This is a genomic window from Pseudomonas sp. Mb7, assembly GCF_054790525.1.
Window position 1 is genome coordinate 6,056,079 of record NZ_CP186501.1, and the last position, 57,476, is coordinate 6,113,554.

Below are 57,476 nucleotides of genomic sequence, written 5' to 3' on the forward strand. Positions count from 1 at the left end.
GATGCAGATCTCCGCTCTGGACTACAACAGCTTCCTGGGTGTTATCGGCGTTGGCCGTATCGCTCGTGGCCGCGTCAAGCCGAACACCCCGGTTGTGGCGATCGGTGCCGACGGCAAGCGTCGCAACGGCCGTATCCTGAAACTGATGGGTCACCACGGTCTGCACCGCGTTGACGTTGAAGAAGCTGCAGCAGGCGATATCGTTTGCATCAGCGGCATGGACTCGCTGTTCATCTCCGACACCCTGTGCCACCCGGACACTGTCGAGGCGATGAAGCCTCTGACCGTTGACGAGCCAACCGTTTCGATGACCTTCCAGGTAAACGACTCGCCATTCTGCGGTAAAGAAGGCAAGTTCGTGACGTCCCGCAACATCAAGGACCGTCTGGACAAAGAGCTGCTGTACAACGTTGCACTGCGCGTTGAAGAAGGCGATACCGCTGACAAGTTCAAGGTTTCCGGCCGTGGTGAGCTGCACCTCTCGGTACTGATCGAAACCATGCGTCGCGAAGGCTTCGAACTGGCCCTGGGCCGTCCTGAAGTAATCATTCGTGAAGTGAACGGCGTTAAACAAGAACCGTTCGAAAACGTGACCATCGACATCCCTGAAGAAGCTCAGGGCAAGGTCATGGAAGAGATGGGTCTGCGTAAAGGCGACCTGAGCAACATGGTTCCTGATGGCAAGGGCCGTGTTCGTCTGGAATACAACATCCCTGCTCGCGGTCTGATCGGTTTCCGTAACCAGTTCCTGACCCTGACCAACGGTGCTGGCATCCTGACCTCGATCTTCGATCGCTACGACACCGTCAAGTCGGGCCACATGTCCGGCCGTCAGAACGGCGTTCTGGTTTCGGTTGAAACCGGCAAGGCACTGACCTACTCGCTGGAAACCCTGCAGGCTCGTGGCAAGCTGTTCGTAGAACACGGCCAGGAGATCTACAACGGTCAAATCGTTGGTCAGAACAGCCGCGACAACGACCTGGGTGTAAACCCGACCAAAGGCAAGAAGCTCGACAACATGCGTGCTTCGGGTAAAGACGAAACCATCGCTCTGGTACCACCTGTTCGCTTCACTCTGGAACAGGCTCTGGAATACATCCAGGAAGACGAGCTGTGCGAAGTTACTCCTAAGTCCATCCGTCTTCGCAAGAAGATCCTGGACGAAAGCGAGCGTACCCGCGCTGCCAAGAAAGCCAAGGCGTAATTTAGCCCGAGCTTAAAAAAACGCCCCCGGTCGCGAGACCGGGGGCGTTTTTGTTTGTCTGGGGGAAACGCAGGTTGGGTCTTGAAGATCAAGAGCCCCTCACCCTAGCCCTCTCCCAGAGGGAGAGGGGACCGAATGGGGGATATTCATGAGATGCATCGACTTGAAAGAATTCTGCTGAATCCATAATCGATTTGGTGGGGCTGTACCGAATCTACAATCGACTATATTTTTCAGGTCGATGTCAGTCGCAAGACACCTCGGTCGGCTCCCTCTCCCTCCGGGAGAGGGCTGGGCGGGCGGCGTTCCGATGAGGGTCAGCTTTTAGAACTTCTCGATCGCGCGGAAATTCTGCACGCGCTCAACTTCCTTCGGCTTATAAGCGCAATACCCAGGACGCGGTCCGATCTTCGGGTGATTGCGGCACGTGTCCGGGCGCTTGTCATAAATGGTGCACAAGCGGCTCTTACGATCCAGGTAGTAGCAATCGTTGTTGCTCATGCGCTGCAGGGTGAAGATCCCCGACTTCTGATTGAAGCGCTCGACCAGGCCTTCCTTTTGTAAACGCTTGGCGATGTTCTTCGGCGGGTCGCCCAGTTCGAATTCGTCGACCACGCCAATGCGCACCAGATCCTTGATCTTTACTTCGACCGGCAGCGTGCAGCAGCTGGACATGCAGGAGCCGCACATCGGGGCCGAATATTTCGCCCACGTATCGAGACGATCGATCTCGGCGGCGGCAATCAGGTTGGGCTTCATCATCGGGAGTTACCAGGCGTGTGTGCATCAGGGCGCGCGATCATACCGGGACTGGTGGATTTTTGAACAACCTTTCGCCAGATTTTTTCTCCATGCAGGCACTTTGCCGGAAAATTCGGCACGGCCCCTGCATTCATTAGCCCATCCGCCAGGGTAATGCCGGGCCATCGCACCGTCTCAGGAAAAACTGCCGAACCAGCGCCGCGACCGTCGGTCAGACCGTCTAGGCTCAGACAATTCCCGCTCGCTCGAGGTCCTATTGATGACTCAAGAACCACTAGTTCGCGAAGCAGAGGTGGCCGCATTCCGCGACGCCGTCCTGACCAAGCTCACCTACGCGGTGGGCAAAGACCCCGACCACGCCTTCGACCATGACTGGTTCGAAGCCATCGCTTTGGCTGCGCGTGATCATATGGTCGAGCACTGGATGGACCACACCCGGCAGATCTACCGCAAAGGTCAGAAACGGGTGTATTACCTCTCGCTGGAATTCCTCATCGGCCGCTTGCTCTACGACAGCCTGAGCAATCTCGGCTTGCTCGACGTCGCCCGTGAAGCGCTGACTGAACTCGGTGTCGACCTGGAGCGTATCCGTTTGCTGGAACCTGATGCAGCGCTCGGTAACGGCGGCCTCGGTCGTCTGGCCGCGTGCTTCATGGAAAGCATGTCGACCCTCGGCATCGCCGGCCACGGTTATGGCATTCGATATGAACACGGCTTGTTCCGCCAGGCCATCGTCGACGGCTGGCAGCAGGAACAGACCGAGCACTGGCTGGATTTCGGCAACCCGTGGGAGTTCGAGCGGCCAGAGGTCGTCTACTCCATCGGCTTCGGCGGCAGCGTCGAAACCGTCACCGACATCTCCGGCAAGTCCAAACAAGTCTGGTCGCCGGCAGAAACTGTCCGCGCGATCGCTTATGACACGCCGGTCGTTGGCTGGCGCGGGGCGAGCGTCAATACACTGCGCCTGTGGCGTGCGCGCGCCATGGAAGATTTGCACCTGGAGCGCTTCAACGCCGGTGACCACTTGGGCGCCGTCGCCGAAGTGGCCCGGGCCGAAAGTATCTCCCGCGTGCTCTACCCGGCGGACAGCACCGAAGCGGGGCAGGAGCTGCGCTTGCGTCAGGAATACTTCTTCGTCGCTGCTTCCTTGCAGGATCTGCTGCGCCGCCATCGCAACATGCACACCTCGGTGCTGACCCTTGGCGATCACGCGGCGATCCAGCTCAACGACACGCACCCTTCGATTGCCGTCGCCGAACTGATGCGCCAACTGGTCGACGTCTACGACGTGGCGTGGGATGCGGCGTGGCAAGTCACCGTCGACACGCTGTCGTATACCAACCACACGTTGCTGCCGGAAGCGCTGGAAACCTGGCCGGTGGGCTTGATGGAACGCATGCTGCCGCGACATATGCAGATCATTTATCTGATCAATGCCCAGCACATCGACTCGCTGCGCGCCAAAGGCATTCACGATTTCGACGTGCTGCGCGCGGTGTCGCTGATCGAAGAAGACAACGGTCGCCGTGTGCGCATGGGTAACCTCGCGTTCCTCGGTTCGCACAGCGTCAACGGCGTGTCCGGACTGCATACGCAACTGATGCGCAAAACCGTGTTTGCCGAACTGCACAAGCTCTATCCGGAGCGGATCAACAACAAAACCAACGGCATTACCTTCCGCCGTTGGCTGTTCCAGGCCAACGCTGAACTGACCTCGATGCTGGTCGACTCGCTGGGTCCCGAGGTGTTGGATAACCCCGAAGAGCGCCTGCTCGATCTCGAACCGTTCGCCGAGAAAACCGCATTCCGCAAAGCCTTCGCCGAGCAACGGCTGCACAGCAAGAAAGCCTTGGCGTATCTGATTCATGAACGCTTGGGCATCGCGGTCAATCCGGCGGCGATGTTTGATGTGCAGGTTAAACGGATCCACGAATACAAACGCCAGTTGCTCAACCTGATGCACACCGTGGCGCTGTATCAGGCGATCCGCGCCGAGCCGGAAGTCGATTGGGTGCCACGGGTGAAGATCTTCGCCGGTAAAGCCGCGGCGAGTTATCACCAGGCCAAACTGATCATCAAACTGACCAACGACATCGCCCGGGTGGTGAACAACGACCCGACCGTGCGCGGCATGCTGAAAGTGGTGTTCCTGCCCAACTACAACGTCAGCCTGGCGGAAAGTATTATTCCGGCGGCGGACTTGTCCGAGCAGATATCCACCGCCGGTTTCGAGGCCTCGGGCACCAGTAACATGAAATTCGGCCTCAACGGCGCGCTGACCATTGGCACACTGGACGGCGCCAACGTGGAAATGTGCGAACGCATCGGTGCCGAGCACATGTTCATTTTCGGCCTCAGCGCTCAGCAGGTGGAGGCGCGCAAGCAGAACCACGAGTTCAGCGCGTTGCCGGACATTGCTGCGTCGCATCGTCTGAACGATGTGCTGCAAGCGATTCGCAGCGGGGTGTTCTCGCCGGACGACACTTCGCGCTATACCGGGCTGATCGATTCGCTGGTGGATTACGACCGCTTCCTGGTCTGTGCCGATTTCGACTCCTACTGGGAAGCGCAGAAACGCGTTGAAGCGCATTGGCACGATTCCAATAACTGGTGGCGTTCGGCAGTGCTCAACACGGCGCGGATGGGCTGGTTCTCGTCTGACCGGACGATTCGCGAGTACGCCACGGATATCTGGAAAGCGTTGGAGTAACTTTCCGTTCGGCTCGATATAATCGCGTGCCGGAAAGATCGCAGCCTTCGGCAGCTCCTACACAGGTGTTCGCATAACCCTGTAGGAGCTGCCGAAGGCTGCGATCTTTTTGGGTCAGGCTGCGCTAATCTTCCCGGATTGGCCTTTGCGCTTAGGGATATCGACCATGCAATGGATGTTCATGTTGATCGGGCTGGTGCTCGGCTGGCTGCTCGACGAGTCGTTCAGTGATGCGCTATTGGGCGCGTTGCTGGGGCTGGTGATCGGGCAGACGATCCGCATCGCGCGGCTAGGCTCGCAGACGATGGAGCAGCAGCGTCAACTTGAGCTGGCGAAGGTCGCTTTGCAGGGCGTCGAACAGCGCCTGTTTCTGCTCGAAGGTGCCCCGGTTCGTGCCGCGCCGCCACCGGATCCCGAACCTGTTGCTGAACCAGTCACAGTCGTAGAAGCAGCTCCAGCACCTGAACTGGTCTGGGAACTGCCGCCCGAACTGGAACCGCTGTCCGCCGTCGCCAGCGAAATCAGTCAACCGCTGCCCGCTGATGTCTGGCGCCTCGACGCCGTTACGTCCGAACCGCAAGAGCCTGCTGAACCCCGTGGCCCGAACCTCATCGAACGCGGCATCAGCGCCGCGCGCAACTGGCTGTTCGGCGGCAACACCGTGCTGCGGGTCGGTGTGGTGTTGTTGTTCTTCGGTCTGGCATTCCTGCTGCGCTACGCCACTGAAGGCATGGTCGTGCCGATCGAGTTGCGTTACGCCGGTGTTGCGGCGGCCGCGTTGGGCCTGCTCGCGCTGGGCTGGTGGCTGCGGCGGCGCAACAGCAATTACGCGTTGATGCTGCAAGGCACCGGGATCGCGGTGCTGTATTTGACGGTGTTTGCGGCGATGCGTCTGCATCCGTTGCTTGATCCATCGGCCGCGCTCGGCCTGCTGGTGGCGGTCACCGTTTTCTCGGCGATTCTCGCCATCACTCAAGATGCTTTAGGGCTAGCCGCAGCGGCGGCATTGGGCGGTTTCGCGGCGCCGATCCTGACCTCGACCGGCGCCGGCAACCACGTCGCGCTGTTCAGCTATTTCGCGCTGCTCAACGCCGGCATTCTTGCCATCGCCTGGTTCAAAGCCTGGCGTCTGCTCAACCTGATTGGTTTCGTCGGCACCTTTGGCATCGGCTTCGCCTGGGGCCTTCGTTCGTATGCGCCAGAACTGTTGTGGAGTACCGAGCCGTTCCTGATCCTGTTCTTCCTGATGTATCTCGCCATCGGCCTGCTGTTCGCCCGTCGCAAATTGCTCGACATGCCCGATGCGCCGGCGGATAGCGACCGCGAGGCGTTACTGCACTGGTCGGCGCGCAAGGGCGATTACATCGACGGCACGATGCTGTTCGGACCGCCGATCATTGGCTTTGGTTTGCAGTTTGCGCTGGTGCAGCATCTGGAATTTGCAGCAGCGTTCAGTGCGCTGGCGCTAGGCATGATCTACATGGCACTGGCCAAGGTGTTGATGGGTGGCCGGGCGGTTCTGCTGGGCGAAACCTGTCTGGCGCTCGGGGTGATTTTCGCCAGTCTGGCCATTCCGCTGGGGCTGGATGCGCGCTGGACCTCGGCGGCATGGGCAGTGGAAGGCGCGGGGATTTTCTGGCTCGGTCTGCGTCAGCATCGACCGTTCGCGCGGGCCTTTGCCTTGCTCCTGCAACTGGGTTCCGCGTTGGCGTTCCTCAGTCAGTTGCGTGCCGGCGAGAGCAGTCTGCTTGACGGTGCTCCGCTGGGTGCGCTGATGCTCGGCATTGCGTTGCTGTTCAGTTTCTATCAATTGCGCAAGGCCTCGCCGGAACAGGCATCACCTTGGGAGCGTCAAGGCTTGCCGGTGTTGGCGTGTCTGGGCCTGACCTTCCTCTATCTGCTGGCGCCGCTGTTCTTCTTCGTTCAAGCCACGGCGATTAGTTGGGCGCTGGCCGGGTTGGCAACTCTGTTGGTCGGTCTGCGCATTCAATCGCGCACGTTCCTGTTCAGCGCGTTTGCCGTGCAGTTGCTTGGCGGTGCGTTGTTCCTGTTGCGTCTGCAAGGCGCGGGCGAGGATTCGGCGGCGGTGTTCAGCGCCGGCTGGAGCGGGTTGCTCAGCGCGTCGTTGATCGGGCTGGCGTTGATCGCCGGCATGCTGTTGGCGGCTCGCGATGAAATGGTGCGTGGCGATGTGCGTCTGTTGCGGGGGCTGTCGGTGGTGCTGCTGGCCGGTTTGGTGCTGATCAATCTGGCGGTGCTGTTCGTGCTGCCATGGCAAACGGCGAGTGCGGTGTGGGCCGCGAGTGGTTTGCTGATCATCTGGCTGAGCCTGTACCTCAAGCAGCGCGTAAGTTTTGTCTTTGGTCTGCTGTTGCAGTTGATTGGTGGCGCGGCGTTTTTGCTGGCCGGCCCCGAGTTGCTTGGGCCACTGTCCAGCGAAGGCCTGAAACCGTTGGCCCATGGCGGATTCTGGACACCGCTGGTACTGGGCTTGGCTGCGATGATCGGTGCCTGGCGCCTGCAACTGGGCAATCACGCTTCAGCATTCGATGCGCTGAGTCTGCAGCGTTTGTCCGAAGTGCTGCTGGTGTGGGGCGCTGGTTGGTGGACGCTGGCGTGGGTCAGTGAAGTACTGCGGTTTGCTCCGCCGAATCTGCAAGGCACGTTGTTGCTATTGTTCGTGGCGATCAGTGTCGCGCTGTGGGCGGTGCTGGCGCTGCGGTTGAAATGGCCGGCGCTGGGCTTGCTCTGCACCTTGCTGATTCCGGCGGCGGGTCTGGTGTTGCTCGCTGGCTGGCATTCGCGTTATCACCCGGCGGCCGATTTCGGTTGGCTGGCGTGGGCAGCAGTGTTCGCCGTGCATTTCTTCAGCTTGCGACGTTTGGCGCCGATGTTGCCGGCGCGCGCTTTGAGCGCGGCGCATGTGCTCGGCTGCTGGCTGCTGATTGGTGTTCTGGCGCTGGAGTTGCGCTACGGTCTGCTGCTGTTGTCCGAGCAATACAACGCTTGGCGTTGGCTGGGCTGGGCGATTCTTCCGAGCCTGTATCTGCTGCTGGCGGCGGCACCGCGCAGTTGGCCGTGGCCGGTGGCGGCATTTCCTAGCGAATACCGCTTGTATGCCGCCGCGCCGTTGGCAGTGTTGATGCTGGCGTGGTTCTGGCTGGCGAATGGTGTCAGCGATGGCAACGCCGAGCCGCTGCCATACGTGCCGCTGCTCAATCCATTGGAGCTGGGTTTGTTGTTCGCATTGTTCGGTGTTTACGTCTGGTCGCGCAGCGCGGTTTCGCAGTTGTCGATTCGCCAGGACTACGCCGATTACGCGACGCAACTGGTCGCCGGGGTTTCGCTGTTCGCCTTCTGCACCGCGTTGGTCACCCGCGCGGCGCACCATTGGGCCGGCATCCCGTTCGAGCTGGATACGTTGCTCGCCTCAATGCTGGTGCAGGCCGGATTGTCCATCGTCTGGACGTTGATGGCGCTGGGCCTGATGATCGGCGGCCATCTGCGCCATCGTCGCGAAGTGTGGCTGATTGGCGCGGCGCTGATTGCGTTGGTGGTGGCCAAACTGATTTTTGTCGAATTGAGCAACCGTGGCGGTCTCGCCCGGATCGTCTCGTTTATCGGTGTCGGCGTGTTGCTGCTGGTGGTCGGCTATTTCGCGCCACTGCCGCCCAAGCGCGTCGACGCTGAACCGGCGGCGGACAAACCGGCCCCGGACACCGAAGGAGTTTCATCTTGAGTCGCATGCGAAATCTGGGTTGGTTGGCGTTGGGCGTGGTGATGGCGGCCGGCGCTCAGGAAAAACCGGCGGACTTCGCCACGCAGGTGCCGCTGGCGGTGAGCGGCAACGGCCCGTGGTATCGCCTCGAATTGCCGTTGAGCGTGCAATTGCAGGCGCGCCAGACTGATCTCAGTGACTTGCGGGTGTTCAACGCTGCCGGCGAAGCGCAGGCCTACGCCTTGGCGCGCGAATCAGCGCAGACCCGCGACGACGGCCGGTTGCATGAGGTGAAATGGTTCCCGCTGTACAACGCCGCCGACGCCAGCGAACGCGCGCCGAATGTGCGTGTGCAATCGACCACCAACGGCACGCTGGTCGAGGTGCAGCCGTCCAGTCAGTTGGAGGTGGGTGAAGAGGTGCTACGTGGCTGGCTGCTGGATGCCAGCGCGATCAAGGCGCCGTTGCAGCAGTTGATCCTCGACTGGACCAGCGAGCGCGACGGCTTCCAGCGCTTCAGCATTGAAGCCAGCGACGATCTGCAACACTGGCAAGCGTGGGGCGAGGGGCAGGTCGCGCGGCTGACCTTTTCCGATGAGCGCATCGAGCAGCATGAAGTGACGTTGCCGGGGCAATCGGCGCGCTATGTGCGGTTGCTGTGGGAGTCGCCGAATTCGGCGCCGATCCTGACGGCGGCACAATTGAAAAGCAGTGATCCGCGCGATTTGCCGCTGCCATTGGTCTGGTCGCCGGCATTGGCCGGCAGCAGCTCCAAGGCCGGGGAGTACGCCTGGCAGTTGCCGATGGGGTTGAACATTGAGCGCGTGCAGGTTGAATTGAAACAGCCGAACAGCCTGGCGCCGGTGACGCTGGCCGGCCGTCGTGAAAGCAGCTTGCCGTGGCAAACGCTGAGCAGTGGCTTGCTGTACCGCCTGACCCAGAATGGCCAGGATGTGGTGCAGAACGAATTGCCGCTCTACGGGCAAACCGTGCAGCAGTTGAAACTGAGCGTGGATGAGCGCGGCGGTGGTTTGGGCGAGCAGGCGCCGAGTCTGAAATATGCGGTGCGGGCGACGCAGGTGGTTTTCCTCGCGCGGGGCGAGGGGCCGTTTAGTTTGGCGGTGGGCAATGCGACGGTGAAGACGGCGAACTTGCCGCTGGCGACGCTGATTCCGGATTTCAAACCGGAGAAGTTGGCGGGGTTGGGTAAGGCTGTGGTTCAGGGTGAGGTGGTTGTGACGCAGACTTCAACGGCGACTACGGCGGCGGTGGCTGAGACCAATTGGAAGAAGATCGGCTTGTGGGCGGTGTTGTTGTTGAGTGTGGTGTTTTTGGGGGCAATGGCGTTTAGTTTATTGCGCAAGCCTCCTGCCAAATCCTGAAAAGGCGGGTGCTGCGCACCCGATCGCGAGCAGGCTCACTCCTACAGTTGATTGCATTTCTCCAGATGGAATGCGATCAACTGTAGGAGTGAGCCTGCTCGCGATAGCGGCCTACCAGCCAATAAAAATACTCAAACTGCCGCTCCACTTAGCCACCACCCGTCCCGAACCCGTCTACGCTAAACCCGCTACCTGAACTCTCCCCCGACAATCACGTCTCATACAGGCAAATACACCCCAACGCACGTTACCGGGCGTCTTCGCTCGCTACGTTTTCAGACTCCCTGTAAACTGCGCGGGTTTTTAGCCCCCCATTCCACCGGAGCCGTCCATGTCCCGCGTTACCCTGAGTCGCTATTTGATTGAGCAGACCCGCAGCAATAACACTCCTGCCGATCTGCGTTTCCTGATCGAAGTGGTCGCGCGTGCTTGCAAAGAAATCAGCCACGCCGTGTCCAAAGGCGCCCTGGGTGGTGTTCTGGGCAGCATGGGCACTGAAAACGTCCAAGGCGAAGTGCAGAAGAAACTCGATGTGATCTCCAACGAGATCCTGCTCGAAGCCAACGAATGGGGCGGTCACCTGGCCGGCATGGCGTCCGAAGAAATGGACAACGCCTACCAGATCCCGGGCAAATACCCGAAAGGCGCGTACCTGCTGGTATTCGACCCACTGGACGGCTCGTCGAACATCGACATCAACGCCCCGGTCGGCACCATCTTCTCGGTACTGCGTTGCCCGAACGAATACCTGAGCCAGAACGAGCCGCTGAACGAAAAAGCCTTCCTGCAGCCAGGCACCCAGCAGGTTGCCGCCGGTTACGCGATCTACGGCCCGCAAACCATGCTGGTACTGACCTTGGGCGACGGCGTCAAAGGTTTCACCCTCGACCGCGAAATGGGCAGCTTCGTGCTGACCCACGAAGACATCACCATTCCTGAGTCGACCCAGGAATTTGCGATCAACATGTCCAACCAGCGTCACTGGGAAGCCCCGGTACAACGTTACGTTGGCGAGTTGCTGGCCGGTGAAGAAGGTCCGCTGAAAAAGAACTACAACATGCGCTGGGTCGCGGCGATGGTTGCCGACGTACACCGCATCCTGACTCGTGGCGGTCTGTTCATGTACCCGCGCGACAGCCGCGAGCCATCCAAGCCAGGCAAACTGCGTCTGATGTACGAAGCCAACCCGATGTCGTTCCTGGTGGAACAAGCGGGCGGCGCGTCCACTGACGGTCACCAGCGCATCCTCGACATTCAGCCGGAAGGCCTGCACCAGCGCGTAGCGGTGTTCCTCGGTTCGAAAGAAGAAGTCGCCCGCGCTACGGCCTACCACAAGGAATAAACCATGACCGCGCCCTGGCAGCCGTTGCTCGATTGGTGGTTCGGACAAGCCGAATCCCCGGACGAGATTGCGGCTGACAAGGGCAAGTTGTGGTTCGGCAAGCGAGACAGCCAAGACCTCGAAGCGCGTGAGCGTTTCGGGGTCTTTGTCGATCAGGCCCTGGCTGGCGAATTGACCGAGTGGACGCAACGTCCCGAAGGTTGGCTGGCGGTGGTGTTACTGCTCGACCAACTGCCGCGAATGATCTTTCGCGACTCTCCCAAAGCTTTCTCCGGCGATCTGCGTGCGCAGAAGCTCGTTGCGCAAGGCATTGCTGCGGATTTCGATCGGCAGTTGAAACCGATTCAGCGCGTATTCATTTATCTGGTGTTTGAGCACTGCGAGAATCTTGCGGTGCAGAACGAAGCGGTTTCCAGATTTATTGAGTTGGTGGCTGAACAGCCGGAAGGGGAGCGGTCGGTGTTTGCCGACAATCTGGATTATGCCGAGCGGCATCAAAAGGTGATTGCACGGTTTGGCCGGTTTCCGCATCGCAATGCGGTGTTGGGGCGGGAGTCTACGGCTGAGGAGTTGGTGTTTCTTTCTGAGCCTGGCTCTAGATTTTAAGAGCTTACCCTCACCCTAGCCCTCTCCCTGAGGGAGAGGGGACTGACCGAGGTGTCTGGGCTTGATACATCGACCTGAGATATCGAGTCGAACTCAAGTTTGAACAACATGAAGATTGGCTCCCTTTCCCCCTCGCCCCCTTGGGGGAGAGGGCTGGGGTGAGGGGGTAAGGCTCTTGATCTTCAGATGCGGAAGCTGCCAACCAACTGCTTCAGACGTGAAGCCTGCTGCTCCAGATCCGAGCACGCCCGCAACGTCGCCTGCAAGTTCTCCACACCTTCCTGATTCAGCGTGTTGATCTCGTTGATATCGACATTGATCGACTCGACCACCGCCGTCTGCTCTTCAGTCGCGGTAGCCACCGACTGGTTCATCCCGTCGATCTCTCCAATACGCTGAGTCACGCTACCCAATCGCTCACCGGCCTGGTTGGCGATGCCGACACTGCTTTCACTCTCGCGCTGGCTCTCGGTCATGATGCTGACCGCCTGACGGGCGCCGACTTGCAGCTCTTCGATCATCTTTTGCACTTGCTGCGCCGAATCCTGGGTACGGTGCGCGAGGTTGCGCACTTCATCCGCCACCACGGCAAAACCACGACCCGCTTCACCGGCACGCGCCGCTTCAATCGCGGCGTTGAGCGCGAGCAGGTTGGTCTGCTGGGAAATGCTGGTGATCACTTCGAGAATCTGGCCGATGTTCACCGTGTTGCTGTTCAGGGTTTCGATGTTGCCGCAGGAATCGCTGATCTTCGCCGACAGCTGTTGCATAGCCTGGATGGTTTTATCCACAACCTGCTGACCGTCGACCGCGAGGCTGCGGGCATCGCTGGAGTGCTGCGAGGCGAGGGCGGCGTTCTGGGCGATTTCCTGCGCGGCGGCGCCGAGTTGGTTGATCGCGGCGGCGACGCTGTTGGTACGGCTGGACTGCTGATCGGAGTTGTACATCGACGAGTTCGACGCCGCGACTACGCGCAGGGCGACTTCGTTGACCTGGCCGGTGGCCGAAGACACTTCACGTATCGAGGTGTGAATGCGCTCGACGAAACGGTTGAACGAGGTGCCTAGCGCGCCGAACTCGTCGTTGCCGTGGATTACCAGACGTTTAGTCAGGTCGCCTTCACCTTCGGCGATGTCGTGCATCGCGCGGCCCATGGTCAGCAACGGTTGCATCAGCACGCGAATGAGCATGCCGAGCAGGGCGATGATGATCACCACGGCAATAACCATGGCGATCAGCGCCGAGGTGCGGAATTCGCTGAGCATTGCAAACGCGGTGTCTTTATCGAGTACCAGCGCCACGTACCAGTCGGCCGACGGCACGCCGTTGATGTGGGTGAAGGAGATCAGTTGGGTTTTGCCGTCGAGCTCGACTTCTTTCAGGCCCGGGCTGACTTTCGGCGCACCATTCGGATAGGCCTCGGCGAGGGTTTTGAGCACCAGTTTGCTGTCCGGGTGGATCAGGATCTTGCCGTCAGCACTGACGATGAACGCGTGGCCGTGGCCACCGAAGTTCAGCGAGTTGATGATTGCGCTGACACTGGTCAGGTCGATGTCGGCACCGGCGACGCCGAGCATCTGCCCTTGGCGCTGTACCGGCGTGGCAACGGTGATTACCAGTTTGCCCGAGGACGCGGCGATGTACGGTTCGGTGACGATGGTCTGTTGCGCGCTGTTTGCCGCTTTGTACCAGCCCCGGGCGCGTGGATCGTAATCCGGTGCGCGGTTGCCGGCCGGCACCGAGAACATCACGCCGTCAGCGCCGCCGAAGTAGCTGAGCTGGAAATTGCCGGTGTAGGCGGGCAGGTCGATGATGCGTTTCAGGTTGGCGGGGGCGTTGCCGTCGACGGCGACTTGCTGCGACAGCGATTGCAGCAATTGAATGCGGCTTTCCAGCCAGGTCTGGATGTTGCTGGTGGTCAGGCTGCCCAGCTCCTGCATCGAGGCTTCGGTGCTGCTGTTCAAGGCTTCGCGCTGTCGATAGTCGTTGAAGAAAATGAAACAGGCGAACGCAATGGCCACCACGAGGGCGGCAGCCAACAAGATCTTGTGGCTGAATTTCATGTTTCTGGTCATCGAATGAACTACCGCGAAGGGACTGGTCAAGAAAGGGCGGCAATTTGCCACACTCGGGGGCTTTGCGCTGCTTTTATGTCGACCGCGGTGCGCCAAAGATTAGGCGTCTTTGGCGAAAGGCGACGAAATGCTCAATAGCGTTACAAAGTGGCTGATTTATCGGCAAATGCCAGACGGGCGGGCTAATAAATAGCCATTCCCCCACGGAACCAGATGAGGGTTTTCTCTTCTAAGCTTCTGGTTGGCACCATGCCATCCCCCCCTCGTTCCAGGAGTTACACCATGTCGCTGCGATCTATCGCCCTTCTGACGTTTTGCGTGCTGTTGGCCGCATGCAGCAAGGTCAATCAGGAAAACTATTCGAAGCTCTCGGCCGGTATGGCCAAGGCCGAAGTCGAGACTCTGCTCGGCAAGCCCACCGATTGCTCGGGCGCGCTCGGCATGTCCAGTTGCACTTGGGGCGACAAGAACAGCTTTATCAGCGTGCAGTACGCCGGTGACAAAGTGCTGATGTTTTCCGGCCAAGGCCTGAAGTAAACCGGGGCTTCGCGCCCACGGAGAAGAAAAATGAAGCGGTTATTGCTGATCCTTTTTGCCGGCCTGGTACTGGCCGGCTGCGCCACTTCCGGCGTCGACCCGTTGGCGCCGAAAACCGTCAACAGCGTCAATCTCAAGCGTTATCAGGGCACCTGGTATGAACTGGCGCGCTTGCCGATGTATTTCCAGCGCAATTGCGCGCAGTCCGAAGCCCATTACACCCTAAAGCCTGACGGCAATGTCGCGGTGCTCAATCGCTGCCTGACTCCGGACTGGCAGTGGGAAGAAGCCAAGGGCACGGCTTATCCACAGGTGCCGGGCAAGACCGACAAGCTCTGGGTCGAATTCGATACCTGGTTCTCACGTCTGATTCCGGGTGTGGCGAAAGGCGAATACTGGGTGCTGTACGTCAGCGATGACTACAAGACCGCCATCGTCGGTGACCCGAGTCGCAAGTACATGTGGTTGTTGTCGCGCACACCGACCGTCAACGGGGTGGTCCGTGAAGAGCTGCTGAGCAAGGCACGTCAGCAAGGCTATGACACCACGCGATTGATCTGGCGCGCGTCGGATCGGCAGATGGCCAAGACCTCGAACTGAAGAACACCACAAACCCCCTGTAGGAGTGAGCCTGCTCGCGATAGCGGTGTGTCAGCCATAAATATGTGACTGATACACCGCTATCGCGAGCAGGCTCACTCCTACATTGGGTTATGCGTCAGCCCAGGAGGTCACGCAGGACCTGGGTGAAGGCGCTAGCACTGTCTTCTTCGCCAGCATGTCGACCATCACGCACTACCCACTGACCATTGACCAGCACATCGCGCACCTGACGATCGCCGCCGGCAAACAACCAGCGATTCAAAATCCCGTCGCCATTGGCCGTCGCCAGATACGGATCGCTGCCGTCGAGCACAATCCAGTCCGCACGCTTGCCAACCTCCAGCGCGCCAATCGGCTGCCCCAACGCTTGCGCACCGCCATCCAGCGCCGCGTCATACAGCGTGCGCCCGACCATCGGTTGATCCGCGCCATACAAGCGATTGCGCCGCTGATCGCGCAGACGCTGGCCGTATTCCAGCCAACGCAATTCTTCCACCACGCTAAGCGACACATGACTGTCGGAACCTATGCCCATGCGCCCGCCCTGGGCGAGGAAATCCACCGCCGGGAAAATCCCGTCGCCCAGGTTCGCTTCAGTGGTCAGACACAGTCCGGCAATGGCGCGACTCTTGGCCATCAGCGTGACTTCTTCCGGGTTGGCGTGAGTGGCGTGCACCAGGCACCAGCGCTGATCGACTTCGGTATTTTCGTACAGCCATTGCAGCGGCCGCCGACCACTCCAGCTCAGGCAGTCGTCGACTTCTTTCTGTTGTTCGGCGATGTGAATATGCACAGGGCATTGCTTGTCGCTGGCCGCCAAGACTTCGCTGATCTGCTGCGGCGTGACCGCGCGCAACGAGTGAAAGCAAAGGCCCAGCGATTGCGCCTTTTGCTGCGCCAGTAACGGCTGCAAACGCGATTGCAGGTTCAGGTAATTTTCGCTGCTGTTGATAAAGCGACGTTGGCCGTCATTCGGCGTCTGGCCGCCGAAACCAGAGTGGCTGTAGAGCACCGGCAACAGCGTCAGACCGATGCCGCTTTCACTCGCAGCCTGGCTGATGCGCAAGGCCAGTTCAGCCGGATCGGCGTAAGGCTGACCATTGCTGTCGTGGTGCACGTAATGAAATTCAGCGACGGAGGTATAACCGGCCTTGAGCATTTCGATGTACAGCTGACGGGCAATCACGCCGAGCTGATCCGGGCTGATTTTTCCGACGAGCCGATACATCAAGTCGCGCCACGTCCAGAAACTGTCGCTCGGATTGCCGGCCACTTCAGCCAGACCCGCCATCGCCCGCTGGAAGGCGTGGGAGTGCAAATTCGGCATGCCCGGCAACAGCGGGCCGCTCAGCCGTTCGGCGCCGTCTGCGGTGGAATCGGCCTGAATCTGGGTCAGCAGGCCATCGGCGCTGACCTCAAGACGTACATTGTTGGCCCATCCGTTAGGCAGCAGCGCGCGTTCGGCAAAGAAGGCGGACATGGTTCAGCACCCCATCGTGTGTTATTTGTATATACATATACAGACGTTTGCCTGCCCGGTAAACTCCGGCAAGCTAGCCACTTTCACCAATGAACAGGGATCAACCGTGCCGACTCCGCCTCCAGTCTCCCCGTTGGCCGCGAACATGGGCGACAGTCCGGCGCCCTTGTACGCCCGCGTCAAACAGATGATCACCCAGCAGATCGACAGCGGAAACTGGCCGCCGCACTACCGCGTGCCGTCCGAAAGCGAGCTGGTCAATCAACTCGGTTTCAGCCGCATGACCATCAACCGCGCGCTACGCGAGATGACCGCTGACGGTCTGTTGGTGCGCATGCAAGGCGTCGGCACCTTTGTCGCCGAACCGAAGAGCCAGTCTGCGCTGTTCGAAGTGCACAACATCGCCGACGAAATCGCCTCCCGTGGCCATCGCCACACCTGCCAGGTCATCACTCTTGAAGAAGAGGCTGCCGGTTCCGAGCGCGCGCTGGCGCTGGACATGCGTGAAGGGCAGAAGGTGTTCCACTCGCTGATCGTGCATTACGAAAATGATATTCCGGTGCAAATCGAAGACCGTTTCGTCAACGCACTGGTCGCGCCGGAATACCTCAAGCAGGATTTCACTCTGCAGACGCCTTACGCGTATCTCAATCAGGTGGCGCCGCTGACTGAGGGCGAGCACGTGGTTGAAGCGATTCTGGCCGAGCCCTCCGAGTGCAAGTTGCTGCAGATTGAAAAAGGCGAGCCGTGTTTGCTGATTCGTCGCCGCACATGGTCGGGGCGCCAGCCGGTTACCGCTGCTCGACTGATTCACCCAGGTTCCCGTCATCGTCTGGAAGGACGCTTTCATAAATGACTCAAGTGAAGGTTTTACGCGCCGAAGGCTACCCGCGCATGCCGTGGAAAAACGGTGGCGGCAGCACTGAAGAAATCACCCGTGACGCGGGGGCCGGCCTGGACGGTTTTGGCTGGCGCCTGTCGATTGCCGACATCGCTGAGTCGGGTGGTTTTTCGACGTTCGCCGGTTACCAGCGGGTGATCACCGTGTTGCAGGGTGACGGCATGACCTTGTGCGTTGACGGCGACGATACGCGGCCGCTGTTACCGCTCGACCCGTTTGCTTTCAGTGGTGAGAGCCAGGTGTCGTGCACGCTGCTAGGCGGTGCGATTCGCGATTTCAACCTGATCTATGCGCCGCAGCGTTACAGCGCGCGGTTGCAGTGGCTGGACGGTGAGCAGCGGCTCTTCAGTTCGGCGGGAACGTTGCTGGTGTTCAGTGTCAGCGATTTGCTGGAAGTGGCGGTTGGCGACAGCACGTCGCAGTTGGGGCGACATGATTGTCTGCAACTGGACGGTAACAGTGGGCTGGCCGAAGTCTCCACCAACGCCGCATGCTGCGTGATCGAGTTGACTGCGCGCTGATTCAAAAATCTTAAAAGATCGCAGCCTTCGGCAGCTCCTACAGGGTCTACATCAATCCCAATCCAGGAGCTGCCGAAGGCTGCGATCTTTTGCTTTTGGGGTGTTCCCAACCCACGCACCAACTTGTTACCGAACGCCCCAGCGTGGCGCAAAACCACGCTCACGTAACAAAGTCCCGTCGCCCTAAATCATCCCCATGAAAAATTTCATCCACGCCCGAACCCTTGATTCAGGCGCCGTCCAGCCGTGCCCGCGATTTTTCTTGAACACCCCTCCAACAAGTTGGCCGCTTGATTGCATATGCTTGTATGTACAAGTAAAGACGTATGCGTATGAGTTGTTCGAGACTCTCCGCAGCGTCCACTGATTCGCTTGTCGCGCATTGATGCACGCAGGCTGCTTGCCCACTGCCAGGGTTGGTTTGAATTGATCGCTGAGGAGTCTTTTTCGTGACTGACAATAAGCCTACAAAGTTTCGCAACGTTGAGATCCGCGCCGCCCGCGGCAACAAGCTGACCGCCAAGAGCTGGCTGACCGAAGCGCCGCTGCGCATGCTGATGAACAATCTCGACCCGGAAGTCGCCGAGAACCCCAAAGAGCTAGTGGTTTACGGTGGTATCGGTCGCGCCGCGCGTAACTGGGAGTGCTACGACAAGATCGTCGAGAGCCTGACCAACCTGAACGACGACGAGACCCTGCTGGTGCAGTCCGGCAAGCCGGTCGGCGTATTCAAGACTCATAGCAATGCCCCGCGCGTCCTGATCGCCAACTCCAACCTGGTGCCACACTGGGCGAGCTGGGAGCACTTCAACGAACTCGACGCCAAAGGCTTGGCCATGTACGGCCAGATGACCGCCGGCAGCTGGATCTACATCGGCAGCCAGGGCATCGTTCAAGGCACCTACGAAACCTTCGTTGAAGCCGGTCGCCAGCACTACAACGACAACCTCACCGGCAAGTGGGTCCTCACCGCCGGTCTGGGCGGCATGGGTGGTGCGCAACCGCTGGCGGCAACCCTCGCCGGCGCTTGCTCGCTGAACATCGAATGCCAACAAGTCAGCATCGATTTCCGCCTGAAAAGCCGTTACGTCGACGAGCAGGCCAAAGACCTCGACGACGCCCTGGCGCGCATCGACAAATACACCAAAGAAGGTAAAGCGATTTCCATCGCCCTGCTGGGTAACGCCGCAGAAATTCTCCCGGAACTGGTCAAGCGCGGCGTACGCCCGGACATGGTCACCGACCAGACCAGCGCCCACGACCCGCTCAACGGCTACCTGCCGGCGGGCTGGACCTGGGACGAATACCGCGCTCGCGCCAAGACCGAACCGGCCGCCGTAATCAAAGCCGCCAAGCAGTCGATGGCGGTGCACGTCAAAGCCATGCTGGAATTCCAGAAGCAAGGCATCCCGACCTTCGACTACGGCAACAACATCCGTCAGATGGCGCAGGAAGAAGGCGTCGAAAACGCCTTCGATTTCCCGGGTTTCGTACCGGCCTACATCCGTCCGCTGTTCTGCCGTGGCATCGGTCCGTTCCGTTGGGCGGCGCTGTCGGGTGATCCGCAAGACATCTACAAAACCGACGCCAAGGTCAAAGAGCTGATCCCGGACGACGCCCATCTGCACAACTGGCTGGACATGGCCCGCGAGCGCATCAGCTTCCAGGGGCTGCCGGCACGTATCTGCTGGGTTGGTTTGGGCCTGCGCGCCAAGCTCGGTCTGGCCTTCAACGAAATGGTCCGCAGCGGTGAGCTGTCGGCGCCGATCGTGATCGGTCGCGACCACCTCGACTCCGGCTCGGTCGCAAGCCCGAATCGTGAAACCGAATCGATGCAGGACGGTTCCGACGCTGTGTCCGACTGGCCACTGCTCAACGCATTACTCAACACTGCAAGCGGGGCGACCTGGGTTTCCCTGCACCACGGCGGCGGTGTCGGCATGGGCTTCTCGCAACACTCGGGCATGGTGATTGTTTGCGACGGTACGGACGAAGCGGCCGAGCGTATTGCGCGCGTACTGCACAACGACCCGGCCACCGGTGTCATGCGTCACGCCGATGCCGGTTACCAGATCGCCATCGACTGCGCCAAGGAACAGGGCCTGAACCTGCCGATGATTACCGGTAAATAAACGCACAACCCCTGTAGGAGTGAGCCTGCTCGCGATGAGGCCGGCACAGTCGGCAAATGTGCTGACTGACACACCGCAATCGCGAGCAGGCTCACTCCTACAAAAGCAAAAGCCAAAAAAGAACAAAACCCGGAACAATCCACAGAGGTTGAATCATGGCTGTTAACACCGATCGTGCAGGCAACAAACCGTTGATCGAAAAGCGTTCGATCGACTACATCCCGGAAGCGGAAAGACACGGTCGTCTGTTTAGCCAGTTCACCCTGTGGATGGGGGCGAATCTGCAAATCACCGCGATTGTCACCGGGGCCCTGGCCGTGGTGCTGGGCGGTGATGTGTTCTGGTCGTTGATCGGTCTGTTGATCGGCCAACTGCTCGGCGGCGGGGTGATGGCGTTGCACGCTGCGCAAGGGCCGAAACTGGGTCTGCCGCAGATGATCTCCAGTCGCGTGCAGTTTGGCGTTTACGGCGCGGCAATCCCGATCGTGCTGGTGTGCCTGATGTACCTGGGTTTCACCGCGACGGGTACCGTGCTTTCCGGTCAAGCGTTGGGTCAGTTGTTTAACGTCAGTGACAGCGTCGGCATCCTGATTTTTGCCAGCGTCATCGTGCTGGTGACGGTGCTCGGTTATCGGGTGATCCACTGGATCGGCCGTGTTGCCAGCGTGATTGGCGTGATCGCTTTCGTCTTCCTGTTCTGGCGTTTGATGAGCCAAACCGACGTCGGCGCACTCCTGCAAATCCGTCATTTCAGCTGGAGCAGCTTCCTGCTCGCGGTGTCGCTCGCGGCCTCCTGGCAGATCGCTTTCGGCCCCTACGTGGCTGACTATTCCCGTTACTTGCCGAGCAACACCTCGGCGGTGAAAACCTTCTTCGCCGCCGGTGCCGGTTCAGTGGTTGGCGCGCAAGTGGCGATGATCCTCGGTGTGTTCGCTGCGGCTTCGGCCAACGGCCAGTTCGCCGGTCATGAGGTGGCTTACATCGTCGGTCTGGGCGGCACCGGTGCCACCGCTGCGCTGCTGTACTTCAGCATCGCGTTCGGCAAGGTGACCATCTCGACGCTGAACTCCTACGGCAGCTTCATGTGCATCGCGACCATCATCAGTGGTTTCAAAGGTCACCTGACCGTTACGCGCATGCAGCGTCTGGTGTTTGTGCTGGTGATTGTCGGCGCAGCGACCCTGATTGCACTGCTTGGTCAGCACTCGTTCCTCGGTGCGTTCAAGTCTTTCATCCTGTTCCTGCTCGCGTTTTTCACCCCGTGGAGCGCGATCAACCTGGTGGATTACTACTGCATCACCCGCGAGCGCTATGACGTGCCGGCGCTGGCCAATCCGAACGGTCGCTATGGCCGCTGGAACCTGCTCGGCATCAGCGTCTATGTGTTCGGTGTGCTGGTGCAGTTGCCGTTCATCTCCACCAAGTTCTACACCGGCCCGCTGGTGGCGGCCCTCGGTGATGTGGACATTTCCTGGATCATCGGTCTGGTGCTGCCGGCTGCCGTCTACTACGTGTGCGCAAAAAAATGGCACAGCGCGGTACCTGATCAACTGATTCTGCCGGTCGAGCAGAACAGCGTTGTACCACCTGAAAAAAGTGGGGCCGGTCGCGCTGCGGCGCAGGCCTGATTGGACGTGGACAGGGCTGGATGCCTCTTGACTGCCGTAAGCCAATTCATGATTAGGAGCGTCGAAACAATGAAATCGAACAAGACCCTGCTCACCACACTGCTGTCCATGGGCCTGCTGGCCAGTGCCGGTGCGACCCAAGCCGCTGGCTGGTGCGAATCGGGTAAACCGGTGAAATTCGCCGGCCTGAACTGGGAAAGCGGCATGCTGCTGACCGACGTGCTGCAAGTGGTGCTGGAGAAAGGTTACGACTGCAAGACCGACAGCCTCCCGGGCAACTCCATCACCATGGAGAACGCCCTGAGCAGCAACGATATTCAAGTGTTCGCCGAAGAGTGGGTCGGCCGCAGCGAAGTCTGGAACAAGGCCGAGAAGGCCGGCAAGGTCGTCGGTGTCGGTGCACCGATTGTCGGCGCTGTCGAAGGCTGGTACGTGCCGCGCTACGTGATTGAAGGCGACGCCAAGCGCAAGCTTGAGCCGAAAGCCCCGGACCTGAAAAACATTGCCGATCTGGGCAAATACGCTGCCGTGTTCAAGGACGCCGAAGAGCCGTCCAAGGGTCGCTTCTACAACTGCCCGGCGGGTTGGACCTGCGAACTCGATAACAGCGAAATGTTGAAAAGCTATGGCCTCGAAAGCAGCTACACCAACTTCCGCCCGGGCACAGGCCCGGCGCTGGATGCGGCGGTGCTGTCGAGCTACAAGCGCGGCGAGCCGATCCTGTTCTACTACTGGTCGCCAACCCCGCTGATGGGCCAGATCGACGCGGTGAAACTGGAAGAAAAACCCGGCGTCGACAAGACCGTAAGCATCAAGGTCGGCCTGTCGAAAACCTTCCACGACGAAGCCCCGGAACTGGTCGCCGTGCTGGAAAAGGTCAACCTGCCGATCGACCTTCTGAACCAGAACCTGGGCCGCATGGCCAAGGAACGTATCGAGTCGCCAAAACTGGCGAAAATCTTCCTCAAGGAACATCCTGAGGTCTGGCATGCGTGGGTCAGTGCAGACGCAGCCAAGAAAATCGACGCGGCGCTGTAGGTCGATACCTCCCGGTCAACCGTGAGGCTGGCCGGGAGATATGCCGTAATCGCTTGATTGAGATTTCTGATTGAGAGCCGCTTATGTTTCCCGAAAGCTTTACCTTTTCCATCGCCGACTGGGTCAACGGTTGGGTCGATTCGCTGGTCACCAACTACGGTGATGTGTTCCGCCACATCTCCGACACCCTGCTCTGGGCCATCGTCAACCTCGAAGGCCTGCTGCGTGCGGCGCCGTGGTGGTTGATGCTGGCGATCGTCGGTGTCGTCGCCTGGCACGCCACGCGCAAAGTGGTGACCACGGCGGTCATCGTCGGTCTGCTGTTCCTCGTCGGCGCCGTTGGCCTGTGGGACAAGCTCATGCAGACGCTGGCGCTGATGATGGTCGCGACGATCATTTCGGTGCTGATCGGCATCCCGCTGGGGATTCTCTCGGCGCGCAGCAATCGCCTGCGTTCGGTGCTGATGCCGCTGCTCGACATCATGCAGACCATGCCCAGCTTCGTGTATCTGATCCCGGTGCTGATGCTGTTCGGTCTGGGCAAGGTCCCGGCGATTTTCGCCACGGTGATCTACGCCGCGCCGCCGCTGATTCGCCTGACTGATCTGGGTATTCGCCAGGTCGACGGCGAAGTGATGGAAGCGATCAACGCGTTCGGCGCCAACCGCTGGCAGCAACTGTTCGGCGTGCAATTGCCGCTGGCCCTGCCAAGCATCATGGCCGGGATCAACCAGACCACCATGATGGCCCTGTCGATGGTAGTGATCGCTTCGATGATCGGTGCCCGAGGTCTGGGTGAAGATGTGCTGGTGGGGATTCAGACTCTCAACGTTGGACGCGGCCTCGAAGCCGGTCTGGCGATCGTGATTCTCGCAGTGGTCATCGACCGCATTACTCAGGCGTACGGTCGGCCACGGCATGAGGTGAGCAAATGAGCAACGCAACCGTGAGCAAGATCGAAGTCAAAAACGTCTTCAAGATTTTCGGCAACCGCGCCAAAGAAGCGCTGGCCATGGTCGGCCAGGGCAAGACCAAGGATCAGGTGCTGAACGAAACCGGTTGCGTAGTCGGCGTTAACGACCTGTCGCTGAGCATCGGCACCGGCGAGATCTTCGTGATCATGGGCCTGTCCGGCTCGGGCAAGTCGACGCTGGTGCGTCACTTCAACCGCCTGATCGACCCGACCAGCGGCGCGATCCTCGTCGACGGTGTGGACATCCTGCAATACGACATGGACGCCCTGCGCGAATTTCGCCGGCACAAGATCAGCATGGTGTTCCAGAGCTTCGGCCTGCTGCCGCACAAGAGCGTGCTCGACAACGTCGCCTACGGCCTGAAAGTGCGTGGCGAGAGCAAGCAGATGTGCTCGGAACGCGCGCTGCACTGGATCAACACCGTGGGCCTCAAAGGCTACGAAAACAAATACCCGCACCAGCTCTCCGGCGGCATGCGTCAGCGTGTCGGCCTGGCCCGCGCCTTGGCGGCGGACACCGACATCATCCTGATGGACGAAGCGTTCAGTGCGCTGGATCCACTTATTCGCGCGGAGATGCAGGACCAGTTGCTGGAGCTGCAAAAGACCCTGCACAAGACCATCGTCTTCATCACCCATGACCTCGATGAGGCGGTGCGTATCGGCAACCGCATCGCGATTCTCAAGGATGGCCGGCTGATTCAGGTCGGCACGCCACGCGAGATTCTGCATTCGCCGGCGGATGAGTACGTTGACCGGTTTGTGCAGCGGCGGGCGGCGGTGGTCTGACGCTCGTTCCCACGCTCTGCGTGGGAATGCATCCCGTGACGCTCCGCGTCACCCTGCACAGAGCAGAAGTCGGGACGCGGAGCGTCCCAGGCGGCATTCCCACGCAGAGCGTGGGAACGATCTTGTTCAAGAGGTTTTTTAGATGTCCCAGGCTGAAAAAATCGTTATCACCGGCAGCCCCCTGCGTTGGCAGGACGTGGTCGCCGTCGCCCGTCACGGCGCGCCTCTGGAACTGTCCAGCGACATCTGGGCGCGCATCGAAAACGCCCAAGGCATCGTTCAGCGCATCGTCGCCAGCGGCGAGCGCGCCTATGGCGTCAACACCGGTCTGGGCGGTTTGTCCAACGTCTCGCTCAAAGACGAGCAACTCAGCCAGCTCTCGCGCAACACCTTGCTTAGCCATGCCTGCGGCGTCGGCCCGGTGCTGCCCGATGAGCAGACTCGCGCGATCATCTGCGCGGCGATTCACAACTACAGCCACGGCAAATCCGGCATCCATCGCCGGGTCGTCGAAGGCCTGCTGACGCTGCTCAATCGCGGCATCACTCCGCAAGTGCCGTCGCAAGGTTCGGTGGGTTATCTGACGCACATGGCGCACATCGGCATCGCGTTGCTCGGCGTCGGTAATGTCAGCTATCGCGGCCAGATCACCTCGGCGCAACAGGCATTGGCTGAAGAAGGCTTGAAGCCGGTGCAACTGGGTGCGAAGGACGGTTTGTGCCTGGTCAACGGCACGCCGTGCATGACCGGCCTCAGCTGTCTGGCGATTGCCGACGCAACGCGGTTGGTGCAATGGGCCGACGTCATCGGCGCAATGAGTTTCGAAGCCCAGCGCGGCCAGATCGATGCGTTCGACGCTGAGATCATCGCGCTGAAACCGCACCCGGGCATGCAGCAGGTCGGCATCAATCTGCGTGCGTTGCTCGATGGCAGTGAAGTAATTGCGTCGAGCAAGGGCATCCGTACTCAAGATGCGCTGAGTATCCGTTCGATCCCGCAGGTGCACGGCGCTGCACGCGATCAATTGGAACATGCGATCAAACAGGTCGAAGCCGAACTCAACGGCTGCACTGATAACCCGCTCCTGCTGGGCACGCCGGACAATTTCCGGGTGATGTCGCAAGCCAACCCACACGGGCAATCGGTGGCGATGGCGGCGGATTTGCTGGCGATTGCCATGGCCGAAATCGGCTCGATTGCCGAGCGTCGCCTCGATCGTCTGGTGAACCCGCACGTTAGCGGTCTGCCGGCATTTCTGGTGGCCAATCCTGGGGTTAATTCCGGGATGATGATCGTGCAATACGTCGCCGCGTCACTGTGTGCGGAAAACCGTCAATTGGCGCAACCGGCGGTGCTCGATAACTACATTACCTCGGGCCTGCAGGAAGACCACTTGAGCATGGGCACCAACGCCGCGCTGAAGCTGCACCGCGCCCTGGAAAACTGTACACAGATACTCGCTATCGAATATCTGCTGGCGGCGCAGGCGTTTGAATTCCTCAAGGAACAGCGCTTTGGCGTGGGCACTGACCGCGCGTGGCGACTGCTGCGCGAAACGGTTCCGGCCTACGACCAGGATCGCTGGCTGGCGCCGGATATCGCTGCCGCTGCGAGCGTTCTGAAAAACCCGAATACGCTGCACAACGTATTACCGAATCTGCACTGACAATACCCACGCCAGCGTGCCAAGGCGCGACTCCCCAAAAGGCGAGACGCGACGGACAACGGACATCTCCGGAGCGTCTGGCGAGTTAATAACAAACTCTCAAAAGGAGCACAAAATGACTGCGCTGAACCTGATTCCCGGCCAACTGAGCCTGGCCCAACTGCGTGACGTCTACCAGAACCCGGTCAAGCTGACTCTCGACAACAGCGCCTCGGCACAGATCGAAGCCAGCGTCGCCTGCGTCGAGCAGATCCTCGCCGAGAATCGCCCCGCGTACGGCATCAACACTGGTTTCGGCTTGCTCGCTTCGACGCGCATCGCCAGCGAAGACCTGGAAAACCTCCAGCGCTCGTTGGTGTTGTCCCACGCTGCGGGTGTCGGTCAGCCGATCAGCGACGAACTGGTGCGGCTGATCATGGTGCTCAAGGTCAACAGCCTCAGCCGTGGTTTCTCCGGCATCCGCCGCGTAGTGATTGATGCGCTGATCGCCCTGATCAATGCCGAGGTCTATCCGCACATTCCACTGAAAGGTTCGGTAGGTGCATCGGGTGACCTCGCGCCATTGGCGCATATGTCGCTGGTGCTGCTGGGTGAAGGCAAGGCGCGCTACAAGGGTGAGTGGATGGAAGCCACCGAAGCGCTGAAAGTGGCTGGCCTGACGCCGCTGACGCTGGCGGCGAAAGAAGGTCTGGCGCTGCTTAACGGTACTCAGGTTTCTACCGCGTTTGCTCTGCGTGGTTTGTTCGAAGGTGAGGACCTGTTTGCCGGCGCGCTCGCGCTGGGCGGTCTGACGGTTGAAGCGGTATTGGGTTCGCGTTCGCCGTTCGATGCACGCATTCACGCCGCACGTGGCCAGAAAGGTCAGATCGACGCTGCTGCCGCTTACCGCGATCTGCTCGGTGAGCGCAGCGAAGTCTCTGACTCGCACCAGAACTGCGAGAAGGTTCAGGATCCATATTCGCTGCGTTGCCAGCCGCAAGTCATGGGCGCTTGCCTGACGCAGTTTCGTCAGGCTGCTGAAGTGCTGGCCGTCGAAGCCAACGCCGTATCGGATAACCCGCTGGTCTTCGCCGCTGAAGGCGATGTGATTTCCGGCGGCAACTTCCACGCCGAACCGGTGGCCATGGCTGCTGACAACATGGCCCTGGCCATCGCCGAAATCGGCTCGCTGAGCGAACGGCGCATCTCGCTGATGATGGACAAGCACATGTCGCAACTGCCGCCGTTCCTCGTCGCCAATGGTGGGGTGAACTCCGGCTTCATGATTGCCCAGGTGACTGCGGCAGCATTGGCCAGCGAGAACAAGGCGCTGTCCCATCCGCACTCGGTCGACAGCCTGCCGACCTCGGCCAACCAGGAAGACCATGTGTCGATGGCCCCGGCGGCCGGCAAGCGTCTGTGGGAAATGGCTGAAAACACTCGCGGGATTCTCGCGGTGGAATGGCTAGCGGCGGTGCAGGGTCTGGATCTGCGTAACGGTCTGAAGACCTCGGCGAAGCTGGAGCAGGCGCGGGCGATTTTGCGTAAGGAAGTGCCGTTCTATGAGAAGGACCGGTTTTTTGCTCCGGACATCAATGCGGCGACTGAACTGTTGGCTTCGAGGTGTTTGACTGAGCTGGTTTCGGCAAAGCTTTTGCCTAGCCTTTAACCCTACACACTGATCGTTCCCACGCTCTGCGTGGGAATGCCTCAAGGGACGCTCCGCGTCCAGTGACGCGGAGCGTCACGGCTGCATTCCCACGCAGAGCGTGGGAACGATCACCAACCCCAACGGAGGCCAACAGTGAAAACCCTCTGGCAACACTGCCACGTCGCAACCATGGCGCAAGGCGTCTACTCGATCATCGAGGATGCGGCCATCGTGACGTCCGGTGCGCACATCGAGTGGATCGGCCCGCGCAATCAATTGCCGTCCGGCGAATACCCGGCGGTCAACGACTTGCAAGGCGCATGGGTCACCCCCGGTCTGATCGACTGCCACACCCACACGGTGTTCGGTGGTAACCGCAGTGGCGAATTTGAAAAGCGACTGCAAGGCGTCAGCTACGCGGAAATCGCGGCGGCGGGCGGCGGCATCGCCAGCACCGTGCGCGCGACGCGTGAAGCGACGGAAGACGAGTTGTTCGCCAGCGCCGCCAAACGCCTGAAAAGCCTGATGCGCGACGGCGTGACCACGGTCGAAATGAAATCGGGCTACGGCCTCGATCTGGCCAATGAACGCAAGATCCTCCGGGTCATCCGGCGCTTGGCCAAAGAGTTGCCGATCAGCGTGCGCAGCACCTGCCTCGCCGCCCACGCGTTGCCACCGGAGTACAAGGATCGCGCCGACGATTACATCGATCTGATCTGCACTCAGATGCTGCCAGCGTTGGCCGCCGAAGGTCTGGTCGATGCCGTAGATGCCTTCTGCGAATACCTGGCGTTCTCCCCTGAACAGGTCGAGCGTGTGTTCATCGCCGCGCAAAAACTCGGCCTGCCAGTGAAGCTGCATGCCGAACAGCTGTCATCGCTGCACGGCTCAAGCCTCGCCGCGCGATACAAGGCGTTGTCTGCCGATCACCTGGAGTTCATGGACGAGGCTGACGCCATTGCCATGGCCAAATCCGACACCGTCGCGGTGCTGTTGCCGGGCGCGTTCTACTTCCTGCGTGAAACCCAGTTGCCGCCGATGGACGCCTTGCGCAAGCACAAGGTGAAAATCGCCATCGCCAGCGATCTCAACCCCGGCACCTCGCCGGCGCTGTCGCTGCGCCTGATGCTGAACATGGCCTGCACTTGCTTCCGCATGACCCCGGAAGAAGCCCTGGCCGGCGCGACCATTCACGCCGCACAAGCGCTGGGCATGGCCGACACCCACGGTTCGCTGGAAGTCGGCAAGGTCGCGGACTTTGTTGCCTGGCAAATCGATCGCCCGGCGGATCTGGCCTATTGGCTCGGTGGTGATCTGGATAAACGCGTCGTGCGTCACGGCGTCGAATCAAATCTGTAGGAGGGCGGTTGTGGATAAGGTTCTGAACTTCAAACAAGGTCGCGTGCCGCTGCTGATCAGCATGCCGCATGCCGGTGTGCGCCTGACCCCGGCGGTGGAGGCCGGACTCATCCCGGACGCGAAAAGCCTGCCGGACACTGACTGGCATATCCCCCAGCTTTACGACTTTGCTGAAGAACTGGGCGCCAGCACCTTGGCCGCCGAGTATTCGCGTTTTGTGATTGACCTGAATCGTCCGTCCGACGACAAACCGCTGTACGCCGGTGCCACCACCGGTCTGCACCCTGCGACGCTGTTCGATGGCATCCCGTTGTTCCGTGAAGGCCATGAGCCGTCGAAAGAGGAACGCGCAATCTACCTGGAGCAGATCTGGACGCCTTACCACCGCACGCTTCAGGAAGAACTGGCGCGATTGAAAGCCGAATTCGGCTACGCGCTGCTGTTCGACGCGCACTCGATCCGCTCGATCATCCCGCACCTGTTCGACGGCAAACTACCGGACTTCAACCTCGGCACCTTCAATGGCGCCAGTTGTGATCCGCAATTGGCCACGCAACTTGAAGCGATCTGCGCGCTTCACGACCAATACAGCCACGTGCTCAACGGACGCTTCAAGGGCGGCCACATCACCCGTCACTACGGCAACCCGGCCGAGAACATCCACGCCGTGCAACTGGAGTTGTGCCAGAGCACCTACATGGAAGAGTTCGAGCCGTTCCGCTATCGCGCCGATCTGGCCGAGCCGACGCGGGTGGTGCTCAAGGAGCTTTTGCAAGGCCTGCTAAATTGGGGGAAAGGCACCTGTTGATCCAATGTGTAATGATCGCGCGCAAAAGCGCGATCATTATTCCACTGCCGAATGAGGGGGCGGGACTACAGCAAATACCGACCTTGTATTTTAAATAACATGTGCGGCGGCGTTCCTGATATTGAATTCACCTTTTATAGTGTGCTGTGTGTTATCCGGGTTTTTTACAATAAAACTAAAGGACCCCATGTAGAACTTGCTATCGGGGGTTTGGGAATAGGTAAGTTCACCTTCAGTTCCAGGTGAGTCGAGGATGGAATCAAAGTCATCATCCTGATCGTCCGGGCTGTCTTTGAGTATGTAGTAGCCTGCGCTGTCTTCCTTGAAGTCCGGGAAGGCCAATGCCGGACCCAGAGCGGTCTTGCCGTTGAACGAGTGATCGGCGCTGGCCTTTTTTATATAGAGTAAGAGAGTGTGGATTTCAACGGTGCCGTCCTTTTCATCTTTGGTGTACTCAGATGCCGTGATTGTCCAGCACTTCACACCTGACTCCGTAGTATCATCAGTAATACTTACATTGCTGGCTTTGAATGCTTTCTCTTCCTTTGGATAAATTAGCGTGGCGGTAAAAAACTCTTTGGCAAGGGCTTGGTCGTTTGGCGTATTCATAGGGCATCCATTTTTATCCTGTCAGTTAAAACAGTTGTTGAACGACATGATTAAAGTTGGCTGAGTATGAAGTGTCTACTGATAAGCCTGACAGTTGTTGCGGAGATGGTAATGTGATAGGCGCTGTTGTTTTTATACGCAAAAGATTGGTTTAAGAGAGCTTATAGTTTGAAAGCATTGCTGGCAGACCAGGTCGTCCTGTGCGGACATTATTGTGTCCATTGATTTTCATCGTATTTCGAAGCGCCGAGGACATGCTCATTGACGTAAATCGGGTTTATGATGCCCAACGGCAGAATAATAGAAGTCCCCCCAGGGATGACCTCGACCCCTTACGGAGCGCGCAATGCAGACTTTGTTTCCGCAGATCAAACCTCACGCCCGGCACGATCTGGCTGTCGATGACACCCATACGCTGTACGTCGACGAAAGCGGTTCACCGGAGGGTTTGCCGGTTGTGTTCATCCACGGCGGCCCCGGCGCCGGTTGCGACGCGCAGAGCCGTCGCTATTTCGATCCGAACCTGTATCGCATTGTCACCTTCGACCAGCGCGGTTGCGGACGCTCCACGCCGCACGCCAGCCTGGAAAACAACACCACCTGGGATCTGGTCGCCGACCTTGAGCGCATCCGCAAACACCTAGGCATCGATAAATGGGTGCTGTTTGGCGGTTCGTGGGGGTCGACCTTGGCGCTGGCTTACGCACAAACCCACCCGGAGCGTGTGCACGGTCTGATCCTGCGCGGGATCTTTCTCTGCCGTCCGCAGGAAATCGAATGGTTCTATCAGGCCGGTGCCAGCCGTCTGTTCCCTGATTACTGGCAGGACTACATCGCGCCAATTCCGCTGGACGAGCGCGATGACCTGCTCAGCGCATTCCACAAGCGCCTGACCGGCAACGACCAGATCGCCCAGATGCACGCGGCCAAAGCCTGGTCGACCTGGGAAGGTCGTACTGCAACCCTGCGGCCGAACCCGTTGGTGGTCGATCGCTTCTCCGAACCGCAGCGCGCACTGTCGATTGCGCGGATCGAGTGCCATTACTTCACCAACAATGCCTTCCTTGAGCCGAACCAGCTGATCCGCGACATGGGCAAGATCGCCCATTTGCCGGGTGTGATCATTCACGGTCGTTACGACGTGATTTGCCCGCTCGACAACGCCTGGGAATTGCATCAGGCCTGGCCGAACAGCGAACTGCAGGTGATCCGTGATGCCGGCCACGCGGCCTCTGAACCGGGCATCACCGATGCACTGGTACGCGCCGCGGGCAACATGGCCCGGCGCCTGCTCGACCTGCCGCCTGAAGAAGCATGAAGGGGCTGTTACAGCGCGTACGCGGTGCGCGGGTTGAAGTCGCCGGCGAAGTGGTTGGCGCGGTGGATCACGGTTTGCTGGTGCTGGTGGCGGTCGAACCCGACGACACGCGTACCAGCGCCGACAAACTTCTGCATAAACTGCTTAACTATCGGGTATTCAGTGATGCGGAGGGCAAGATGAACTTGTCCCTCGCCGATGTCGGTGGCGGGTTGCTGCTGGTCTCGCAGTTCACCCTCGCGGCCGACACCAAAAGCGGGTTGCGCCCGAGCTTTTCGACGGCCGCGCCTCCGGCCTTGGGCGAGGAATTGTTCGACTATCTATTAAGCAGTGCGAAACAGGTGCATGGCACTGTGGCATCAGGTAGATTCGGCGCCGATATGCAGGTGCATTTGGTCAACGATGGCCCGGTTACCTTTTTGTTACAGACCTGAAAGCGCTTGAAACACCTTTTTAGGAAATTTCGACTGTTTTTAGGGTGTTTTCGCGATAAATACTTTGTTACCCCTGATGCGTTGTCATGCGGGCTACTAGATAATCGCGCGCACTGGGATCAGCGTTCGCTGATTCATTTTTGACTTAGGTAGAGACTTGTCTGGATCCGATTGGGGAATCATTTTGCCCCAGCGGAGTCGGAACAATGCTCGCCAACTTGGCAAGGGTGCTCTGGAAGGTCGGCTTTTCACTGCCGAAAGCCTCACAGGCACTTCATCTGGCCGTTGGTTTTTTGATCTGTTTTCGGCGAGGGTTGCTCGTGATTGTTAGTCCCTGTAATGCAGCAAAAATGTCTGCCAAACGCATGCGAAGTGCCCTGGTAGCGGGTTCGGCGCTCCTGTGCCTGCTCAGCGCCGGTCAGCTTTGGGCGTTCAATCTTGACGATGTATCGGCCAAGGCCAAAGAGCTGGCCGGGCAGAAGTTCGAAGCCCCGCGCAGCAACCTGCCGAACGAATTCCGCGACATGAAGTTCGCGGACTATCAGAAAATCCGCTTCCTCACCGAAAAGGCTGAGTGGGCTGATCAGAAGACCCCGTTCAAACTGTCCTTTTATCACCAGGGTATGCACTTCGATACACCGGTGAAAATCAACGAAATCACAGCGAACACCGTCGAAGAGATCAAATACGATCCGACCCGATTCGATTTCGGCGACCTGAAATTCGATCCGAAAGCCACCGAACAACTGGGTTATGCCGGTTTCCGTGTGCTGTACCCGATCAACAAGGCCGACAAGCAAGACGAAATCATGACCATGCTCGGCGCGAGTTACTTCCGCGTTGTCGGCAAGGGCCACACCTACGGCCTCTCGGCCCGTGGCCTGGCGATTGATACCGCGCTGCCGTCGGGTGAAGAGTTCCCACGTTTTCGCGAGTTCTGGATTCAACAGCCGAAGCCGGGTGACAAGCACCTGGTGATCTTCGCCCTGCTGGATTCGCCGCGTGCTACCGGTGCCTACCGTCTGATCCTGCGTCCGGGCAGCGACACCATTGTCGACGTCAAGGCGCAGATGTTCCTGCGTGACAAGGTCGGTAAACTGGGTATCGCACCGCTGACCAGCATGTTCCTGTTCGGTGCCAACCAGCCGTCGAAAGTCCTCAACTACCGTCGTGAACTGCACGACTCCAGCGGTCTGTCGATCCATGCCGGTAACGGCGAGTGGATCTGGCGTCCACTGAACAACCCGAAACACCTGGCCGTAAGCAACTTCAGCGTCGAGAACCTGCGTGGCTTCGGTCTGCTGCAGCGTGGTCGCGACTTCAGCCACTACGAAGACCTCGATGACCGCTACGACAAGCGCCCAAGCGCCTGGATCGAGCCGAAGGGCGAGTGGGGCAAAGGCACCGTTGATCTGGTAGAAATTCCGACCGCCGACGAAACCAACGACAACATCGTTGCGTTCTGGAGCCCGGAAAAAATGCCCGAGCCGGGCCAGCCACTGGACTTCGCCTACCGGATGCACTGGACTATGGACGAAGCGGCGATTCACGCGCCGGACAGCGCCTGGGTATCGCAGACTCTGCGTTCGACCGGTGACGTCAAACAGTCGAACCTGATCCGTCAGCCGGATGGCAGCGTTGCCTACTTGGTCGACTTCGAAGGTCCATCGCTGGCGGCCTTGGCACCGGATGCCGACGTGCGTAGTCAGGTCAGTGTCGGCGACAACGCCGAACTGGTTGAAAACAGCGTGCGCTACAACCCGGAAACCAAAGGCTGGCGCTTGACGCTGCGCATGAAGATCAAGGACGCGAGCAAGTCGACCGAGATGCGTGCCGCTCTGGTGCAGCCAATCGTCACGGCCGATCTGGCCAAGTCTTCGGTGCCGGCGTCCAACTCGTCCGTTGCCAAGGCCGACAAGGTTGCCGCCAAGCAACAAGAGAAAATCGACAAGGAAGCCAAAGCCGCCGAGGCCAAACAGGCCGACGCCAAGCCAGCTGCAGATGCCAAGGACAAGGCCAACAAAGACGCCAAGCAGCCTGTTGCTGCCGACGCGGCCCCAGCCACACCGGAATCGGCACCGACTGAAGAAGTCCTGACCGAGACCTGGAGCTATCAGTTGCCTGCCGATGAGTAACTCTCAAGTACAGCCAGAGACTCTGTCCGAGTATCTGGCGCATCTGCCGATGACCGACGAGCAGCGCGCGGAACTCGCGGGCTGCCAGTCGTTCAGCGAGCTGCATGAACGCCTGTCGTCCGCGACGTTCGACGCCCCTGCCGAAGCCGCCCAGGCTTCGGTGGGCAAGCGCCTGACCCTGAGCACCGCCGAAGAACTTGAAGACGCGGAGATGCTGGTGCTCGACGCCAGCGGTCGCGTCAGCCTGAAGGCAACGCCGCCGATCCGTCGGACCAAAGTCGTGCCGGAGCCATGGCGTACCAATATTCTGGTGCGTGGCTGGCGCCGCATGACCGGTCGCACCAACCCGCCGCAGCCGCCGAAAGACGAAAACGTCCTGCCGGCCGCGCGCTGGCGCACCGTTGGTTCGATTCGTCGCTACATTCTGTTGCTGCTGATGCTCGGCCAGACCATCGTCGCCGGCTGGTACATGAAAGGCATCATGCCGTACCAGGGCTGGTCGTTCGTTGATCTCGAAGAAGTCCTGCATCAACCGCTGCTGCAAACCGCCACGCAAGTGCTGCCGTATGCGCTGCAAACCAGCATCCTGATTCTGTTCGGGATTCTGTTCTGCTGGGTATCGGCGGGTTTCTGGACGGCGTTGATGGGCTTCCTCGAGTTGCTCACCGGTCACGATAAATACCGTATCTCCGGCAAAAGCGCCGGCAACGAGCCGATTGCCAAAGACGCGCGTACCGCGCTGGTGATGCCGATCTGCAACGAAGACGTACCGCGCGTATTCGCCGGTCTGCGCGCAACGTTCGAGTCGGTCGCTGCCACCGGTGATCTGGATCGTTTCGACTTCTTCGTCCTCAGTGACAGTAACGACACCGACATTTGCGTGGCCGAGCAACAGGCTTGGCTGGACGTCTGCCGCGAGGCCAAAGGCTTCGGCAAGATCTTCTATCGCCGTCGTCGCCGTCGTGTGAAACGCAAGAGCGGCAACCTTGACGACTTCTGCCGTCGTTGGGGCGGTGACTATAAGTACATGGTCGTGCTCGACGCCGACTCGGTAATGAGCGGCGAGTGCCTGACCAGTCTGGTGCGCTTGATGGAAGCCACGCCGGACGCAGGGATCATCCAGACCGCGCCGCGTGCGTCGGGCATGGACACCCTGTATGCGCGTATGCAGCAGTTCGCCACCCGCGTTTACGGCCCGCTGTTCACCGCCGGTCTGCACTTCTGGCAGTTGGGTGAATCCCATTACTGGGGTCACAACGCGATCATCCGCATGAAGCCGTTTATCGACCACTGCGCCCTGGCGCCGTTGCCGGGTAAAGGTGCGTTCTCCGGTGCGATTCTGTCTCACGACTTCGTTGAAGCCGCGCTGATGCGCCGTGCCGGTTGGGGCGTGTGGATTGCCTACGACCTGCCGGGCAGCTACGAAGAACTGCCGCCGAACCTGCTCGACGAACTTAAGCGTGACCGTCGCTGGTGCCACGGCAACCTGATGAATTTCCGCCTGTTCCTGGTTAAAGGCATGCACCCGGTGCACCGTGCGGTGTTCCTGACGGGCGTAATGTCGTACCTGTCGGCGCCGTTGTGGTTCTTCTTCCTGGTGTTGTCGACCGCGCTGCTGGCGGTGAACACGCTGATGGAGCCGCAGTACTTCCTCGAACCGCGTCAGCTCTATCCGCTGTGGCCACAATGGCACCCGGACAAGGCGATCGCGCTGTTCTCGACGACCATCGTGCTGCTGTTCCTGCCGAAACTGTTGAGCATCATTCTGATCTGGGCCAAGGGCGCGAAAGAGTTCGGCGGCAAGTTCAAAGTGACCCTGTCGATGCTGCTGGAGATGTTGTTCTCCATGCTGCTGGCGCCGGTGCGGATGATTTTCCACACCCGTTTCGTCCTCGCCGCGTTCCTTGGCTGGGCCGCGACCTGGAACTCGCCGCAGCGTGATGACGACTCGACGCCTTGGAGCGAAGCGGTCAAACGCCACGGCCCGCAGACCCTGTTGGGCTTCTGCTGGGCGCTGCTGGTGATCTGGTTGAACCCGAGCTTCCTCTGGTGGCTGGTGCCGATCGTCGGTTCGCTGATGCTGTCGATCCCGGTGTCGGTGATCTCCAGCCGTGTCGGTCTGGGCCTGAAGTCCCGTGACGAGAGCCTGTTCCTCATCCCTGAGGAATACAATCCACCGCAGGCGCTGCTGGCCACTGATCAGTACACCCACGAAAATCGTTACCACGCCCTCAACGACGGCTTTGTCCGCGCGGTGGTCGATCCACAGCAGAACGCTTTGGCGTGCTCGCTGGCGACCTCCCGTCACGGTCAGGCCGAGCCGATCGAGTGGTTGCGTCAGGAACGTGTGCGCCACGCGATCAAGGTTGGCCCGGCCGGGCTGAACAACCATGATCGTCTGCAACTGCTCAGCGACCCTGTAGCGCTGGCGCGTCTGCACGAGCAGGTTTGGGCTGAAGGTCACGCCGAGTGGCTGGATGCATGGCGCGCGTCGGTGAAAGCCGATCCGCATGCGCCGTTGCTGCCGCTGCGACCGGTGAGCTTGCAGGCTCAGCCGGCCTGATGAAAAAACCCCGCTGATTCAGCGGGGTTTTTTTATGGCCGCCGAAATCCCCTCACCCCAGCCCTCTCCCAGAGGGAGAGGGGGCCGACCGAGGTGTCTGGCGCTATCCGTCGACCTGAAGCATCGAGTCGATTATGGATTCGGCAAATCCGATTCAGGTCGGCGTACCTCTGAAGCATCCCCCGATCGGCCCCCTCTCCCTCGGGGAGAGGGCTGGGGTGAGGGTCTGCTCTTGATTGTTAAACAAATCGTCCATTAAACCTTGTGCAAAAAAACGAGTGCGTTAGCATCCGTCCCCGAATTGGCGCACCCGGGCTTTTTTGCCCGTCACTGTTGGTTTTCGCGCCGCAAACGCAATGGTTTTGGGGACTTGAAGATGAAGAAGTATCTGTCGATGCTGCTGGTCGGCGTCACGGCACTGGTTGCAGTCAATGCGGCGCAGGCCGGTGCGATCGATGACGCGGTCAAGCGCGGCACGTTGAAAGTCGGTATGGATCCGACCTACATGCCGTTCGAAATGACCAACAAGCGCGGCGAAATCATCGGCTTCGAAGTCGATATCCTCAAAGCCATGTCCAAGGCCATGGGCGTCAAGCTGGAACTGGTTTCCACCGGTTACGACGGCATCATCCCGGCGCTGATGACCGACAAGTTCGACATGATCGGTAGCGGCATGACCCTGACTCAGGAACGCAACCTGCGCCTGAACTTCAGCGAACCGTTCATCGTGGTCGGCCAGACCCTGCTGATCCGCAAGGAACTGGAAGGCACCATCAAGTCCTACAAAGACCTGAACACAGCAGACTACCGCATCACCTCCAAGCTCGGCACCACCGGCGAAATGGTCGCCAAGAAGCTGATCTCCAAAGCCAAGTACCACGGCTACGACAACGAGCAGGAAGCCGTGCTTGACGTGGTCAACGGCAAGGCTGACGCCTTTATCTATGACGCCCCGTACAACGTCGTTGCGGTGACCAAGGTCGGCGCCGGCAAACTGGTGTTCCTCGACAAACCGTTCACCTACGAGCCATTGGCGTTCGGTTTGAAGAAAGGTGACTACGACAGCCTCAACTTCATCAACAACTTCCTGCACCAGATCCACGAAGACGGCACCTACGATCGCATCCATGACAAGTGGTTCAAGAGCACCGAGTGGCTCAAGGACATGGAATAACGCGCATCCGCTGATCGTTCCCACGCTCCGCGTGGGAACGCATCCTGTGACGCTCCGCGTCACGAACAGGCAGGGACGCAGAGCGTCCCGAGCGGCATTCCCACGCAGAGCGTGGGAACGATCATCCGAGAACCTGCAATGAAACAGAAAAAAGCCCAATGGCCCTGGCACGTCCTCACCGTGCTGGTGCTGGTCGGCCTGGCGGGCGCGTTGTATTACGCGACGTCGCTGATGTCCTACGAATGGCGCTGGAACCGTGTGCCGCAGTACTTCGCCTATCAGGCCGAGGAAACCCAGCGTGCCACCGACATCTCCACCGTCACCGAACTGGTGCGCAAGGGCAGCAGCGCGCAAGTCACCCTGCGCAACGACGCCGGTGACGAGCAGCACCTGACTGTCGACGAGAACAGCCTGCAATTCGCTCAGGGCGACGATGTCGCCGAAGGCGACGTCGTGGGCGTGACTCGGCATTGGGCAGCAGGCCCGCTGTTGTGGGGGCTGTGGACCACGCTTTGGCTGTCAGTGGTTTCCGGTGTCCTGGGTTTGCTGATCGGTCTGGTCACCGGCCTCTGTCGGCTGTCGAACAACCCGACCCTGCGCGACCTCTCGACGATCTACGTCGAACTGGTGCGCGGTACGCCGTTGCTGGTGCAGATCTTCATTTTCTACTTCTTCATCGGCACGGTGATGAACCTGTCCCGCGAGTTCGCCGGGATCGCCGCGCTGTCGCTGTTCACTGGCGCCTACGTGGCGGAGATCATCCGCTCCGGCGTGCAATCGATTGCCCGTGGCCAGAATGAAGCGGCGCGCTCGCTCGGTCTGAGTGCCGGTCAATCGATGCGTCACGTGGTGTTGCCGCAAGCGCTGAAACGAGTGCTGCCGCCGCTGGCCGGGCAATTCATCAGTCTGGTCAAGGACACCTCGCTGGTGTCGGTGATCGCCATCACCGAACTGTTAAAAAGCGGCCGCGAGGTCATCACCACCTCGTTCTCGCCGTTCGAGATTTTGTTCTGCGTCGCCGGTCTGTACCTGTTGATCAACCTGCCGCTGTCGAAAATCGCCAGCCGGCTTGAGCGGAGGCTCGCGCAAAGTGATTGAAGTCCGCGATCTGGTAAAAGTCTTCGACACCCGTGGGCAAGTGGTGCGCGCGGTGGATAACGTCAGCACCACGGTCGCCAAAGGCGAAGTGCTGGTGGTGATCGGCCCGTCGGGTTCCGGCAAGTCGACCTTCCTGCGTTGCCTCAATGGCCTGGAACAATTCGATTCCGGCTCGGTGAGCATCGACGGCCTGCAATTGGCCGACCCGAAAACCGACGTCAACGCCTACCGCCGCGAAGTCGGCATGGTGTTCCAGCATTTCAACCTGTTCCCGCACATGACCGTGCTGGAAAACCTCTGTCTGGCGCAGAAAGTCGTGCGCAAGCGCGGCAAGCAAGAGCGCGAAGCCAAGGCGATGGAGTTGCTGCAAAAGGTCGGGATTGCGCAGAAGACCAACGAATTTCCGTCACGCCTGTCCGGTGGTCAGCAACAGCGCGTGGCGATTGCCCGAGCGCTGGCGATGGAGCCGAAGGTCATGCTGTTCGATGAGCCAACCTCGGCGCTCGACCCGGAAATGGTCGGCGAGGTGCTGGATGTGATGAAGAACCTGGCCGTGGAAGGCATGACCATGGTCTGCGTGACCCACGAAATGGGCTTTGCCCGGGAAGTGGCGGATCGGGTGTTGTTTTTCGATCACGGCAAGCTGCTGGAAGATGCTGCGCCGGCTGAATTCTTTGATGCGCCGAAGGATCCGCGTGCGCAGGCCTTCTTGCGTCAGGTCTTGTAGTACCTGATCGTTCCCACGCTCCGCGTGGGAATGCCGCCCTGGACGCTCCGCGTCCCTTTGCATGCGCGACGCGGAGCGTCACAGGATGCGTTCCCACGCAGAGCGTGGGAACGATCGTTGGGCTAGACCTTAAATCGACCGACCAACATCTGCAGATGCGTCCCCAACCGCGCCAGCTCAACGCTGGACGCCGCGGTCTCTTCACTCGCCGCCGACGTCTGATCCGACACATCCCGCACATTCAGCACGCTACGGTTGATCTCTTCAGCCACCGCACTCTGCTGCTCGGCCGCTGCCGCAATCTGCTGGTTCATCGCCTGAATCGCCGAAACGGTGCGAGTAATGCTTTCCAGCGAACCACCGGCACGGCGGGTCAGTTCAACGCTGCTGTCGGTGAGGGTGCGGCTGTTGTCCATGATCGTTGCCACTTGCTGGGTGCCGTTTTGCAGGCCGACGATAAGTTCTTCGATTTCTTCGGTGGACTTCTGCGTACGTTGCGCAAGGCTGCGCACTTCGTCGGCGACCACGGCAAAACCACGCCCGGCTTCACCGGCACGCGCGGCCTCGATGGCGGCGTTGAGGGCCAGCAGGTTGGTTTGCTGGGCCACGGATTTGATCACGTCGAGGACGCTGCCGATCTTGTCGCTTTCGCGCTTCAGTTCACCCATGGCTTCGGTCGAGTGACCGACTTCAACGGCCAGGCGTTCGATCTGAGCAATCGCTTCGCCGACGACTTTGTCGCCTTCGCGGGCCTGTTGGTCAGCAGCGACGGCGGCTTCGGAAGCCTCTTCGGCGTTACGCGCGACTTCCTGCACGGTGGCGGCCATTTCGTTCATGGCGGTGGCGACCTGGTCGGTCTCGATTTTCTGATTGTTGACCCCGGCGCTGGTCTGCTCGGTCACCGCCGACAGTTCTTCAGCGGCGCTGGCGATCTGGGTGACGCCATCGCTGATCCCGCCTACCAGTTCACGCAGGCCTTGGGTCATGCTCTGCATCGAACGTTGCAGTTGGCCGAGTTCGTCGCGACGCAGGGAAACCAAGTTGTGCGTCAGGTCGCCCGCAGCCACGCGCTCGGCGACTTTCAGGGTCTGGTTCAGCGGGATGATGATCTGGCGGGTGATTGCCCAGGCGGCAAGCAAGCCGAAAGCCACGGCGAGCAAGGTGGCGATGATCAGCATGTTTTTGGCGTGGGCGGCATCGGTATCACGAACGATGGTCTGCGATTCAGTGAGTTTCTTGCTGACGTCGATAAGGATGTCGCCCTGCGTCGACATGCGCGCGGCGGCCTTGGCATTGTTGACCTGCGAGTCGCGGAACTGCGCAACTGCTGCGCGATAGGCTTTGATCGAGGCGGTAGCCTGTTGCAGGTTGGCGATGTGCTGCTCCGGCAATTTCGCCGGCAGGCTGTCGAGGTTTTTCAGGGCGTTGTCGATGGCGTCGAGCGCTGGTTGCTCGGCTTCGGCCTTGCCGCTGTAGGTGTAGCCGCGCACTTGGTAGCGGGCTTGCTGCAGCAGTTTGCTCAGCTCGATCACGCTGTTGAATTGCGCGACGCTGTCACCCGCCAGCATGGATTTTTCCACTTCGGCGACTTTCGCCACGGCATTGTCGGCACTGGCGCCGAGCTTGCTGCGGGCGTCTTCGCGCTGCACGGTGGCTTGGGTCATGTCGGCAAAAGCGCGTTTGTATTCGGCAACGGCGGCCAGTTGTTGATCGACCATCGCCGCGTCGGACGGCTGTTCAATCAGGCTGCGCGCGGTTTGCAGGCCGCTGTCGAGTTTGCCGAGCAGGTCGTTGACCACGCCCGGACCTTGTTCGCCACGGCGCGCTTCGTAGTCCAGGCGCGCGAGGCGCAGGTCTTTGGTCAGTTCGTTGAGGCTGGAGATAAAACCGAGCTTGTCACCGCGGCTGATAATACCGCTCATGCCGGTCCAGCCGGTGAAGGTGATCAACAGCGTCAGCAACAGCACCAGGCCGAAACCGATTCCCAGCTTGCGTTTGACGCTGACGTTTCCAAGACTCTCGGCTAACCAACGGTACATGCGACCACTCCCTTCGGACCACTAATTGGACTTATGGAGAGGGTATCGGCCGGATGATGGCAATCTGTAACACCATTTATCCGGGACGCCGCCATCCTGTAGGAGCTGTCGAGTGAAACGAGGCTGCGATCTTTTGATCTTGTTTTGTTGAAGCAAAATTAAAAGATCGTCCGATCGCGGCCCGAGCCTTCGGCAGCTCCTACACGGGAGCGGAGTTGAACTTAGAAGAGCCGGGCGAGCAGGGCGGTGACGGCGGTTTCGACGCGCAGGATGCGCTCGCCGAGTTGCACCGGTTGCAGGCCCGATTTGGCCAGCAAATCTATTTCGTAGGGGATCCAGCCACCTTCGGGACCGATGGCCAGGGTGACGGGTTCGCTGAGGGCGCGTGGGCACGGCGGGTAGTTACCGGGATGGCCGACCAGACCGAGGGTGCCGTCGGTAATCGCCGGCAGCCGATCCTCAACAAACGGCTTGAAGCGCTTCTCGATGATGATTTCCGGCAGCACGGTGTCGCGGGCCTGTTCGAGGCCGAGGATCAAATTTTCGCGAATCGCCTCAGGCTCAAGAAACGGCGTCTGCCAGAAACTCTTCTCGACCCGATAGCTGTTGACCAGAATCACCTTCGGCACGCCCATGGTCGCGACGGTCTGGAACACCCGGCGAAGCATTTTCGGGCGCGGCAGAGCGAGTACCAAGGTCAGCGGCAGCTTGGCCGGTGGTGGCTGATCGAGGCTGACGCGCAGCTCGGCTTCACCTGCTTCGAGGCGCAGCAGTTCAGCCGTGCCCATCAGCCCGTTGATACGGCCAACGCGCAGGCTGTCACCGACTTCCGAACGGTGAACTTCCTGCATATGGGTCAGGCGGCGATCACGCAGCACCACACGGTCGGCCGCAATGAAGTCAGCCTCTTCGAGCAACAGCAGGTTCATGCCTGGGTCGCTGGCGGCTGGTCGTTGTGGTCGTCGGCCGGGTTTTCTTCCGGACGTTCGCGCTTGCTGATCAAGCCACCGAACAGGATGCCGATTTCAAACAACATCCACATCGGCACGGCTAGCAGGGTCTGCGAGAAAATGTCCGGCGGCGTCAGGATCATGCCGACCACGAAGCAGCCGATGATCACGTACGGGCGGATCTTCTTCAGGTAGGCAACGTCGACCACGCCAATCCACACCAGCAGCACCACGGCCACCGGGATCTCGAACGCCACGCCGAAGGCGAAGAACAGCGTCATGACGAAATCGAGGTAACTGGCGATGTCGGTCATCATTTCCACGCCGGCCGGGGTGGCGGCAGCGAAGAACTTGAAGATCAGCGGGAACACGAAGTAATAGGCGAAGGCCATGCCGGTGTAGAACAGCAGGATGCTGGAGACCAGCAGCGGCACGGCGATGCGTTTCTCATGCTTGTACAGGCCCGGCGCGATAAAGCCCCAGATCTGATGCAGGATCACCGGGATCGCGAGGAACAGCGAAACCATCATCGTCAGCTTCAGCGGCGTCAGGAACGGCGACGACACGTCGGTGGCGATCATCGTCGCGCCGACCGGCAGGTACTGGCGCAGCGGCGTCGAGACGAAGGTATAGATCTGCTGGGTGAAGGCGAACAGCCCGGCGAAGATGATGAAGATCGCCGCCACACAACGCAGCAGGCGGGTGCGCAACTCGGTGAGGTGCGAAACCAGCGGCATGTGCTGGTCGTTTTCGGGGAGATCGCTCATGGGGCTCGCGGCGGCAAAGTGTTGTCGTGAGGCGCAGGTGTGATCGGCGCGGCGGTTGGCGCAACGTGTTCAACAGATTGTTCCACAGCGGCTGGCGCCGGCTCTGTCGGTGCTACAACGGCAGCGGGTGCCGGTGCTGGCGTAACAGGCGCGGTCGGCGCATGAATCGTCTGCTGACCCACATGCTCAACCGGCGTCGGTTCTTGCTGAACCGGATTGAAAATCTTCCGCGCCTCTTGCTCCAGCGACAGAATGTGCTCGTTGTGCAGTTGCCGACGGATTTCGTCAGCACCGATTTCACGTTCAACTTCCTGTTTGATCGCGTTGAAGCTGCGCTTCAGCCGTCCGACCCACAGGCCGGCGGTGCGTGCAGCGCCCGGCAGACGCTCGGGGCCCAGCACCAGCAGGGCGACGAGGCCGACGAGCAGCAGTTCAGAGAAGCTGATACCAAACATTAGTCAGTGCTCACACGTCTTTGCGGATCGGCTCTTCGACTTTCTGCGCCTGCACGTCGATGGTGTGCGGCGGATTGGCCTGAGCGGTGGCTTGCGGCTGCACCGGTGGCACTGGCTGCGCAGGTGTCACGGTTGGATCGGCAGCCGGTTTTTCATCGTCGTTCATGGCTTTGCGGAAGCCCTTGATCGACTCGCCAACGTCGGTGCCGAGGTTTTTCAGTTTCTTGGTGCCGAACACCAGCACCACGACAACCAGAATGACGATCCAGTGTTTCCAGTCAAAAATGCCCATGTTGCTGTTCCTCTCTAAAAATTGTTCAGGCGGACGGACGCGAGGCTTTCTCGACGTGTCCGGACAGGCCGAAGCGACGATCCAGTTCATCCAGCACGGCCTGTGGATGCTGCCCCAGTTGGGCGAGCATGACCATGCTGTGGAACCACAGGTCGGCGGTCTCGTAGATCACGTCGCTGCAGTCGCCGCTGATGGCGGCGTCCTTGGCGGCAATAATGGTTTCGACCGACTCTTCGCCGACTTTCTCCAGAATCTTGTTCAGGCCCTTGTGATACAGACTAGCCACATACGAGCTGTCGGCGGCTGCGCCTTTGCGCTCTTCAAGTACCTGAGCGAGGCGGGTCAGGGTGTCACTCATGTTTGTGTCCTGCGGAATAGATAGCGTGCGGGTCTTTCAGGACCGGGTCGACTGTCTTCCAGTCGCCGTTTTCGAAGACACGGTAAAAGCAGCTTTGACGGCCGGTATGGCAAGCGATGTCGCCGATCTGTTCAACCATCAGGATGATCACGTCGGCGTCACAGTCCAGACGCATCTCATGCAAGGTCTGCACATGGCCGGACTCTTCGCCCTTGCGCCACAGCTTGCCACGGGAACGTGACCAGTAGATTGCACGGTTTTCCGCAGCGGTCAGTTCGAGCGCTTCGCGGTTCATCCAGGCCATCATCAGCACGCGTCCGGTCTTGTGATCCTGGGCAATCGCCGGCACCAGGCCATCAGCGTCCCATTTGATCTCGTCCAGCCAGTTTTTCATCTTCGACTCCGACAGCGAACCCCACACTTCAATAGTCGGGTTCAGGCATTGAAACAGTGTGCCAGCCGTTCACGAAACTGGCTATCGGCGAACGACCAGATACAAGCCGACTGCCACCATGATTCCGGCCGGCCAATGCCCCAATTCGTGCAGCGGGCCACCGATGGCCAGGATCACCCCGCCCGCCAGATGCGCGCAACCGAGCAGGCGCAGGAACCAGTCGTCCTTGCGTTTGTGCCACGGTGGCGGCGGGTCATAGGCGTGCGGCTGGGACATGCGTTCGAGCAGATCGCGGGCCATGTTGGCCAGATGCGGAAGCTGTTCGAACTGGCTCTGCACGTTGCCCAGCAAGGCTTTCGGGCTGACGCGCTCGCGCATCCAGCGCTCGAGGAATGGCTGCGCGGTGTTCCACAGATCCAGATCCGGATACAACTGACGACCGAGGCCTTCGATGTTTAACAGGGTCTTTTGCAGCAGCACCAGTTGCGGCTGCACTTCCATGTTGAAGCGCCGTGCGGTCTGGAACAGGCGCATCAGCACCTGGCCAAATGAAATATCTTTTAACGGTTTTTCGAAGATCGGTTCGCACACCGTACGGATCGCCGCTTCGAATTCGTTGAGTTTGGTTTCCGCCGGCACCCAGCCCGAATCGATGTGCAGTTGCGCCACACGGCGGTAGTCACGCTTGAAGAAGGCGAACAGATTGCGCGCCAGATAATCCTGGTCTTCCGGGGTCAGGCTGCCGACGATGCCGCAATCGATCGCGATGTATTGCGGGCTCCACGGGTTGACGGTGCTGACGAAGATGTTGCCCGGGTGCATGTCGGCGTGGAAGAAACTGTCGCGGAACACTTGGGTGAAGAAAATCTCCACACCGCGCTCGGCGAGCATTTTCATGTCGGTACGCTGGTCGGCAAGGGTCGCCAGATCGGTGACCTGGATGCCGTAGATACGCTCCATCACCAGCACTTTCGGTCGGCACCAGTCCCAATAGACTTGCGGCACGTAGAGCAGCGGCGAACCTTCGAAGTTACGCTTCAACTGGCTGGCGTTGGCCGCCTCGCGCAGCAGATCGAGTTCGTCGTAGATGGTTTTTTCGTAGTCCTGGACCACGTCGACCGGGTGCAGCAGGCGCGCATCGGCGGAGAGTTTTTCGGCAGTGCGGGCGAGGATAAACAGCCACGCCAGATCCTGCGCGATGATCGGCTTCAGACCCGGCCGGATCACTTTGACCACCACTTCTTCGCCGGTTTTCAGCTGCGCGGCATGTACCTGCGCCACGGAGGCTGAGGCCAGTGGCTCAACGTCGAAACGGCTGAACACGTCGCTGATCTTCTTGCCCAACTGTTCTTCGATCAGCTTGATCGACAGCTGCGAATCGAACGGCGGCACGCGGTCCTGCAACAGCATCAGCTCATCGGCGATGTCTTCCGGCAGCAGGTCGCGGCGGGTCGAAAGAATCTGCCCGAACTTGATGAAGATCGGTCCCAGATCCTGCAACGCCAGACGCAGACGCGCGCCCCGGCTCAGGTCCAGCGGCTTGCGCGGGAACCAGCGCCACGGCAGCACGTAGCGCAGCGCCAGGAGAAACCAGGGCAGCGGCAGATCGAACAGCAGGTCATCGAGGCGGTAGCGGATCACGACGCGCTGGATGCGCAACAGACGGCGGACGGCAAGCAGCTTCATGCGTTATCGCTTGGGTCGAGGGATCGGGAAAGGCGCTCGAAACGCGCCTCGAGACGTTCCAGATCAAGTTTGATCCGGTCCAGTTCGCTGAATCGCGCTTCGGCTTCGCGCTGCCCGACGAGGGTGCGCGATTCTTCGGCGAGGTATTCGGCGAGGTTCTGGTTGAGGCTGGCAAATCCTTGTTGATACCAGCGTGCGCGGCTGCGCAGATGGCCACCGACCAGTTGCGTGGCGACCGGGCCGAGCCAGCGCGAGAGTTCGTACTCCCAGTCCAGCTCAAGGTCTTGCAGCACACCGGCCAGCTCCAGCAGCACGCCGCTGTCGCCATCGAGCTCGACTTCCGGGGCATGCAGCACTGCGGTCTTGTCTTTGCTCAAGGCCAGTTTGATCAGGCTCGAGGCCGGCGCACGCAGGGTGCAGTCGACACCGGTTTCCCAATGCGAGGCCAGCATCAGACCTTCATCACTCGGCAGGATGAACAGTTGCAGCGCCGGGCTGCGGCAGTCGACGGCAATCACCTTGCCGGTCAAATGCGCCAGCCGCGGCAGCGCCGTGCTGTCGAGACGCAGCACCCGGTTGAGGCCGAGTTCAACGCTGGCGAGCAGCCCGGTGAGCAACATCAGGGCTTGATGCCGCGGTGCAGGGCGACGATGCCTGCGGTCATGTTGTGATAGGTCACGCGGTCGAAACCGGCGTCGACCATCATCGACTTCAGGGTTTCCTGATTCGGATGCATGCGGATCGATTCGGCCAGGTAGCGATAGCTTTCCGAGTCGTTGGTGATCAGCTTGCCCATCAGCGGCATGAAGGCGAACGAATAAGCGTCGTAGGCTTTCGACATCAGCGCGTTGGTCGGTTTGGAGAATTCCAGCACCAGCAGACGACCGCCGGGCTTGAGCACGCGCAGCATCGAACGCAAGGCGTCTTCTTTGTGCGTCACGTTGCGCAGGCCGAAAGCGATGGTCACGCAGTCGAAGTGGTTGTCCGGGAACGGCAGTTTTTCCGCGTCCGCCTGAACGAATTCGACGTTGCCAGCGACACCCAGATCGAGCAGGCGGTCACGGCCGACCTTGAGCATCGATTCGTTGATGTCGGCCAATACCACCTGACCGGTCGGGCCGACCAGGTGCGAGAACTTTTTGGTCAGGTCACCGGTACCGCCGGCGATGTCCAGCACGCGGTTACCGCTGCGTACGCCCGACAGTTCGATCGCGAAACGCTTCCACAGGCGGTGCATGCCGCCCGACAGAAGGTCGTTCATCAAGTCGTATTTCGCGGCTACCGAGTGGAAAACTTCAGCGACTTTTTCCGCTTTCTGGCTTTCCGGAACGTTTTTGAAGCCGAAGTGAGTGGTGGGTTCGGCATCGCTGCCTTTGCGCTGATCAGTCATATCGCTGTCACCAAAAGAGAATGCGCGACATTCTAATCCCCAAGCCATGCTTTGTCTTGGAATGGCTAAAGGTAAGATGGGCAATCCTCGGGACGATTTGCCGCAGCGGCGGTCAAGATTTACCGACACATCTTTTTAAATCAGGAGTCATGTAATGGCCAAAATCACTGTTGAGCGTGCCCACAACCTGGGTAAGGAAGCCGCCCGCGAGAAGGCCGACAAGCTGGCGCAAAAACTCTCCGATCAATATGGCCTGGAGCCGCAATGGTCGGGCGATACCCTGAACCTCAAGCGCTCGGGCGTGAAAGGCGCGGTGCATGTGGCGGACGATTCGATCAAGGTCGATGTGGAGTTGGGCATCATGATGTCGGCCATGAGCGGCATGATCAAAGCCGAGATCGAGAAGGCCCTAGACAAAGCTCTGGTCTGAAACACGGTCCCCTGTAGGAGTGAGCCTGCTCGCGATAGCGGTCTGTCAGTCACCAGAAATTTGATTGAAAGACCGCTATCGCGAGCAGGCTCACTCCTACATTTTTTTGCGCTGCACCCAAGCTTTTATGTCAGTTGTTAGGGTGCCGTTTCTAATTTATCTCCTTACTTTGTGCCTGAGCCCGACACTTTTCCGGGCAGTTCCTCAAACCTTCTGCGCGTGAGGTGCACCATGGCCAAAGTCATTTTGAAGAAAAAAATCGACGCTTCGACTTCTGCTCTGAGCGACGTCAAATCCTATGCCCGCAAGATCTGGCTGGCAGGCCTGGGTGCCTACGCCAAGGTCGGCCAAGAGGGCAGCGACTACTTTCAAGAGCTGATCAAGGCTGGTCAAACTGTTGAAAAGAAAGGCAAAAAAGCCGTCACCGAAAAACTCGAAGCGGCCAACGCCGAGATCGATGAAGCCAAGAGCGAAGTCAGCTCGTTCAAAGGTCGTGTCGAAGTTCAGCTCGACAAGGTCGAGAAGGCGTTCGACTCCCGTGTAGCAAGCGCCTTGAATCGTATCGGCATTCCGTCTAAACATGACGTTGAGACACTCTCTGCTAAGCTCGATGAGCTGACGGCATTGCTCGAACGCGTCGCGCGTAAATCTTAAGGAGAACGGGATGGCTGGTAAAAAGAACACCGATAAAGAAGGCAGCTCGTGGATCGGGAAAGTCGAAGACTACTCCCGCAAAATCTGGCTGGCTGGTTTAGGCGTGTACTCGAAGATCGACACTGACGGCAGCAAGCTCTTCGATACATTGGTCAAAGACGGCGAGAAAGCCGAGAAGCTCACCAAATCCGCAGTCGGCAAAAAAGTCGACGCTGCCAAGGATTCCGCTTCTTCGGCCAAGTCGCGCATCAGCGGCGTGAAAGATCGCGCACTGGGCAAATGGGACGAGCTGGAAGGGGCTTTCGACAAGCGCCTGAACAGCGCAATTTCGCGCCTGGGTGTACCGAGCCGCAATGAGGTCAAAGCACTGCATAGCAAGGTGGAAACCTTGACCAAGCAGATCGAAAAACTCACCGGTCTGAAAACCCAACCGGCGGCGAAAACCGCTGCGGCAAAACCGGCCGCGAAAACGGCTGCGGCCAAACCAGCAGCCAAGTCTGCTGCCAAGCCACTGGCCAAAGCGGCAGCTAAACCTGCTGCTAAAGCCGCGGCCAAGCCAGCAGCGAAAACCGCAGCCGCCAAGCCTGCAGCCAAAGCCGCAGCCAAACCGGTTGCCGCCAAAGCCGCTGCCAAGCCGGCAGCTAAACCTGCGGTCAAAACTGCAGCGAAACCCGCCGCCAAGCCAGCAGCGAAAACTGCTGCCGCCAAACCGGCTGCCAAACCGGCTGCCAAGCCTGCAGCGAAACCTGCTGCGGCGAAGAAACCGGCAGTGAAAAAACCGGCCGCGCCGAAAGCCGCTGCGCCGAAACCGGCCGCACCTGCTGCAGCCAAACCTGCCGCTCCGGCAGCTCCGGTGAGTGCGTCGAATTCCGCCGCAGCACCGACTCCGGCGGCCACCCCGACTGCTGCATCGACCCCGTCGACGCCAACCAGTCAGTCCTGATTTTTCAGGGCAAAACAAAACGCCCGGCCTGTGAAGGTCGGGCGTTTTTGTTTGTGCATTTCAAGGCCGCCCCTCACCCCAGCCCTCTCCCAGAGGGAGAGGGGGCCGAACGAGGTGTCTTGCGTCGTACGTCGACCTGAAGGATCGAGTCGATTATGGATTCAACAAAACCCTTTCAGGTCGGTGTAGCTCATCAGCATCCCCCAATCAGTCCCCTCTCCCTCCGGGCGGTCCGACGTTTCGGGAGGGCTAGGGTGAGGGGCTTTTGATTCAGTCGTGATCTTCAAGGTATTGCAGGGCCATCCGCTCCGTAGCGACCTTCACCGGCGGCAACAAATGCGGCGCCACCAGCATCATGATCTGGTACACAACCAGCCTCACCTCACCCTCACGATCCAGAATCCGCTGATAATCCAGCGAAAACAGCAACGTCATGGTGATCTGCTCAACCAACTGCCCCAACGCCTGCGTATCACTGACCAACTGCCCCGAAGCCTTCAAACGCGCCAGCAACGACGCCAGTGTGCGCTTCAGTGCATTGAGCAAATGTCGAATCCCCTTGGCCAGCTTCGGCAAGCGCCCGGCGAGGTTCGACAGGTCCTGAAACAGGAAGCGGTACTGCGCCAGTCGCTCGACGATCAAATGCAAAAACAGCCAGTAATCCTCCGGCGCCAGTTCCACATCCGAGGGTGGATCGAGCAGTGGCGCCAGTTCACTCTGGAAGCGTTCGAACAGGCCGAGAATCAGCGGTTCCTTGCCATGGAAGTGGTAGTAGAGATTGCCCGGGCTGATCCCCATTTCGTTCGCCACCTCCATGGTGGAGACGTTCGGCTCGCCCTTTTCGTTGAACAGTTGCAAAGCACATTCGAGAATCCGGTCGCGGGTTTTCATCCAGTCTTCTTAGAAAAGTTCGGTTAAGCGTCAGCGCACACGCACGTAAGTACCGGGCGCTGCCTCCATCGGTGGATAGTTCGGGTTGCCGAGGGTAAACGTGGTTTCGTGCTGGGCGCCGGAGCGCTGTTGAATCCACTCCAGCCACTGCGGCCACCAACTGCCATCGACGTGTTTACCATCGTAGTACCAGGCACGCGGGTCGCTGCTCATCTTGCCGTTCTCGACGTAGGCAGCTTTCGGGTTGCTCGGCGGGTTGAGAATGCTCTGCACATGGCCGCTGTTGGACAGCACGAAACGCCGCTCGCCACCGAGCAGCAGGGTCGAGCGATACACCGCATCCCACGGCGTGATGTGGTCGTTCATGCCGGCGACGCTGAAGCTGTCGACGGTGACTTTCTGCAGGTCGATCGGCGTGCCGCACACTTCCAGCCCACCCGGATGGGTCAGCGGGTTGTGTTTGAAGAAGTCCAGCAGGTCGCCGTGAAATGCCGCTGGCAGACGGGTGTTGTCGTTGTTCCAGTAGAGGATGTCGAAGGCCGGCGGCTCTTTGCCCAGCAGGTAATTGTTGACGAAGTAGCTCCAGATCAAATCGTTGGGGCGCATCCAGGCGAAGACCTTGGCCATGTCGCGACCGTCGAGCACGCCTTTCTGGTACGAGCGGCGCTTGGCGGCTTCGAGGGTTTGTTCATCGGCGAAGAGGGTGGCCGGGGTTTCAATCTGGCTGTCGAGCAGGCTGACCAGGTACGTCGCACTGGAGACGCGGCGCAGTTGCCGCTTGGCCTGCAAATGCCCTTGCAGGGCGGCGATGGTCAGGCCGCCAGCGCAGGCGCCCATCAGGTTGACCTCGCGGGCACCGGTGATCGCCCGACAGATGTTCATCGCCTCTTCCACCGCCTCGACATACGTCGACAGGCCCCATTCGCGATGGCGTACATCCGGGTTGCGCCAACTGATCATGAAGGTCTGCAGGCCGTTTTTCAGTGCGTACTGGACGAAGCTGTTGTGTGGGCTGAGGTCGAAAATGTAGTACTTGTTGATTTGCGGCGGCACCACCAGCAGCGGCTTGGCGTACTGCTTTTCGCTCATCGGTCGGTACTGGATCAGCTCAAGCAAATCGTTGCGAAACACCACCGAGCCGGTGGTGGTGGCCACGGTCTTGCCGACCTCGAAAGCCTGTTTGGTCACCTGACGTGGCAGGCCGTCGTTGTGCAGCAAGTCATCGAACAAATGACTGATGCCGCGTACCAGACTGTGCCCGCCGGAGTTGAACAGCTCCTTGACCGCCAGCGGGTTGAGCAAGGTGTTCGACGGCGCCACAGCGTCGTTGAGCAGGGTGAAGGCGAAATGCGCGCGGGCGCGATCGTCATCGCTCATGTTGCTTTCGTCGATCCAGCTTTTGACCTGTTTTTGCCAGGCCAGATAGGCCTGCAGGCTGCGCCGGTAGAACGGATTGAGGCTCCACGCCGGGTCAGCGAAACGGCTGTCGTTCGGATTGGTCGGGTGCAGGGTTTCGCCGAGCAGCACGCGGCCCAATTGACCGCCGAGTTTCAACGCGTGCTTCGCACTGTGAATCGGATTGCGCAGGCCATGGGCGGCGACGCTGCGCAAGGTCGAGATCAGGTCCCGGCCACGCAGGCCGGTGATCGCACTTTGTGCGTTGATGAACACGGCGGGGCTGGGCACTACGCCCGTCGCTGGTTTGTCGCGCATGACTCAACACTCCTTCGTCTTCAGGCCAAAAACAAACTCACCGAACCAGAACACCATAGACGCTGTTGCGGGTTGCTGCCTGCGCGGCGTCCTGCCGCGCACTCTTTAAAGGCCTGCATAAAGCCTGCCGCCGGGGTTAACCGCCGAGCGGTGTCGGATGCGGGTGCATCACCGCGCGCTGACGTTCCTCCTGGAGAAATTTCATGATGATCGGCGCCACCGCTTCGGCGCGGGTAATCAGGAACAGGTGGCCGTCGTCGATGATGTGCAGTTGCGCGTTGGGAATGCGCCAGGCGAGCATGCGCATGTTGATCAGCGGGATCAGCGGATCGTCATCGCCGGCCAGCACCAGCGTTGGCTGATGGATCTTGTGCAGCCAGTGAATGCTGGTCCAGCCGAGGCCGGCGAACAGTTGCCAGTAGTAACCGAGCTTGCCCGCCGAACGCACTTTCGCGGCGTGGCTGGCGGCCAGGGTCGGGTCGCGACGGAACGAGCCGCCATAGATCAGCGGGGCGATACGGATCACGTGGGACGGCTGAATGTAGCGCCGCGGACTGGCCATCATCCACAGCACTTTTGGCTTGCCCGGCACCATTACTGCACCGGCCGCGGTCGCCGCGAGCACCAGTTTCTTGCAGCGCTCGGGGTAGTCGTAAGCGAACTGCTGCGCCAGTGCGCCGCCCCACGACACGCCGATGACGTTGACCTGGCCGTAGTCGAGGTAATCGAGCATCCGTGACGTCAGTTTGGCCAGCCCTGGAAAGCGATACGGCCGGTTCGGCGTCGAGGAACCGCCGACACCGGGCACGTCAAAGGCGATCACTTCCAGATCCGGGTCCAGCGCCGCGACAAACGGAAACACCAGCTCCAGGTTGGCGCCGATGCCGTTGAAAATCAGCAAGGGCGTCAAGTGAGGCTTGCCGGGGCGTACCGCCGTGCGGAGGGTCTGGCCATCCAGATCGACGGTACGGAATATGAACGGTTGCGGCATGCGTCAGGCCCTGTGGATTTAAATTCACCACACCCCGTGTAGGAGCTGCCGAAGGCTGCTCCTACACGGGGTGTGGTGGTGTCAGTTACCGCTCGTGAACGTATGTGCCCGGCGAGGCTTCACCGGCCGGGTACGCTTTGTTGCCCAGTTTCAGCGGGGCCTTTTTCAGGTTGCCCGAGCGCTCGGCCTGCCACGTCTGCCAGTACAGCCACCAGGAGTCGGTGTGCTTGGTCGAGTTCTCTTGCCACTCATCGGCATTGGCCGCCATTTCTTCGCCGGTCATGTAGCGCGATTTCGGGTTGCCCGGCGGGTTGAGAATGCTCTGGATATGCCCGCTGCTTGACAACACGAACTCGACCTTGCCACCAAACAACTGCGCCGACTTGTAGCAGGACTTCCACGGCGTGATGTGGTCGTTGGTGCCGGCCAGCGAGAAGATGTCGGCCGTGACCTGCTTGAGGTCGATCGGCGTGCCGCACACTTCCAGTGCATTCGGGCGGATCAGTGGGTTGTTTTTGAACATCTCGATCAGGTCGCCATGGAACGCGGCGGGCAGGCGGGTGGTGTCGTTGTTCCAGAACAGGATGTCGAACACCGGCGGCTCGTTGCCGAGCAGGTAGTTATTGACCCAGTAGTTCCAGATCAGATCGTTCGGGCGCATCCAGGCGAAAACCTTGGCCATGTCTTTGCCTTCCAGTACACCGGCCTGATAGGAGTGGCGCTTGGCGGTCTCCAGAGTCTGCTCGTCGACGAACAGGGCGACGTCGCTGTCCAGCGTCGTGTCGAGCACGCTGACCAGCAGCGTGAGGGCATTGACCTTCTTCTCGCCGATCGCTGCGTAGTGGCCGAGCAGGGCGGTGCAGGTGATGCCGCCGGAGCAGGCACCGAGCATGTTCACGTCTTTGCTGCCGGTGATCGCGGTGACCACGTCGACGGCTTCTTTCAGGGCATCGATGTACGTCGACAGGCCCCACTCGCGCTGGGCCTTAGTCGGGTTGCGCCAGCTGACGATAAACGTCTGCACGTTATTGCGCAGGCAGAAGCGCGCCAGACTCTTGTCCGGGCTCAAATCGAATACGTAGAACTTGTTGATCTGCGGCGGCACCACCAGCAATGGGCGCTCGTGGACTTGCTCGGTGATCGGCTTGTACTGGATCAGCTCCAGCACGTCGTTGCGAAACACCACCGCGCCTTCGGTCACGCCGAGGCTCTTGCCGACTTCGAACGCGCCCATGTTGACCTGGCTCGGCATGCCGCCGTTGTGCACCAGATCCTTGGCCAGATGCGAGAGGCCGTCGAGCAGGCTTTTGCCGCCGGTTTCGAAGAAGCGTTTGACTGCTGCGGGGTTGGCCGCCGTGTTGGTCGGGGCCATGGCTTCAGTCATCAGGTTGATGACAAAGTGGCCGCGCGCGATGTCTTTGGGTGACAGGCTGCTGTCATCGATCCAGGCATGAAGTTCCTTGCGCCACGCCAGGTAAGTTTGCAGATAACGTTTGTAGAGCGGGTTCTGGCTCCACGCAGGATCAGCGAAGCGACGGTCATCGCCTGCCGGTTGCAGTTCGGATTTGCCGAACAGCACGTTCTTCAGTTCGAGGCCGAAATGGGTGACGTGCCTGACACTATGGATCGGTTGTTTGATGGCCTGTTTCAGCACCATACGAGCAGAGGCCAGCAGATCCTTTCCGCGTAGCCCAACGACGGGATTAAGCCCCAGGGTGTTTTCCGAGGCTTGGTACTTCAGGTCATCGTTATTCTTGTTACTCATCTACGACGCTCCATTGTCCTGAGACGAGTACCCGGTTTTCTGCTGTGCAGTTCCACAGCCAATGCCAGGTACTACTGCTCGGGTGACCGTTAATTCTGCATAGCTGCTTTACAGTCGTAGAGCACTGCAGGGAACTTGCCAGCTCCATTGGTTACCCGAGTTTAATTTTTTTCGCAAGCAGGCCGATCCTCGGCCACACAGCAGAGCATTCAAACAGATGAATTTAGAAAATGCCCTCTAATGAGCGCAAGGCTCGGACTAGAGCATCAGCTTGACGATCGACTCGCTCGGGTCGCGGGTTTTTCCGGCGGCTTTGAGCTCGGCCAGATAATCGGCCCAGAGTGCGTCATAACGTCGCCCCAGCTCGTAGAGATAATCCCAGGTGAACAAGCCACTGTCGTGACCGTCGTCGAAGGTCAGTTTCAGTGCGTAGTGACCGGCCGGTTCCAGCTTGCTCAGACCAACGTTGAGCTTGCCGAATTGCAGGATCGGTTTGCCGTGGCCCTGGACTTCAGCGGAGGGCGAATGCACGCGCAGGAATTCGGCGGGCAAGGTGTATTCCTCACCGGACGCATAGGTAAGCGTCAGGGTTTTCGAGGCTTTGTGCAGTTTGATGTCGGTGGGGATCATGAGCAGGTATCCGTCTTGTGCGGAACCTTGTGGGAGCGAGCTTGCTCGCGAAAGCGGTGGTTCAGCCAACACAAAGGTTGAATGTAACGCCGTCTTCGCGAGCAGGCTCGCTCCCACAGTTCCATTACATCTGTAAGTATGGCTTACAGGATATAACGGGACAGGTCTTCGTTCTGCGCCAATTCGCCGAGGTGGCTGTTGACGTATTCGGCGTCGATCAGAATCGGCTTCTCATCGTGGGTGCTGGCCAGATCGCCGGCACTGAACGAAACCTCTTCGAGCAGACGCTCAAGCAGCGTGTGCAAGCGACGGGCACCGATGTTTTCGGTTTTCTCGTTGACCTGCCAGGCGATCTCCGCCAGACGCTTGATGCCTTCCGGCTGGAACTGGATGTTCAGGCCTTCGGTTTTCAGCAGCGCGCAATACTGCTCGGTCAGCGAGGCATGCGGTTCGCTGAGGATGCGTTCGAAGTCCGAAGGGCTCAGGGCCTTGAGTTCAACGCGGATCGGCAGACGACCTTGCAACTCAGGCACCAGATCGCTCGGCTTGCTCAGGTGGAACGCACCGGAGGCGATAAACAGGATGTGGTCGGTCTTGACCATGCCCAGTTTGGTGTTGACGGTGCAGCCTTCGATCAGCGGCAGCAGGTCGCGCTGCACGCCTTCACGGGACACATCGGCGCCGCCGACGTTGCCGCGCTTGGCGACTTTGTCGATCTCGTCGATGAACACGATGCCGTGCTGTTCAACCGCTTCCAGCGCTTTGGCTTTCAGCTCTTCTTCGTTGACCAGACGCCCGGCTTCTTCGTCGCGCACTAGCTTTAGCGCTTCTTTGACCTTGAGCTTGCGCGCCTTCTTCTTGCCCTTGCCCATGTTGGCGAACAAGGACTGCAACTGGTTGGTCATTTCTTCCATGCCGGGCGGCGTGGCGATTTCGATGCCGGCGACTTCGGCGACTTCGATTTCGATTTCCTTGTCATCCAGCTGACCTTCGCGCAGGCGCTTGCGGAACAGCTGGCGCGTGTTGGAATCGCTGCTTGGCGTTTCTTCATTGCTGAAGCCCATGCGCGCCGGCGGCAGCAGTGCGTCGAGGATACGATCCTCGGCAGCGTCTTCGGCGCGATGGCGAACGCGGGTCATTTCCTGCTCACGGAGCATCTTGATCGCGGCGTCGGCCAGATCACGGATGATCGATTCGACGTCACGA

49 protein-coding genes and 2 pseudogenes (2 of these 51 cut by a window edge) are annotated in these 57,476 nt (G+C 59.9%); 29 read left to right on the forward strand and 22 right to left on the reverse strand.

Annotated elements, in window-relative coordinates:
* A protein-coding gene (gene typA / locus ACOYXH_RS27460) for a translational GTPase TypA (RefSeq protein WP_095047173.1) crosses the window boundary here: on the forward strand, nt 1-1,204 show its 3' portion. 617 nt of this gene lie to the left of the window's left edge; 1,204 of the gene's 1,821 nt are visible here — the last part of the coding sequence; its start codon lies off the left edge, out of view; it ends in the stop codon at nt 1,202-1,204.
* 324 nt (nt 1,205-1,528) lie between these two features.
* Here typA and ACOYXH_RS27465 read toward each other — a convergent pair whose 3' ends face one another.
* Nucleotides 1,529-1,966 carry a YkgJ family cysteine cluster protein gene (locus ACOYXH_RS27465; RefSeq protein WP_025110918.1) on the reverse strand — a complete coding sequence of 146 codons (438 nt, stop codon included), beginning with the start codon at nt 1,964-1,966 and terminating at the stop codon, nt 1,529-1,531.
* Nucleotides 1,967-2,225: 259 nt separating this feature from the next.
* Here ACOYXH_RS27465 and ACOYXH_RS27470 point away from each other — a divergent pair, with 259 nt between their 5' ends.
* The 5 genes from ACOYXH_RS27470 (at nt 2,226) to ACOYXH_RS27490 (ending at nt 11,724) form a co-directional block, all read left to right on the forward strand.
* Complete coding sequence (locus ACOYXH_RS27470; RefSeq protein ID WP_460410107.1) at nt 2,226-4,676, forward strand: glycogen/starch/alpha-glucan phosphorylase; 2,451 nt, start codon at nt 2,226-2,228, stop codon at nt 4,674-4,676.
* Between the two features lie 166 nt (nt 4,677-4,842).
* Nucleotides 4,843-8,415 carry a DUF2339 domain-containing protein gene (locus tag ACOYXH_RS27475; protein WP_460410108.1) on the forward strand — a complete coding sequence of 1,191 codons (3,573 nt, stop codon included), beginning with the start codon at nt 4,843-4,845 and terminating at the stop codon, nt 8,413-8,415.
* Nucleotides 8,412-9,776, forward strand: coding sequence for a DUF3999 domain-containing protein (locus ACOYXH_RS27480; protein ID WP_095047176.1), 1,365 nt, complete (start codon nt 8,412-8,414; stop codon nt 9,774-9,776). The genes ACOYXH_RS27475 and ACOYXH_RS27480 overlap by 4 nt, the downstream gene beginning before the upstream one ends.
* A gap of 331 nt (nt 9,777-10,107) precedes the next feature.
* Complete coding sequence (locus tag ACOYXH_RS27485) at nt 10,108-11,118, forward strand: class 1 fructose-bisphosphatase (RefSeq protein WP_007909265.1); 1,011 nt, start codon at nt 10,108-10,110, stop codon at nt 11,116-11,118.
* A 3-nt stretch (nt 11,119-11,121) separates the two neighbouring features.
* A complete protein-coding gene (locus ACOYXH_RS27490) occupies nt 11,122-11,724 on the forward strand; it encodes a DUF924 family protein (RefSeq protein WP_258709112.1) in 603 nt (200 codons plus the stop codon).
* Between the two features lie 182 nt (nt 11,725-11,906).
* Here ACOYXH_RS27490 and ACOYXH_RS27495 read toward each other — a convergent pair whose 3' ends face one another.
* Together ACOYXH_RS27495 and ACOYXH_RS27500 are read right to left on the reverse strand one after the other, a co-directional pair.
* Nucleotides 11,907-12,671: a methyl-accepting chemotaxis protein gene (locus ACOYXH_RS27495; protein WP_460410892.1), complete on the reverse strand. Its 765-nt coding sequence runs from the start codon at nt 12,669-12,671 to the stop codon at nt 11,907-11,909.
* A 93-nt stretch (nt 12,672-12,764) separates the two neighbouring features.
* Nucleotides 12,765-13,799, reverse strand: a pseudogene (locus tag ACOYXH_RS27500) (HAMP domain-containing protein); the annotation flags it as partial.
* Between the two features lie 282 nt (nt 13,800-14,081).
* Here ACOYXH_RS27500 and ACOYXH_RS27505 point away from each other — a divergent pair.
* Nucleotides 14,082-14,336 (forward strand): hypothetical protein, encoded by a 255-nt coding sequence (locus ACOYXH_RS27505; protein ID WP_003220802.1) that lies wholly within the window; start codon nt 14,082-14,084, stop codon nt 14,334-14,336.
* A 30-nt stretch (nt 14,337-14,366) separates the two neighbouring features.
* On the forward strand, nt 14,367-14,936 hold the full coding sequence (locus ACOYXH_RS27510; RefSeq protein ID WP_093430049.1) for a lipocalin family protein: 570 nt from the start codon (nt 14,367-14,369) through the stop codon (nt 14,934-14,936).
* A gap of 118 nt (nt 14,937-15,054) precedes the next feature.
* Here the strand turns inward: ACOYXH_RS27510 and ACOYXH_RS27515 are convergent, their stop codons facing one another.
* Nucleotides 15,055-16,419 (reverse strand): formimidoylglutamate deiminase, encoded by a 1,365-nt coding sequence (locus ACOYXH_RS27515; protein WP_460410109.1) that lies wholly within the window; start codon nt 16,417-16,419, stop codon nt 15,055-15,057.
* Nucleotides 16,420-16,564: 145 nt separating this feature from the next.
* On the opposite strand from ACOYXH_RS27515, the gene hutC reads away from it, so the two are divergent.
* From hutC to hutG, 11 genes are all read left to right on the forward strand, one after another.
* The gene (hutC, locus tag ACOYXH_RS27520) at nt 16,565-17,275 is read left to right on the forward strand and encodes a histidine utilization repressor (protein WP_163013658.1); all 711 of its coding nucleotides are present in this window, start codon (nt 16,565-16,567) and stop codon (nt 17,273-17,275) included.
* Nucleotides 17,272-17,841, forward strand: a complete 570-nt coding sequence (locus tag ACOYXH_RS27525; protein WP_095047180.1) for a HutD/Ves family protein — start codon at nt 17,272-17,274, stop codon at nt 17,839-17,841. The genes hutC and ACOYXH_RS27525 overlap by 4 nt, the downstream gene beginning before the upstream one ends.
* A gap of 449 nt (nt 17,842-18,290) precedes the next feature.
* On the forward strand, nt 18,291-19,973 hold the full coding sequence (gene hutU / locus ACOYXH_RS27530; protein WP_095047181.1) for a urocanate hydratase: 1,683 nt from the start codon (nt 18,291-18,293) through the stop codon (nt 19,971-19,973).
* A 155-nt stretch (nt 19,974-20,128) separates the two neighbouring features.
* A complete protein-coding gene (locus tag ACOYXH_RS27535) occupies nt 20,129-21,601 on the forward strand; it encodes a purine-cytosine permease family protein (protein WP_095047182.1) in 1,473 nt (490 codons plus the stop codon).
* A gap of 69 nt (nt 21,602-21,670) precedes the next feature.
* Complete coding sequence (locus ACOYXH_RS27540; RefSeq protein ID WP_095047183.1) at nt 21,671-22,639, forward strand: ABC transporter substrate-binding protein; 969 nt, start codon at nt 21,671-21,673, stop codon at nt 22,637-22,639.
* A gap of 83 nt (nt 22,640-22,722) precedes the next feature.
* Nucleotides 22,723-23,574: an ABC transporter permease gene (locus tag ACOYXH_RS27545; RefSeq protein WP_007949591.1), complete on the forward strand. Its 852-nt coding sequence runs from the start codon at nt 22,723-22,725 to the stop codon at nt 23,572-23,574.
* Complete coding sequence (locus ACOYXH_RS27550) at nt 23,571-24,401, forward strand: quaternary amine ABC transporter ATP-binding protein (protein ID WP_095047184.1); 831 nt, start codon at nt 23,571-23,573, stop codon at nt 24,399-24,401. Before ACOYXH_RS27545 ends, ACOYXH_RS27550 begins: the two co-directional genes overlap by 4 nt.
* Nucleotides 24,402-24,543: 142 nt before the next feature.
* Entirely contained in the window at nt 24,544-26,067 is a 1,524-nt protein-coding gene (gene hutH / locus ACOYXH_RS27555) for a histidine ammonia-lyase (protein WP_460410110.1), read from the forward strand.
* 115 nt (nt 26,068-26,182) lie between these two features.
* Complete coding sequence (gene hutH / locus ACOYXH_RS27560) at nt 26,183-27,715, forward strand: histidine ammonia-lyase (protein WP_460410111.1); 1,533 nt, start codon at nt 26,183-26,185, stop codon at nt 27,713-27,715.
* Between the two features lie 135 nt (nt 27,716-27,850).
* Nucleotides 27,851-29,056 (forward strand): imidazolonepropionase, encoded by a 1,206-nt coding sequence (gene hutI / locus ACOYXH_RS27565; RefSeq protein WP_258709116.1) that lies wholly within the window; start codon nt 27,851-27,853, stop codon nt 29,054-29,056.
* A 10-nt stretch (nt 29,057-29,066) separates the two neighbouring features.
* Nucleotides 29,067-29,864, forward strand: a complete 798-nt coding sequence (gene hutG, locus ACOYXH_RS27570) for an N-formylglutamate deformylase (RefSeq protein WP_460410112.1) — start codon at nt 29,067-29,069, stop codon at nt 29,862-29,864.
* A 90-nt stretch (nt 29,865-29,954) separates the two neighbouring features.
* Here hutG and ACOYXH_RS27575 read toward each other — a convergent pair whose 3' ends face one another.
* Nucleotides 29,955-30,473: a hypothetical protein gene (locus ACOYXH_RS27575; protein ID WP_095047189.1), complete on the reverse strand. Its 519-nt coding sequence runs from the start codon at nt 30,471-30,473 to the stop codon at nt 29,955-29,957.
* Between the two features lie 346 nt (nt 30,474-30,819).
* On the opposite strand from ACOYXH_RS27575, the gene pip reads away from it, so the two are divergent.
* The 7 genes from pip to ACOYXH_RS27610 all read left to right on the forward strand — a co-directional run bounded on the left by pip (nt 30,820) and on the right by ACOYXH_RS27610 (nt 39,922).
* Nucleotides 30,820-31,791 carry a prolyl aminopeptidase gene (gene pip / locus ACOYXH_RS27580; protein ID WP_008080611.1) on the forward strand — a complete coding sequence of 324 codons (972 nt, stop codon included), beginning with the start codon at nt 30,820-30,822 and terminating at the stop codon, nt 31,789-31,791.
* A complete protein-coding gene (gene dtd / locus ACOYXH_RS27585) occupies nt 31,788-32,225 on the forward strand; it encodes a D-aminoacyl-tRNA deacylase (protein WP_007909321.1) in 438 nt (145 codons plus the stop codon). Before pip ends, dtd begins: the two co-directional genes overlap by 4 nt.
* A gap of 350 nt (nt 32,226-32,575) precedes the next feature.
* A complete protein-coding gene (locus ACOYXH_RS27590; protein WP_176471276.1) occupies nt 32,576-34,360 on the forward strand; it encodes a glucan biosynthesis protein G in 1,785 nt (594 codons plus the stop codon).
* The gene (mdoH, locus tag ACOYXH_RS27595; protein WP_320413775.1) at nt 34,353-36,923 is read left to right on the forward strand and encodes a glucans biosynthesis glucosyltransferase MdoH; all 2,571 of its coding nucleotides are present in this window, start codon (nt 34,353-34,355) and stop codon (nt 36,921-36,923) included. Before ACOYXH_RS27590 ends, mdoH begins: the two co-directional genes overlap by 8 nt.
* 376 nt (nt 36,924-37,299) lie before the next feature.
* Complete coding sequence (locus ACOYXH_RS27600; protein WP_034152980.1) at nt 37,300-38,097, forward strand: transporter substrate-binding domain-containing protein; 798 nt, start codon at nt 37,300-37,302, stop codon at nt 38,095-38,097.
* Between the two features lie 138 nt (nt 38,098-38,235).
* Nucleotides 38,236-39,195 carry an amino acid ABC transporter permease gene (locus ACOYXH_RS27605; RefSeq protein WP_150794142.1) on the forward strand — a complete coding sequence of 320 codons (960 nt, stop codon included), beginning with the start codon at nt 38,236-38,238 and terminating at the stop codon, nt 39,193-39,195.
* Nucleotides 39,188-39,922, forward strand: a complete 735-nt coding sequence (locus ACOYXH_RS27610) for an amino acid ABC transporter ATP-binding protein (protein ID WP_460410113.1) — start codon at nt 39,188-39,190, stop codon at nt 39,920-39,922. The genes ACOYXH_RS27605 and ACOYXH_RS27610 overlap by 8 nt, the downstream gene beginning before the upstream one ends.
* 122 nt (nt 39,923-40,044) lie before the next feature.
* Here the strand turns inward: ACOYXH_RS27610 and ACOYXH_RS27615 are convergent, their stop codons facing one another.
* The 11 genes and pseudogenes from ACOYXH_RS27615 to ubiE form a co-directional block, all read right to left on the reverse strand.
* Complete coding sequence (locus tag ACOYXH_RS27615; RefSeq protein WP_371857741.1) at nt 40,045-40,917, reverse strand: methyl-accepting chemotaxis protein; 873 nt, start codon at nt 40,915-40,917, stop codon at nt 40,045-40,047.
* Nucleotides 40,900-41,961, reverse strand: a pseudogene (locus ACOYXH_RS27620) (methyl-accepting chemotaxis protein); the annotation flags it as partial. The pseudogene ACOYXH_RS27620 and the gene ACOYXH_RS27615, both read right to left, overlap by 18 nt.
* Before the next feature lie 221 nt (nt 41,962-42,182).
* Nucleotides 42,183-42,890 (reverse strand): 16S rRNA (uracil(1498)-N(3))-methyltransferase, encoded by a 708-nt coding sequence (locus ACOYXH_RS27625; RefSeq protein ID WP_320413778.1) that lies wholly within the window; start codon nt 42,888-42,890, stop codon nt 42,183-42,185.
* Nucleotides 42,887-43,678 carry a twin-arginine translocase subunit TatC gene (tatC, locus tag ACOYXH_RS27630; RefSeq protein ID WP_095047195.1) on the reverse strand — a complete coding sequence of 264 codons (792 nt, stop codon included), beginning with the start codon at nt 43,676-43,678 and terminating at the stop codon, nt 42,887-42,889. The genes ACOYXH_RS27625 and tatC overlap by 4 nt, the downstream gene beginning before the upstream one ends.
* Nucleotides 43,675-44,133: a Sec-independent protein translocase protein TatB gene (tatB, locus tag ACOYXH_RS27635; RefSeq protein WP_460410114.1), complete on the reverse strand. Its 459-nt coding sequence runs from the start codon at nt 44,131-44,133 to the stop codon at nt 43,675-43,677. Before tatB ends, tatC begins: the two co-directional genes overlap by 4 nt.
* 10 nt (nt 44,134-44,143) lie before the next feature.
* Complete coding sequence (locus ACOYXH_RS27640) at nt 44,144-44,425, reverse strand: twin-arginine translocase TatA/TatE family subunit (protein ID WP_003220847.1); 282 nt, start codon at nt 44,423-44,425, stop codon at nt 44,144-44,146.
* Nucleotides 44,426-44,450: 25 nt separating this feature from the next.
* Complete coding sequence (locus tag ACOYXH_RS27645) at nt 44,451-44,783, reverse strand: phosphoribosyl-ATP diphosphatase (RefSeq protein ID WP_003220849.1); 333 nt, start codon at nt 44,781-44,783, stop codon at nt 44,451-44,453.
* Entirely contained in the window at nt 44,776-45,177 is a 402-nt protein-coding gene (hisI, locus tag ACOYXH_RS27650) for a phosphoribosyl-AMP cyclohydrolase (protein WP_007909357.1), read from the reverse strand. Before hisI ends, ACOYXH_RS27645 begins: the two co-directional genes overlap by 8 nt.
* An 81-nt stretch (nt 45,178-45,258) precedes the next feature.
* The gene (ubiB, locus tag ACOYXH_RS27655) at nt 45,259-46,863 is read right to left on the reverse strand and encodes a ubiquinone biosynthesis regulatory protein kinase UbiB (protein ID WP_095125305.1); all 1,605 of its coding nucleotides are present in this window, start codon (nt 46,861-46,863) and stop codon (nt 45,259-45,261) included.
* Nucleotides 46,860-47,483, reverse strand: coding sequence for a ubiquinone biosynthesis accessory factor UbiJ (locus ACOYXH_RS27660; RefSeq protein WP_449122609.1), 624 nt, complete (start codon nt 47,481-47,483; stop codon nt 46,860-46,862). The genes ubiB and ACOYXH_RS27660 overlap by 4 nt, the downstream gene beginning before the upstream one ends.
* Complete coding sequence (ubiE, locus tag ACOYXH_RS27665; RefSeq protein WP_008080626.1) at nt 47,483-48,253, reverse strand: bifunctional demethylmenaquinone methyltransferase/2-methoxy-6-polyprenyl-1,4-benzoquinol methylase UbiE; 771 nt, start codon at nt 48,251-48,253, stop codon at nt 47,483-47,485. Before ubiE ends, ACOYXH_RS27660 begins: the two co-directional genes overlap by 1 nt.
* Nucleotides 48,254-48,407: 154 nt before the next feature.
* Here ubiE and ACOYXH_RS27670 point away from each other — a divergent pair, with 154 nt between their 5' ends.
* The 3 genes from ACOYXH_RS27670 to ACOYXH_RS27680 all read left to right on the forward strand — a co-directional run bounded on the left by ACOYXH_RS27670 (nt 48,408) and on the right by ACOYXH_RS27680 (nt 50,280).
* Entirely contained in the window at nt 48,408-48,683 is a 276-nt protein-coding gene (locus ACOYXH_RS27670) for a polyhydroxyalkanoic acid system family protein (RefSeq protein WP_093430067.1), read from the forward strand.
* A 231-nt stretch (nt 48,684-48,914) separates the two neighbouring features.
* Nucleotides 48,915-49,337, forward strand: a complete 423-nt coding sequence (locus tag ACOYXH_RS27675) for a phasin family protein (protein ID WP_034152971.1) — start codon at nt 48,915-48,917, stop codon at nt 49,335-49,337.
* A 10-nt stretch (nt 49,338-49,347) separates the two neighbouring features.
* Complete coding sequence (locus ACOYXH_RS27680; protein ID WP_460410115.1) at nt 49,348-50,280, forward strand: phasin family protein; 933 nt, start codon at nt 49,348-49,350, stop codon at nt 50,278-50,280.
* Nucleotides 50,281-50,550: 270 nt separating this feature from the next.
* Here the strand turns inward: ACOYXH_RS27680 and ACOYXH_RS27685 are convergent, their stop codons facing one another.
* The 6 genes from ACOYXH_RS27685 to hslU form a co-directional block, all read right to left on the reverse strand.
* Nucleotides 50,551-51,171 (reverse strand): TetR/AcrR family transcriptional regulator, encoded by a 621-nt coding sequence (locus ACOYXH_RS27685; RefSeq protein ID WP_093430069.1) that lies wholly within the window; start codon nt 51,169-51,171, stop codon nt 50,551-50,553.
* 30 nt (nt 51,172-51,201) lie between these two features.
* Entirely contained in the window at nt 51,202-52,884 is a 1,683-nt protein-coding gene (gene phaC, locus ACOYXH_RS27690) for a class II poly(R)-hydroxyalkanoic acid synthase (RefSeq protein WP_095047199.1), read from the reverse strand.
* A gap of 136 nt (nt 52,885-53,020) precedes the next feature.
* Nucleotides 53,021-53,875 (reverse strand): poly(3-hydroxyalkanoate) depolymerase, encoded by an 855-nt coding sequence (phaZ, locus tag ACOYXH_RS27695; RefSeq protein ID WP_034152967.1) that lies wholly within the window; start codon nt 53,873-53,875, stop codon nt 53,021-53,023.
* A gap of 85 nt (nt 53,876-53,960) precedes the next feature.
* Nucleotides 53,961-55,640: a class II poly(R)-hydroxyalkanoic acid synthase gene (gene phaC / locus ACOYXH_RS27700; RefSeq protein WP_258709121.1), complete on the reverse strand. Its 1,680-nt coding sequence runs from the start codon at nt 55,638-55,640 to the stop codon at nt 53,961-53,963.
* A gap of 258 nt (nt 55,641-55,898) precedes the next feature.
* Nucleotides 55,899-56,270 carry a gamma-butyrobetaine hydroxylase family protein gene (locus ACOYXH_RS27705; RefSeq protein WP_108224330.1) on the reverse strand — a complete coding sequence of 124 codons (372 nt, stop codon included), beginning with the start codon at nt 56,268-56,270 and terminating at the stop codon, nt 55,899-55,901.
* Between the two features lie 143 nt (nt 56,271-56,413).
* Nucleotides 56,414-57,476, reverse strand: partial view of an ATP-dependent protease ATPase subunit HslU gene (gene hslU / locus ACOYXH_RS27710; RefSeq protein ID WP_220557399.1) — the 3' portion only. The gene runs 275 nt beyond the window's last position; the window shows 1,063 of its 1,338 coding nt (coding positions 276-1,338); its start codon lies beyond the right edge, outside the window — the gene reads right to left on this strand; it ends in the stop codon at nt 56,414-56,416.

Bases quoted from the DNA above. Each gene is read 5' to 3' on its own strand.
- ACOYXH_RS27465 (WP_025110918.1), bottom strand. From the start codon at position 1,966: ATGATGAAGCCCAACCTGATTGCCGCCGCCGAGATCGATCGTCTCGAT.
- ACOYXH_RS27470 (WP_460410107.1), top strand. From the start codon at position 2,226: ATGACTCAAGAACCACTAGTTCGCGAAGCAGAGGTGGCCGCATTCCGC.
- ACOYXH_RS27475 (WP_460410108.1), top strand. From the start codon at position 4,843: ATGCAATGGATGTTCATGTTGATCGGGCTGGTGCTCGGCTGGCTGCTC.
- ACOYXH_RS27485 (WP_007909265.1), top strand. From the start codon at position 10,108: ATGTCCCGCGTTACCCTGAGTCGCTATTTGATTGAGCAGACCCGCAGC.
- ACOYXH_RS27490 (WP_258709112.1), top strand. From the start codon at position 11,122: ATGACCGCGCCCTGGCAGCCGTTGCTCGATTGGTGGTTCGGACAAGCC.
- ACOYXH_RS27495 (WP_460410892.1), bottom strand. From the start codon at position 12,671: ATGTACAACTCCGATCAGCAGTCCAGCCGTACCAACAGCGTCGCCGCC.
- ACOYXH_RS27505 (WP_003220802.1), top strand. From the start codon at position 14,082: ATGTCGCTGCGATCTATCGCCCTTCTGACGTTTTGCGTGCTGTTGGCC.
- ACOYXH_RS27510 (WP_093430049.1), top strand. From the start codon at position 14,367: ATGAAGCGGTTATTGCTGATCCTTTTTGCCGGCCTGGTACTGGCCGGC.
- ACOYXH_RS27515 (WP_460410109.1), bottom strand. From the start codon at position 16,419: ATGTCCGCCTTCTTTGCCGAACGCGCGCTGCTGCCTAACGGATGGGCC.
- hutC (WP_163013658.1), top strand. From the start codon at position 16,565: ATGGGCGACAGTCCGGCGCCCTTGTACGCCCGCGTCAAACAGATGATC.
- ACOYXH_RS27525 (WP_095047180.1), top strand. From the start codon at position 17,272: ATGACTCAAGTGAAGGTTTTACGCGCCGAAGGCTACCCGCGCATGCCG.
- ACOYXH_RS27535 (WP_095047182.1), top strand. From the start codon at position 20,129: ATGGCTGTTAACACCGATCGTGCAGGCAACAAACCGTTGATCGAAAAG.
- ACOYXH_RS27540 (WP_095047183.1), top strand. From the start codon at position 21,671: ATGAAATCGAACAAGACCCTGCTCACCACACTGCTGTCCATGGGCCTG.
- ACOYXH_RS27545 (WP_007949591.1), top strand. From the start codon at position 22,723: ATGTTTCCCGAAAGCTTTACCTTTTCCATCGCCGACTGGGTCAACGGT.
- ACOYXH_RS27550 (WP_095047184.1), top strand. From the start codon at position 23,571: ATGAGCAACGCAACCGTGAGCAAGATCGAAGTCAAAAACGTCTTCAAG.
- hutH (WP_460410110.1), top strand. From the start codon at position 24,544: ATGTCCCAGGCTGAAAAAATCGTTATCACCGGCAGCCCCCTGCGTTGG.
- hutH (WP_460410111.1), top strand. From the start codon at position 26,183: ATGACTGCGCTGAACCTGATTCCCGGCCAACTGAGCCTGGCCCAACTG.
- ACOYXH_RS27575 (WP_095047189.1), bottom strand. From the start codon at position 30,473: ATGAATACGCCAAACGACCAAGCCCTTGCCAAAGAGTTTTTTACCGCC.
- pip (WP_008080611.1), top strand. From the start codon at position 30,820: ATGCAGACTTTGTTTCCGCAGATCAAACCTCACGCCCGGCACGATCTG.
- dtd (WP_007909321.1), top strand. From the start codon at position 31,788: ATGAAGGGGCTGTTACAGCGCGTACGCGGTGCGCGGGTTGAAGTCGCC.
- ACOYXH_RS27590 (WP_176471276.1), top strand. From the start codon at position 32,576: ATGTCTGCCAAACGCATGCGAAGTGCCCTGGTAGCGGGTTCGGCGCTC.
- mdoH (WP_320413775.1), top strand. From the start codon at position 34,353: ATGAGTAACTCTCAAGTACAGCCAGAGACTCTGTCCGAGTATCTGGCG.
- ACOYXH_RS27600 (WP_034152980.1), top strand. From the start codon at position 37,300: ATGAAGAAGTATCTGTCGATGCTGCTGGTCGGCGTCACGGCACTGGTT.
- ACOYXH_RS27605 (WP_150794142.1), top strand. From the start codon at position 38,236: ATGAAACAGAAAAAAGCCCAATGGCCCTGGCACGTCCTCACCGTGCTG.
- ACOYXH_RS27615 (WP_371857741.1), bottom strand. From the start codon at position 40,917: ATGCAGAGCATGACCCAAGGCCTGCGTGAACTGGTAGGCGGGATCAGC.
- ACOYXH_RS27625 (WP_320413778.1), bottom strand. From the start codon at position 42,890: ATGAACCTGCTGTTGCTCGAAGAGGCTGACTTCATTGCGGCCGACCGT.
- tatC (WP_095047195.1), bottom strand. From the start codon at position 43,678: ATGAGCGATCTCCCCGAAAACGACCAGCACATGCCGCTGGTTTCGCAC.
- tatB (WP_460410114.1), bottom strand. From the start codon at position 44,133: ATGTTTGGTATCAGCTTCTCTGAACTGCTGCTCGTCGGCCTCGTCGCC.
- ACOYXH_RS27640 (WP_003220847.1), bottom strand. From the start codon at position 44,425: ATGGGCATTTTTGACTGGAAACACTGGATCGTCATTCTGGTTGTCGTG.
- ACOYXH_RS27645 (WP_003220849.1), bottom strand. From the start codon at position 44,783: ATGAGTGACACCCTGACCCGCCTCGCTCAGGTACTTGAAGAGCGCAAA.
- hisI (WP_007909357.1), bottom strand. From the start codon at position 45,177: ATGAAAAACTGGCTGGACGAGATCAAATGGGACGCTGATGGCCTGGTG.
- ubiB (WP_095125305.1), bottom strand. From the start codon at position 46,863: ATGAAGCTGCTTGCCGTCCGCCGTCTGTTGCGCATCCAGCGCGTCGTG.
- ACOYXH_RS27660 (WP_449122609.1), bottom strand. From the start codon at position 47,483: ATGTTGCTCACCGGGCTGCTCGCCAGCGTTGAACTCGGCCTCAACCGG.
- ubiE (WP_008080626.1), bottom strand. From the start codon at position 48,253: ATGACTGATCAGCGCAAAGGCAGCGATGCCGAACCCACCACTCACTTC.
- ACOYXH_RS27670 (WP_093430067.1), top strand. From the start codon at position 48,408: ATGGCCAAAATCACTGTTGAGCGTGCCCACAACCTGGGTAAGGAAGCC.
- ACOYXH_RS27675 (WP_034152971.1), top strand. From the start codon at position 48,915: ATGGCCAAAGTCATTTTGAAGAAAAAAATCGACGCTTCGACTTCTGCT.
- ACOYXH_RS27680 (WP_460410115.1), top strand. From the start codon at position 49,348: ATGGCTGGTAAAAAGAACACCGATAAAGAAGGCAGCTCGTGGATCGGG.
- ACOYXH_RS27685 (WP_093430069.1), bottom strand. From the start codon at position 51,171: ATGAAAACCCGCGACCGGATTCTCGAATGTGCTTTGCAACTGTTCAAC.
- phaC (WP_095047199.1), bottom strand. From the start codon at position 52,884: ATGCGCGACAAACCAGCGACGGGCGTAGTGCCCAGCCCCGCCGTGTTC.
- phaZ (WP_034152967.1), bottom strand. From the start codon at position 53,875: ATGCCGCAACCGTTCATATTCCGTACCGTCGATCTGGATGGCCAGACC.
- phaC (WP_258709121.1), bottom strand. From the start codon at position 55,640: ATGAGTAACAAGAATAACGATGACCTGAAGTACCAAGCCTCGGAAAAC.
- ACOYXH_RS27705 (WP_108224330.1), bottom strand. From the start codon at position 56,270: ATGATCCCCACCGACATCAAACTGCACAAAGCCTCGAAAACCCTGACG.